This window comes from Phyllobacterium sp. OV277, from assembly GCF_900104355.1.
Classification (GTDB): domain Bacteria; phylum Pseudomonadota; class Alphaproteobacteria; order Rhizobiales; family Rhizobiaceae; genus Phyllobacterium.
In genome coordinates, this window is record NZ_FNIY01000002.1 from 1083009 (window position 1) to 1138559 (window position 55551).

At 56.3% G+C, this 55551-nt stretch carries 58 protein-coding genes and 1 tRNA gene (2 of these 59 running past the window's edge); 25 read left to right on the forward strand and 34 right to left on the reverse strand.

Going from position 1 to position 55551, the window contains the following annotated elements:
• A protein-coding gene (locus BLU05_RS11340) for an esterase-like activity of phytase family protein (RefSeq protein WP_091879973.1) crosses the window boundary here: on the forward strand, positions 1–813 show its 3' portion. 204 nt of this gene lie to the left of the window's left edge; the window shows 813 of its 1017 coding nt (coding positions 205–1017); its start codon lies beyond the left edge, outside the window; its stop codon occupies positions 811–813.
• Here BLU05_RS11340 and BLU05_RS11345 read toward each other — a convergent pair.
• Both BLU05_RS11345 and rpmB read right to left on the reverse strand, forming a co-directional pair.
• Positions 786–1436, reverse strand: a complete 651-nt coding sequence (locus BLU05_RS11345; RefSeq protein WP_091879975.1) for a queuosine precursor transporter — start codon at positions 1434–1436, stop codon at positions 786–788. The genes BLU05_RS11340 and BLU05_RS11345 overlap by 28 nt on opposite strands.
• 88 nt (positions 1437–1524) lie before the next feature.
• Positions 1525–1824 carry a 50S ribosomal protein L28 gene (rpmB, locus tag BLU05_RS11350; protein ID WP_091879976.1) on the reverse strand — a complete coding sequence of 100 codons (300 nt, stop codon included), beginning with the start codon at positions 1822–1824 and terminating at the stop codon, positions 1525–1527.
• 262 nt (positions 1825–2086) lie between these two features.
• On the opposite strand from rpmB, the gene BLU05_RS11355 reads away from it, so the two are divergent.
• Both BLU05_RS11355 and BLU05_RS11360 read left to right on the forward strand, forming a co-directional pair.
• Positions 2087–2893 carry a DUF3108 domain-containing protein gene (locus BLU05_RS11355; RefSeq protein WP_091879978.1) on the forward strand — a complete coding sequence of 269 codons (807 nt, stop codon included), beginning with the start codon at positions 2087–2089 and terminating at the stop codon, positions 2891–2893.
• A gap of 40 nt (positions 2894–2933) precedes the next feature.
• Positions 2934–3800, forward strand: coding sequence for an aromatic amino acid exporter YddG (locus BLU05_RS11360; RefSeq protein WP_091879979.1), 867 nt, complete (start codon positions 2934–2936; stop codon positions 3798–3800).
• Here BLU05_RS11360 and BLU05_RS11365 read toward each other — a convergent pair.
• The gene (locus BLU05_RS11365) at positions 3797–4231 is read right to left on the reverse strand and encodes a cupin domain-containing protein (protein ID WP_091879981.1); all 435 of its coding nucleotides are present in this window, start codon (positions 4229–4231) and stop codon (positions 3797–3799) included. The genes BLU05_RS11360 and BLU05_RS11365 overlap by 4 nt on opposite strands.
• On the reverse strand, positions 4231–5001 hold the full coding sequence (gloB, locus tag BLU05_RS11370) for a hydroxyacylglutathione hydrolase (RefSeq protein ID WP_091879983.1): 771 nt from the start codon (positions 4999–5001) through the stop codon (positions 4231–4233). Before gloB ends, BLU05_RS11365 begins: the two co-directional genes overlap by 1 nt.
• A gap of 159 nt (positions 5002–5160) precedes the next feature.
• Here gloB and BLU05_RS11375 point away from each other — a divergent pair, with 159 nt between their 5' ends.
• Positions 5161–5910: a class I SAM-dependent methyltransferase gene (locus BLU05_RS11375; RefSeq protein ID WP_091879984.1), complete on the forward strand. Its 750-nt coding sequence runs from the start codon at positions 5161–5163 to the stop codon at positions 5908–5910.
• A gap of 222 nt (positions 5911–6132) precedes the next feature.
• Here the strand turns inward: BLU05_RS11375 and metW are convergent, their stop codons facing one another.
• Together metW and BLU05_RS11385 are read right to left on the reverse strand one after the other, a co-directional pair.
• Positions 6133–6747: a methionine biosynthesis protein MetW gene (gene metW, locus BLU05_RS11380; protein WP_091879986.1), complete on the reverse strand. Its 615-nt coding sequence runs from the start codon at positions 6745–6747 to the stop codon at positions 6133–6135.
• Positions 6744–7931 (reverse strand): homoserine O-acetyltransferase MetX, encoded by a 1188-nt coding sequence (locus BLU05_RS11385; protein WP_244518275.1) that lies wholly within the window; start codon positions 7929–7931, stop codon positions 6744–6746. The genes metW and BLU05_RS11385 overlap by 4 nt, the downstream gene beginning before the upstream one ends.
• 215 nt (positions 7932–8146) lie before the next feature.
• Here BLU05_RS11385 and hisC point away from each other — a divergent pair, with 215 nt between their 5' ends.
• Entirely contained in the window at positions 8147–9253 is a 1107-nt protein-coding gene (gene hisC / locus BLU05_RS11390; RefSeq protein WP_091879989.1) for a histidinol-phosphate transaminase, read from the forward strand.
• 3 nt (positions 9254–9256) lie between these two features.
• Positions 9257–10189, forward strand: coding sequence for a prephenate/arogenate dehydrogenase family protein (locus BLU05_RS11395; RefSeq protein WP_091879990.1), 933 nt, complete (start codon positions 9257–9259; stop codon positions 10187–10189).
• Between the two features lie 291 nt (positions 10190–10480).
• Here the strand turns inward: BLU05_RS11395 and BLU05_RS11405 are convergent, their stop codons facing one another.
• A complete protein-coding gene (locus tag BLU05_RS11405) occupies positions 10481–11500 on the reverse strand; it encodes a DUF2125 domain-containing protein (RefSeq protein WP_091879995.1) in 1020 nt (339 codons plus the stop codon).
• A gap of 64 nt (positions 11501–11564) precedes the next feature.
• Between BLU05_RS11405 and BLU05_RS11410 the strand changes: the two genes are divergently transcribed.
• Positions 11565–12092, forward strand: a complete 528-nt coding sequence (locus BLU05_RS11410) for a gamma-glutamylcyclotransferase (RefSeq protein ID WP_091879996.1) — start codon at positions 11565–11567, stop codon at positions 12090–12092.
• A gap of 376 nt (positions 12093–12468) precedes the next feature.
• On the opposite strand, the gene BLU05_RS11415 is transcribed toward BLU05_RS11410, so the two are convergent.
• The 4 genes from BLU05_RS11415 to ftsE all read right to left on the reverse strand — a co-directional run bounded on the left by BLU05_RS11415 (position 12469) and on the right by ftsE (position 15797).
• Positions 12469–13254 carry a lysophospholipid acyltransferase family protein gene (locus BLU05_RS11415; protein ID WP_091879998.1) on the reverse strand — a complete coding sequence of 262 codons (786 nt, stop codon included), beginning with the start codon at positions 13252–13254 and terminating at the stop codon, positions 12469–12471.
• Between the two features lie 67 nt (positions 13255–13321).
• Positions 13322–14050: a YdcF family protein gene (locus BLU05_RS11420; RefSeq protein WP_244518277.1), complete on the reverse strand. Its 729-nt coding sequence runs from the start codon at positions 14048–14050 to the stop codon at positions 13322–13324.
• A gap of 96 nt (positions 14051–14146) precedes the next feature.
• Positions 14147–15145, reverse strand: a complete 999-nt coding sequence (locus BLU05_RS11425) for a cell division protein FtsX (RefSeq protein ID WP_091880000.1) — start codon at positions 15143–15145, stop codon at positions 14147–14149.
• The gene (gene ftsE / locus BLU05_RS11430; RefSeq protein ID WP_091880275.1) at positions 15138–15797 is read right to left on the reverse strand and encodes a cell division ATP-binding protein FtsE; all 660 of its coding nucleotides are present in this window, start codon (positions 15795–15797) and stop codon (positions 15138–15140) included. Before ftsE ends, BLU05_RS11425 begins: the two co-directional genes overlap by 8 nt.
• 327 nt (positions 15798–16124) lie before the next feature.
• Between ftsE and BLU05_RS25935 the strand changes: the two genes are divergently transcribed.
• Positions 16125–16331 carry a hypothetical protein gene (locus BLU05_RS25935; protein ID WP_139210434.1) on the forward strand — a complete coding sequence of 69 codons (207 nt, stop codon included), beginning with the start codon at positions 16125–16127 and terminating at the stop codon, positions 16329–16331.
• A 90-nt stretch (positions 16332–16421) separates the two neighbouring features.
• A complete protein-coding gene (hpt, locus tag BLU05_RS11440; protein WP_091880003.1) occupies positions 16422–16958 on the forward strand; it encodes a hypoxanthine phosphoribosyltransferase in 537 nt (178 codons plus the stop codon).
• A 6-nt stretch (positions 16959–16964) separates the two neighbouring features.
• Here the strand turns inward: hpt and BLU05_RS11445 are convergent, their stop codons facing one another.
• From BLU05_RS11445 to argH, 4 genes are all read right to left on the reverse strand, one after another.
• Positions 16965–19499, reverse strand: a complete 2535-nt coding sequence (locus BLU05_RS11445) for a TIGR02302 family protein (protein ID WP_091880005.1) — start codon at positions 19497–19499, stop codon at positions 16965–16967.
• Between the two features lie 131 nt (positions 19500–19630).
• Entirely contained in the window at positions 19631–20896 is a 1266-nt protein-coding gene (gene lysA, locus BLU05_RS11450) for a diaminopimelate decarboxylase (protein ID WP_091880006.1), read from the reverse strand.
• Between the two features lie 11 nt (positions 20897–20907).
• Entirely contained in the window at positions 20908–21096 is a 189-nt protein-coding gene (locus tag BLU05_RS11455; RefSeq protein WP_091880008.1) for an LPS translocon maturation chaperone LptM, read from the reverse strand.
• A gap of 79 nt (positions 21097–21175) precedes the next feature.
• Positions 21176–22576: an argininosuccinate lyase gene (gene argH, locus BLU05_RS11460; protein WP_091880009.1), complete on the reverse strand. Its 1401-nt coding sequence runs from the start codon at positions 22574–22576 to the stop codon at positions 21176–21178.
• A 57-nt stretch (positions 22577–22633) separates the two neighbouring features.
• On the opposite strand from argH, the gene BLU05_RS11465 reads away from it, so the two are divergent.
• On the forward strand, positions 22634–23314 hold the full coding sequence (locus BLU05_RS11465; RefSeq protein WP_091880011.1) for a thiol:disulfide interchange protein TlpA: 681 nt from the start codon (positions 22634–22636) through the stop codon (positions 23312–23314).
• A 998-nt stretch (positions 23315–24312) separates the two neighbouring features.
• Here BLU05_RS11465 and BLU05_RS11470 read toward each other — a convergent pair.
• From BLU05_RS11470 to BLU05_RS11520, 11 genes are all read right to left on the reverse strand, one after another.
• Positions 24313–26286, reverse strand: a complete 1974-nt coding sequence (locus tag BLU05_RS11470; RefSeq protein ID WP_091880012.1) for a DEAD/DEAH box helicase — start codon at positions 26284–26286, stop codon at positions 24313–24315.
• A 369-nt stretch (positions 26287–26655) separates the two neighbouring features.
• Positions 26656–27132, reverse strand: a complete 477-nt coding sequence (locus BLU05_RS11475) for a YaiI/YqxD family protein (RefSeq protein ID WP_091880014.1) — start codon at positions 27130–27132, stop codon at positions 26656–26658.
• A 2-nt stretch (positions 27133–27134) separates the two neighbouring features.
• Entirely contained in the window at positions 27135–27773 is a 639-nt protein-coding gene (locus BLU05_RS11480) for an exopolysaccharide biosynthesis protein (RefSeq protein ID WP_175540571.1), read from the reverse strand.
• A gap of 22 nt (positions 27774–27795) precedes the next feature.
• Complete coding sequence (locus BLU05_RS11485) at positions 27796–28836, reverse strand: TerC family protein (protein ID WP_091880017.1); 1041 nt, start codon at positions 28834–28836, stop codon at positions 27796–27798.
• Positions 28837–29021: 185 nt separating this feature from the next.
• Positions 29022–29903 (reverse strand): 3-hydroxybutyryl-CoA dehydrogenase, encoded by an 882-nt coding sequence (locus tag BLU05_RS11490; RefSeq protein ID WP_091880018.1) that lies wholly within the window; start codon positions 29901–29903, stop codon positions 29022–29024.
• A gap of 168 nt (positions 29904–30071) precedes the next feature.
• The gene (locus BLU05_RS11495) at positions 30072–31001 is read right to left on the reverse strand and encodes an electron transfer flavoprotein subunit alpha/FixB family protein (RefSeq protein ID WP_091880020.1); all 930 of its coding nucleotides are present in this window, start codon (positions 30999–31001) and stop codon (positions 30072–30074) included.
• A 20-nt stretch (positions 31002–31021) separates the two neighbouring features.
• The gene (locus BLU05_RS11500; protein WP_091880021.1) at positions 31022–31771 is read right to left on the reverse strand and encodes an electron transfer flavoprotein subunit beta/FixA family protein; all 750 of its coding nucleotides are present in this window, start codon (positions 31769–31771) and stop codon (positions 31022–31024) included.
• Positions 31772–31966: 195 nt separating this feature from the next.
• Positions 31967–32728 carry a rhomboid family intramembrane serine protease gene (locus tag BLU05_RS11505; RefSeq protein WP_091880023.1) on the reverse strand — a complete coding sequence of 254 codons (762 nt, stop codon included), beginning with the start codon at positions 32726–32728 and terminating at the stop codon, positions 31967–31969.
• A gap of 17 nt (positions 32729–32745) precedes the next feature.
• The gene (locus BLU05_RS11510) at positions 32746–33327 is read right to left on the reverse strand and encodes a cob(I)yrinic acid a,c-diamide adenosyltransferase (protein WP_091880024.1); all 582 of its coding nucleotides are present in this window, start codon (positions 33325–33327) and stop codon (positions 32746–32748) included.
• A gap of 12 nt (positions 33328–33339) precedes the next feature.
• The gene (locus tag BLU05_RS11515; RefSeq protein WP_091880027.1) at positions 33340–33537 is read right to left on the reverse strand and encodes a twin transmembrane helix small protein; all 198 of its coding nucleotides are present in this window, start codon (positions 33535–33537) and stop codon (positions 33340–33342) included.
• Positions 33538–33566: 29 nt separating this feature from the next.
• Positions 33567–34400, reverse strand: a complete 834-nt coding sequence (locus BLU05_RS11520) for an SDR family oxidoreductase (protein ID WP_091880028.1) — start codon at positions 34398–34400, stop codon at positions 33567–33569.
• Between the two features lie 100 nt (positions 34401–34500).
• On the opposite strand from BLU05_RS11520, the gene BLU05_RS11525 reads away from it, so the two are divergent.
• On the forward strand, positions 34501–35355 hold the full coding sequence (locus BLU05_RS11525) for a YihY/virulence factor BrkB family protein (protein ID WP_091880030.1): 855 nt from the start codon (positions 34501–34503) through the stop codon (positions 35353–35355).
• Here BLU05_RS11525 and BLU05_RS11530 read toward each other — a convergent pair.
• Together BLU05_RS11530 and gluQRS are read right to left on the reverse strand one after the other, a co-directional pair.
• Positions 35322–36206, reverse strand: coding sequence for a DMT family transporter (locus BLU05_RS11530; RefSeq protein WP_091880031.1), 885 nt, complete (start codon positions 36204–36206; stop codon positions 35322–35324). The two genes, BLU05_RS11525 and BLU05_RS11530, sit on opposite strands and share 34 nt — an antisense overlap.
• 591 nt (positions 36207–36797) lie before the next feature.
• Positions 36798–37658 (reverse strand): tRNA glutamyl-Q(34) synthetase GluQRS, encoded by an 861-nt coding sequence (gene gluQRS / locus BLU05_RS11535; RefSeq protein ID WP_091880033.1) that lies wholly within the window; start codon positions 37656–37658, stop codon positions 36798–36800.
• A 74-nt stretch (positions 37659–37732) separates the two neighbouring features.
• Here gluQRS and BLU05_RS11540 point away from each other — a divergent pair, with 74 nt between their 5' ends.
• Entirely contained in the window at positions 37733–38377 is a 645-nt protein-coding gene (locus BLU05_RS11540; protein WP_091880034.1) for a DNA-3-methyladenine glycosylase family protein, read from the forward strand.
• Between the two features lie 109 nt (positions 38378–38486).
• Positions 38487–39044 (forward strand): HNH endonuclease, encoded by a 558-nt coding sequence (locus BLU05_RS11545; protein ID WP_091880036.1) that lies wholly within the window; start codon positions 38487–38489, stop codon positions 39042–39044.
• 35 nt (positions 39045–39079) lie between these two features.
• On the opposite strand, the gene BLU05_RS11550 is transcribed toward BLU05_RS11545, so the two are convergent.
• Positions 39080–39586 carry a disulfide bond formation protein B gene (locus BLU05_RS11550; RefSeq protein ID WP_091880038.1) on the reverse strand — a complete coding sequence of 169 codons (507 nt, stop codon included), beginning with the start codon at positions 39584–39586 and terminating at the stop codon, positions 39080–39082.
• A gap of 28 nt (positions 39587–39614) precedes the next feature.
• Entirely contained in the window at positions 39615–40205 is a 591-nt protein-coding gene (locus BLU05_RS11555) for a YqaA family protein (protein ID WP_091880039.1), read from the reverse strand.
• 295 nt (positions 40206–40500) lie between these two features.
• Here BLU05_RS11555 and BLU05_RS11560 point away from each other — a divergent pair.
• The 5 genes from BLU05_RS11560 (at position 40501) to BLU05_RS11580 (ending at position 43898) form a co-directional block, all read left to right on the forward strand.
• Positions 40501–40585, forward strand: a tRNA-Leu gene (locus BLU05_RS11560).
• A 508-nt stretch (positions 40586–41093) separates the two neighbouring features.
• Positions 41094–41783 (forward strand): alpha/beta hydrolase, encoded by a 690-nt coding sequence (locus BLU05_RS11565; protein ID WP_091880041.1) that lies wholly within the window; start codon positions 41094–41096, stop codon positions 41781–41783.
• Between the two features lie 196 nt (positions 41784–41979).
• Complete coding sequence (locus BLU05_RS11570; protein ID WP_091880042.1) at positions 41980–43233, forward strand: adenylate/guanylate cyclase domain-containing protein; 1254 nt, start codon at positions 41980–41982, stop codon at positions 43231–43233.
• A gap of 34 nt (positions 43234–43267) precedes the next feature.
• Positions 43268–43504 carry a BrnA antitoxin family protein gene (locus tag BLU05_RS11575; RefSeq protein WP_091880044.1) on the forward strand — a complete coding sequence of 79 codons (237 nt, stop codon included), beginning with the start codon at positions 43268–43270 and terminating at the stop codon, positions 43502–43504.
• A 43-nt stretch (positions 43505–43547) separates the two neighbouring features.
• Positions 43548–43898: a CAP-Gly domain protein gene (locus BLU05_RS11580; RefSeq protein ID WP_091880045.1), complete on the forward strand. Its 351-nt coding sequence runs from the start codon at positions 43548–43550 to the stop codon at positions 43896–43898.
• An 18-nt stretch (positions 43899–43916) separates the two neighbouring features.
• Here the strand turns inward: BLU05_RS11580 and BLU05_RS11585 are convergent, their stop codons facing one another.
• From BLU05_RS11585 to secA, 3 genes are all read right to left on the reverse strand, one after another.
• On the reverse strand, positions 43917–45200 hold the full coding sequence (locus BLU05_RS11585) for a type IV secretion system effector crotonyl transferase BspF (RefSeq protein ID WP_091880047.1): 1284 nt from the start codon (positions 45198–45200) through the stop codon (positions 43917–43919).
• A complete protein-coding gene (locus BLU05_RS11590) occupies positions 45200–46621 on the reverse strand; it encodes a lipopolysaccharide biosynthesis protein (protein WP_091880048.1) in 1422 nt (473 codons plus the stop codon). The genes BLU05_RS11585 and BLU05_RS11590 overlap by 1 nt, the downstream gene beginning before the upstream one ends.
• Positions 46622–46762: 141 nt before the next feature.
• Positions 46763–49480, reverse strand: coding sequence for a preprotein translocase subunit SecA (gene secA / locus BLU05_RS11595; RefSeq protein ID WP_091880050.1), 2718 nt, complete (start codon positions 49478–49480; stop codon positions 46763–46765).
• A gap of 268 nt (positions 49481–49748) precedes the next feature.
• Here secA and BLU05_RS11600 point away from each other — a divergent pair, with 268 nt between their 5' ends.
• The 5 genes from BLU05_RS11600 (at position 49749) to BLU05_RS11620 (ending at position 53604) form a co-directional block, all read left to right on the forward strand.
• Positions 49749–50669 carry a peptidylprolyl isomerase gene (locus BLU05_RS11600; RefSeq protein WP_091880051.1) on the forward strand — a complete coding sequence of 307 codons (921 nt, stop codon included), beginning with the start codon at positions 49749–49751 and terminating at the stop codon, positions 50667–50669.
• Positions 50670–50759: 90 nt separating this feature from the next.
• Positions 50760–52001 (forward strand): bifunctional glutamate N-acetyltransferase/amino-acid acetyltransferase ArgJ, encoded by a 1242-nt coding sequence (gene argJ / locus BLU05_RS11605; protein WP_091880053.1) that lies wholly within the window; start codon positions 50760–50762, stop codon positions 51999–52001.
• The gene (locus BLU05_RS11610) at positions 52001–52762 is read left to right on the forward strand and encodes a GNAT family N-acetyltransferase (RefSeq protein ID WP_091880054.1); all 762 of its coding nucleotides are present in this window, start codon (positions 52001–52003) and stop codon (positions 52760–52762) included. Before argJ ends, BLU05_RS11610 begins: the two co-directional genes overlap by 1 nt.
• Positions 52759–53169 (forward strand): (deoxy)nucleoside triphosphate pyrophosphohydrolase, encoded by a 411-nt coding sequence (locus tag BLU05_RS11615; RefSeq protein ID WP_091880056.1) that lies wholly within the window; start codon positions 52759–52761, stop codon positions 53167–53169. The genes BLU05_RS11610 and BLU05_RS11615 overlap by 4 nt, the downstream gene beginning before the upstream one ends.
• 114 nt (positions 53170–53283) lie before the next feature.
• Complete coding sequence (locus tag BLU05_RS11620) at positions 53284–53604, forward strand: hypothetical protein (RefSeq protein WP_091880057.1); 321 nt, start codon at positions 53284–53286, stop codon at positions 53602–53604.
• Between the two features lie 3 nt (positions 53605–53607).
• Here the strand turns inward: BLU05_RS11620 and BLU05_RS11625 are convergent, their stop codons facing one another.
• Positions 53608–54498, reverse strand: a complete 891-nt coding sequence (locus BLU05_RS11625; RefSeq protein ID WP_091880059.1) for a methyltransferase domain-containing protein — start codon at positions 54496–54498, stop codon at positions 53608–53610.
• A 72-nt stretch (positions 54499–54570) separates the two neighbouring features.
• On the opposite strand from BLU05_RS11625, the gene BLU05_RS11630 reads away from it, so the two are divergent.
• Positions 54571–55326, forward strand: coding sequence for a ComF family protein (locus tag BLU05_RS11630; protein WP_244518279.1), 756 nt, complete (start codon positions 54571–54573; stop codon positions 55324–55326).
• 77 nt (positions 55327–55403) lie between these two features.
• On the forward strand, positions 55404–55551 hold the 5' portion of the coding sequence (gene grxC / locus BLU05_RS11635) for a glutaredoxin 3 (protein ID WP_091880061.1). The gene runs 122 nt beyond the window's last position; the window shows 148 of its 270 coding nt (coding positions 1–148); its start codon is at positions 55404–55406; its stop codon lies beyond the right edge, outside the window.

The window sequence follows — 55551 nt, forward strand, 5'->3', positions numbered from 1 at the left end:
AATGGCAATTTTGGCGGCATGTCGGCGTTCCGCTATCTCGATCAGGGCAAATCCTTTCTCGGCATCACCGACACAGGGTTCTGGTATGCGGGCGATATGCAGCGGGATGCAAAGGGTGTTCCAATCTCCGTCAGCGATTTTCGTCTGGCCCCGATTCAGGATGCCGGAGGCAATGCCGTTGAAGGCAAACGCAATGCGGATGCGGAAGGCATGGCCGTATCAGGCAAAACGGTTACGGTCTCATTCGAGCGTATCCACCGCATTGCCGAATTTGATCTTGATCTGAAGGATTTCGCCTCACGGCCGAAAGATTTGCCGCTGCCTGTTCCGAAAGCCGAACTGCGCAACAATCGCGGTTTTGAAACGGTCGCCTACGCACCTGCGGCGAGCCCGTTGAAGGGCGCGCGGGTCGCGGTTACCGAGAAGAGCATCAACAAGGCGGGTGATATCTATGCCGCTGTGCTGGAAGGGCCCGGCAAGGGTATCTTCTTCGTCAAGCGGCTGGATAGTTTCGATATCAGCGACGGGGATTTTCTGCCCAATGGCGACCTCCTGTTATTGGAGCGCCGGTTCAATCTTGCCAGCGGCGTCATGTTGCGCATCCGCCGGATTGCCGCTGCCGATATCAAGCCGGGTGCGACTGTGGATGGTCCGTTCATCCTTGAGGCTGATATGCGCGATCAGATCGACAATATGGAGGGTCTGGCTGTCTGGCGGGCCGGGGATGGCTCGACCCGCATCTCAATGATGTCCGATGACAATACGTCGATCCTGCAGAGAAATCTCTATTTGGAATTCCGGTTGGCCGAATAGATTGCGGGGGCGAAAATGGCAAGGATCGCGCCATAGGGCACCAGCATCACCACCGCCATGACAATCTTCACCATCAGATCGCCGAAACCGAGTGAAGCCCACAGGGGTATCATCTGGCCAAGGAACGGCACAGGCATGGCCAGTGACGAGTCGGCCTGTCCCGTGGCCGCATCGATCCATGCAAATTGCGCGGCAAAGGCGATGGAGAAGAACAAGAGCGTATCAAGCAATGAGCCGAAGACCGCCGATGCAAAGGGCGCTTTCCACCATGTCAGTTGACGGAGTTTGCTGAACACCGTGATGTCGAGCAGTTGCGCGCAAAGAAATGCCGTGCCCGATGCGATGGCGATGCGCGGCGTTGCCAGCCAGATCGACAGGATCACCGCAATGAAGAAACCGGCATAGACGACCTTGCGGGCGAATTCCGGCCCAAAACGGCGGTTCGACAGATCATTGACTAGGAAGGCGATGGGATAGGTAAAGGCCCCGTAGGTCAGGATTTCGCCCAATCCGAAATGCTGGAATGGATACTGCACCAATATGTTTGATGCTGCCACCACTGCGCACATGGCGAGGACGGGGAGAATGAAATCTGACAGGGTATAGGCGCGCGAAAGCGGCATTTTTTTATCCTGGGTAATGGAACCAGCAACAATAAGGCCAGCATGCGCTGGCCTCAAGCGATTATGATTTTAGAACCGTGTTGCCCGATCAGGCAGCAACAGGCGCTTCAGCCGACTTCTTGGCAATCTGGCGCTTCAGGAGGCGGGCACGCTGTGACAGCTCCTTCTCGTCAGCCTTGTTCAAGAATGCATCCAGACCACCGCGATGTTCAACGGTGCGCAGGGCATGGGCCGAAACACGCAGACGGAAGCTCTGACCGAGAGCTTCGGAGATCAGCGTAACGTGGCACAGGTTTGGCAGGAAGCGGCGGCGCGTTCTGTTGTTCGCGTGGCTCACATTGTTGCCGTACTGTACCGATTTAGCGGTCAATTCACATGTGCGGGACATTTGGGTCTCACCTTCAAAATTCATTACCTATAGCCCGAATGTTCTTTTTACCATCACACGTCGCCGTGCAGCGGCGCGCTTATCGGACAGGCGGCCTATTGGGAAGTCGCGTTTCTATAGTGATATGAGCCGCGCGCGTCAAGTGTGCTTGTGCTCTGGTTTTGTGTATTTAACCGACCTCGCGTAATGTTTAACACAACTTTGCCTGCTTTATACGGTCTCACCACAGGCAATTCTTACATATACGACTTAGGAGCAGGACATGACTGGTCCCATTCAGCGGCCCGGCTACAGGAATACAGTGTTGGCTGCGGCGTCATTATTGGCGATTCTCTGTGCAGTGCCCGCCAGCGCAGAGGAAATCTATAAATCCGACTACCGGGTTTCCCTGCTTGGCCTGACAATCGCCAAGTCGTACTTCACGACCCGCGTTGCGGACGGTGCCTATGAAGTCTCGGGCAGTTTGCGCAGTTCAGGACTGGTTACTGTGTTTGACGACACCAAAGGTACGATTGACGTCAAAGGTCAGTTTACCAAAACCGGGGCAGTGCCCAATTCCTATGTGGTCAAATACCGGCATGGCAAGAAGGACAAGAGCACTTCGATTGCCTTCGCCAAGGGCAATGTGACCGAGACCACCAATGTTCCGCCCGTTCAAAAGAAAGACAAATGGGTGGAGCTTGCGCCTGAGTCCCTGCTGGGCGCCGCAGACCCGATTTCCGGCGTCATGGTCGCAGCCGATAGCATCGGTCAGGTCTGCACCCAGACTTTGCATCTTTATGACGGGCAGACGCGGGTGGACCTTAAACTTTCTCCCGTGGGCGCTCCACAACCGTTCTCTACCAAAGGTTTCAAGGGCGATGCGGTCACCTGCTCGGTCAAATTCATTCCCATTGGCGGCTACCGGCAGGGCCGCGATGCGATCGAATATCTGAAAAACAAGAGCAAGATCAGTCTCACCTTTGCATCGCTGGGCAAGTCCGGTATCTATTCGCCGGTGCAGGCAAAGATCAGCACGCAGATTGGGACGGTTACCGTTTACGCGACCCGTTTTGAAAAGATGCAATAGAAGCGGCAGGGGCGCCGCTCTTTCCTAACGGGGGCGGCGCGTGGCTACGTTTGTCGGTTTTCTTGCGGTTATCATGTGGGCGATGCTCGCGCTTTTCACCGATATGTCGGGCAAGGTGCCGCCGTTTCAGCTGACAGCCATGACATTTGCCATTGGCGCCAGCCTCGGGCTGATTTCATGGCTCTGGCGGCCGGGTGCAGCAAAGCATCTGCGCCAACCGGCAAAGGTCTGGCTGCTCGGCGTTGGCGGCCTGTTCGGCTATCATTTCCTGTATTTTACTGCCCTGCGCAATGCGCCCACAGTTGATGCGAGCCTCATTGCCTATCTCTGGCCGCTGTTCATCGTGGTCGGCTCGGCGCTGATGCCGGGCGAGCGCCTGCGCTGGTTTCATGTGGCGGGAACATTGCTCGGCCTTGCCGGTACGGTGCTGATCATCACCAAGGGCGGTAATGTCGGCTTTGAAGCCAGATATGCCTTCGGTTACGCGATGGCCGGGCTCTGTGCGATCACATGGGCTGCCTATTCGCTGCTGTCGCGGCGCTTTGCCAGTGTGCCCACCGATGCGGTGACAGGCTTCTGCCTGGCAACGTCTGTTTTGTCGCTGATTGCGCATTTGCGGCTTGAACAGACCGTATGGCCCGAATCGCCAACGCAATGGCTGGCGGTGCTTGGGCTTGGGCTTCTGCCTGTTGGTGCGGCGTTCTATTGCTGGGACTTTGGCGTCAAGCGCGGCAATATTCAGGTTCTGGGCGCGTTGAGCTATGCATCGCCGCTTTTGTCGACGCTGGTGCTGATCATCGCCGGCGCCGCAGAACCAACGGTTCGTGTTCTCGTGGCCTGTCTGCTCATCACCCTTGGCGCGGTGCTTGCCGCCAAGGAGATGATCTTGCGCAAACCGAAGCCTTAGGGCTGCCAGCCCGGTTCAGCCAGTTCGAACTGGGCAAACTCAAAGCCCGGCGCAACCGTGCAGCCGACAAGCGTCCAGTCGCCAAGAGATTTGGCCGTCTGCCACTGCCCGGCGGGAACGACGGCCTGCGGGCGTTCACCGGCAAGAAGATCAAGCCCGAGCGTGTGGGTTTCGTGCGGGCCGCCTTCTTCGGCAATGGTGAGCGCCAACGGTGCGCCGCCATACCAGTGCCAGACCTCGGCCGCATCCTTCACCCGGTGCCATGCGGACACTTCGCCCTTTTCCAGAAGAAAATAAATGGCCGTGGAATGCCCGCGCCCGCCAACCGGCCAGTCACCCTGATTGTCGCGAAAAGTCTGGATATAGGCCCCGCCCTCCGGATGCCGTTCCAGCCCGAGTGCCTTGCGGATCTGATCTGCGGTCAATGTCATCAAAAATTATCCTTCCGCTTGCGGATTTCAGTGAAAACAGCCTCGTCGCTGGCATTTTCCAGTTTCAGGTTTCGACGGATTGCCGGATCGTGCCAGCGCAGGAATGGATTGGTGGCCATTTCCCGCAGCATCGTGGTGGGCAGGGTCGGCAGCCCCGCTTCACGCAAGGCATAGATTTCCTTGGCCCGCTCTTTCAGCGCCGAATTATCCGGATCGATTGTCAGCGCGAACCGCGCATTGCTTTCCGTATATTCATGGCCGCAATAGATCTGTGTATCAACCGGCAGCTTGACCAGATGGTTCAAGGATTTGAACATGGTGGCCGGTGTTCCCTCGAACAGGCGCCCGCAGCCAAGCGAAAACAGTGTATCGCCGGTGAAGACGACCTTGGCATCGGGGATGTAATAGGAAATCTCGCCCGCCGTATGGCCGGGTGTCGAAATAACCTCGACGTCAAAATTGCCGAAGCGGAAATGGTCGCCGTGCTTCAGCGCGCGGTCAATGCCCGGTATATTGGCCTTCTCCGCATCAGGGCCGAGGATTTCCAGCTTGAAACGCTTTTTCAGCGCCAGATTGGCACCGACATGATCATTGTGGTGATGGGTCGAGAAAATATGCGTGAGTTTCCAGCCCCGGCGTTTCAGGGCTTCCAATACGGGCTTTTCTTCCGGCGCGTCGATGGATGCGGTGAGATTGGCGTCGGGATCGTGGATCAGCACGCCGAAATTATCGCTGAGCGCGGTGAATTGTTCTATCTGGAGGTTCGACATGGGAGGGCCTGTGCGGTTTGAACTTTGCCGTCAGGATAGCCAGCTGTCTCCAAGGTGCAACCCATCTTCAAGCCATTTTCTTGATGTTATGATTTGCTGTCTGGAACAACGGATATTCCAATGGTTCCATTTGAATATCCGTTGCTCTAGGCTGATCTCATGCATCTCGACATTATCGACCTTCGCGCCTTCTATGCTTCCACTCTTGGTCATCTGACCGAGCGGGCGATTTCCATGGCTCTTGTACCGATCTGGCCGAAATTGCCCGGGGAACGCCTCGTTGGACTTGGCTATGTCGTGCCCTATCTCGACCGGTTTCGCGGCGACACCGAGCGGACCTTTGCCTTCATGCCCGCCGGGCAGGGCGCCATCAGCTGGCCGCCAGCCGAAGCCTCATCCACGGCGCTGGTGTTTGAAGAAGATTTGCCGCTGCCTGACTCCGCCGTGGACCGTATTTTGATGGTGCATGCGCTTGAGCATGCGGAAGACCCGCGCGAAACCCTGAAAGAAATGTGGCGGGCGCTCGCGCCCAATGGCAGGCTTGTTATTGTCGTGCCAAACCGGCGCGGGCTCTGGGCGCGTTTCGAGCATACGCCGTTCGGCAGTGGGCGGCCCTATAGCCGCGGGCAGCTGATCCGTATTTTGCGGGAGACCAATTTTACGCCGGGGCCATGGGCCGAGGCTCTGTTTTTTCCGCCATCATCAAAGCGCTGGATAATGCGCCCTTCCGGATTGTTCGAGCGGATCGGGCGGCGTTTTTGGCCTGTGTTTTCGGGGGTGCTTATCGTGGAAGCACAAAAGCGAATTTATCAGGGGTTGCCGGTCGCCAAGCGTTCATCCCGCCGTGTTTTCGTGCCCGTGTTGTCACCGCAGGGTACCGCGATGCATCATAAAACTCATGAAGACTGAGTAGTTCGCGTCAGCATTGTGCGTGGTTCGTGGTTCGACAAGCTCACCATGAGGGAGATGGGGGATGAACGATAATCGCAAAGATCGCAGATCACAAAGGTTGTAGAGATTGCAATTCACAAAAGTTGCAGAACTTGACTCCCTTTCATCACCTCTCTCCCTCATGGTGAGCTTGTCGAACCACGAACCACGAACCACTGTCCACCCAGGTACCGGCAGCGCTTAGCGTCGGAGCAAAAACACCGCCTGTTGCCCAAAGAGGTTCCAGAAGCCCCAAGGCATATTAAAACCAAGCCGCTGCCCCAAGGCATTCAGGGCCACAGCCGTTTCCACCTGCGCGCCGACTTCCTTTGTCATGTCGACAAAATCGTTGATGGTGCAGAAATGGATGTTGGGCGTGTCGTACCAGCTATAGGGCAGTTCTTCCGTCACCGGCATGCGGCCATTGACCAGCAGCGAGGCGCGCATGCGCCAATGGCCGAAATTCGGGAAGGAAACGATAGCCTTTTCGCCGATGCGCAGAAGTTCGCTTAAAACGTTCTTCGGATTGCGTGTGGCCTGCAATGTCTGCGACAGGATTACATAGTCAAAGCCGTCATCGGGATAATATTTCAGATCGCTGTCCGCATCGCCCTGAATGACCGAAAGACCGCGCGCCACGCATTCATTGACACCCTTCTGCGACAGTTCAACGCCGCGCCCGTCGACATTCTTGGTGTTCTGCAACAACTCAAGCAATTGGCCATCATCGCAGCCAACATCAAGCACCCGTGCGCCGGGGTTGACCAGCGATGCAATGACGTCGAAGTCGACGCGGGTCGTGGTGTTGATGCTCATGGTTGCAAAAGCCCCTTGGCGCGCGCTGCGGAGCGGATGAAACCATTGATGGCCGAAAACATCTCCGGCTCATCAAGCAGGAAAGCGTCATGGCCACGATCCGTCTCGATCTCAACGAAGGATACGGATGCACCGGCAGCATTGAGCGCATGGGCAACGGTGCGGCTTTCGCTGGTTGGAAATAGCCAGTCGCTGGTGAAGGAGACAATGCAGAACCGTGTCTTTGACCCGGCAAAGGCCTCGGCCAGCCGCCCCTGATGCTCAGCCGCCAGATCGAAATAATCCATGGCGCGGGTCATATAGAGGTAGGAATTGGGATCGAAACGATCGACAAAGGACATGCCCTGATGGCGCAGATAGCTTTCGATCTGGAAATCTGCATCAAAACCAAAAGTCACATTCTGCCGGTCCTGCAGGTTGCGTCCGAATTTGCGGTGCAGGGCCGTTTCCGACAGATAGGTGATATGCGCCGCCATGCGGGCCACGGAGAGGCCTTTGCGCGGGATGGTGCCTTGTTCCAGATAGCGGCCTTCCTTCCACTCAGGGTCCGCCATGACTGCCTGACGGCCTACTTCATGGAAGGCAATGTTCTGCGAGGAGTGCCGGGCACCGGTGGCAATGGCAACAGCAGAAAAAACCCGGTCGGAATGGCTGGATGCCCATTCGAGCACCTGCATGCCGCCCATGGACCCGCCGACGACAGCAAACAACTGTTTTATGCCGAAATGGTCGACCAGCATCGCTTGTGCCCGCACCATATCGGCAATGGTGATGATCGACAGATCAAGCGCATAGGGCGCGCCCGTGGCGGGATTGATAGAGGCTGGGCCTGTGGAGCCAAGACAGCCGCCAAGCACATTGGAACAGATAACGAAGAAACGGTCCGTATCCACAGGCTTGCCGGGTCCCACAAGCGTCTCCCACCAGCCATTCTTGCCGGTCACAGGATGAACGTTTGCCACATGCTGGTCGCCTGTTAGCGCATGGCAGATGAGGATGGCATTCGACTTGTCTGAATTGAGCTCACCGTAGCTCTGATACGCGATGCGGAATGGTGAAAGCACAACACCGCTATCGAGACGCAACGGCTTGTCGGCGCCAAAATCCACCACAGGACTATGGGGATTTGTCGCTTCCTGACTTCTCTGGTCGTTACCGGCGGGCGCTTTGTTTGGCTTGGTCATGTTCACATGGTTATATCTTTATGGGTGGTTAGCTATGGTCGCGCTACCCGCAAAGTCAATGGTTTGTTTGATTTTCGAGGCCGCGTGTCGCAAGTTGGGCTCGACATCGGGCCTATTGGCGGTTATGCCCCGTGACTTGAGCCTTTCCTGTTTGGACAGAAAAGGCGCGCCTGCGATGACCATCGATTTCAACGATGCTACGGATCTTGAGAATCATGACAACCACATTGAAAGACACGCGTCCTACTCCGAAGCCCGGTATTCTTGATATTGCCGCCTATACGCCCGGCAAGGAATCGGCCCCCGGCGTTGCCAAGGTCTATAAGCTCTCTTCCAATGAAACTCCTCTGGGCGCGAGCAAGCACGCGACCGAGGCCTATCATGCTGCCTCTGAGCGCCTTGAAATCTATCCGGATGGTCAGGCTGCGCTGCTCAAGAAGGCAATTGCCGATGTTCATGGCCTGAACGCCGATAATATTCTGTGCGGCAATGGCTCGGACGAACTGCTTGGCCTGTTGTGCCAGACCTATCTCGCACCGGGTGATGAAGCCATTTATACCGAGCACGGTTTCATGGTGTACAAGATTTACATCATGGCCGCTGGTGCAACGCCGGTTATTGCCAAGGAAAAGAATGAGCAGGCGGAAGTCGACGCCATTCTTGCTGCGGTAACACCGCAGACCAAGATCGTGTTCCTCGCCAATCCGAACAACCCGACCGGAACCTATATTCCTTTCGAGGAAGTGCGGCGTCTGCATGCGGGCTTGCCAAAGAATGTACTGCTCGTGGTCGATGCGGCCTATGCGGAATATGTGCGCCGTAATGATTACGAAGCCGGTGTCGAACTCGTTTCGTCATTTGAAAACGTCGTGATGACCCGCACCTTTTCGAAAATCCACGGCCTTGCCGCTTTACGCATTGGCTGGATGTTCGCGCCTGCGCATGTCATCGATGCCGTTAACCGCATCCGTGGTCCATTCAACCTGAATTCCGCTGCCATCGCAGCGGGTGCTGCGGCTATCCGCGACCGCGCGCATGTCGACAAGGCTGTCGCTTTCAACGAAAAGTGGTTGCCATGGCTAACGGATGAACTGTCGGCACTGGGCCTGCGGGTAACACCGTCGGTTGGCAATTTCCTGCTCGTCCATTTTCCTGACGGTGCGGCGAAGTCAGCGGAAAAGGCCGATGCCTATCTCACCAGTCGAGGCTATATTTTGCGCCGCGTTACGGGCTACGGATTCCCGAACGCATTGCGCCTTACCATTGGGTCCGAGGAAGCCAATCGCGGCGTAGTCGCTGCACTCTCCGAATTCATGAAGTAGCAAATGTCTAAAATTCATTTCGATACAATTGCACTGATCGGCATTGGTCTGATCGGTTCGTCGCTGGCGCGCGTCATCAAACGCGAAGGTCTGGCGGATCACATCGTCATCTCAACCCGCAGTGAAAGCACGCTCAAACGCGCAGAAGCGCTTGGCCTTGGTGACAGCTACGTCCTCGACAGTGCACAGGCGGTCAGGAATGCCGACCTCGTCATCATTTCCGTACCCGTTGGCTCATCGGGTGCTGTTGCCAAGCACATCGCCGGATCGCTGAAACCGGGCGCTATCGTCACCGATGTCGGTTCGACCAAGGGCTCGGTTATCGCGCAGATGCAGCCGGAACTGCCTGCAAACGTCCATTTCATTCCAGGCCACCCGCTGGCGGGTACGGAATATTCAGGCCCGGATGCGGGCTTTGCCGAACTCTTCTCCAATCGCTGGTGCATCCTGACCCCGCTAGAGGGGACTGATCCTGTGGCGCTCGACCGGCTGACCAAATTCTGGGAAGCCTGTGGCTCGCGTTTGGATACGATGGACCCCACGCACCATGACCGGGTGCTGGCCATCGTTTCACACCTTCCGCACATCATTGCCTACAACATTGTCGGCACGGCAAGTGATCTGGAAGAGGTGACCAATTCGGAAGTGATTAAATATTCCGCGTCGGGTTTTCGCGACTTCACCCGCCTCGCGGCTTCAGACCCGACCATGTGGCGCGATGTGTGCCTGCATAACAAGGACGCAATCCTTGAAATGCTGGCGCGGTTTTCCGAAGATCTCGCTTCATTGCAGCGGTCAATCCGTTGGGGTGATGGCGACGCGCTGTTCGATCTCTTCACCCGCACCCGCGCTGTCAGACGTGGGATTATCGATGCGGGTCAGGAAGTGGATGCGCCTGATTTTGGTCGGCAAAAGGCGAGTGCTTCAGGTTCTTGATGTAGTGAGGATGTAGGCATTGGCTGCATGACTGTGGTGCTTGGTGCACAAGCTCAGGAAGCTCGCCGGTGCTTTACCAGCGCTCCGGCGTTGATTTGAGGTGTTCACCCCCCTCTGTCCTGTCGGACATCTCCCCCACAAGGGGGGAGATCACATTGACATGAACGCTTTCCCACAACAGGAAACGTTGCAGATTGTGCAAAGGCGGCAATACAGCTGATCTCCCCCCTTGTGGGGGAGATGTCCGACAGGACAGAGGGGGGTGAAGTATCGCAGCCAACCTCTTTACCCTCACAATGAAGGCAAGCGCCCGATACTGATGAAGCCCACCGACATCTTCCCGTTTTTCACCGTGACGGGAAGGGTTGGGGCGCCGCTTGCGTCCTTTGGCACAAAGGCCATGGCCTGCACCACGGATGAAATGATCTTTTCCTGACCGGGGAGCACGGACTTGACCGTACTGGCAACGCTTTCAGGATTGCGCATGGTTATCTTGAAATCACCGCTGATACGGCCATCATCTGCAACGGAAAACGGTCCTGAAATAGCAATGCCGCTACCATCGGGCAAAGCGAGATCAACACGGCGCAGCATGCCGGACTGTCCGCGCAGGACCGACAGATCGCGTTCCGGCTTGCCGATCAGGGCAAAACCGTTTGCCAGCTGGATATCGGCTGCGCCAGTCAGTTCCGGCAAAGGCTTGTCGTAAACGGTGTTGTCGGCAATTTTCAGGCTGCTGAAAGACAGCGCGATGTCCATAACAGGCTCGATGGCGCGGAAATGCACCTGGCCATCCTTCAGCGTTGCCAATGGTGTAGCTGCACCAGCTGGATTGTGCTGGTTGATCACGACATTGCGCCCCTCAACCGAGAGGCGGCGCGGGATCGGCTTATCAAGCCGAACGCTCGATTTGAGATTGTCCCAGTTCAGATCAAGCGGTGCCATACCCGGCACGCTGACCGAGGCAGGGCTGTCAACCTCGCTGACGATGTGGAATGGCGCATAGATCTGCGCGGCCGAGCGGAAAGCACCCGTATGAACCGAAACATTCTTGGCCTGATCGACCCATGAAACGCTGGAGCAGTTAAGGCCAAGGCGGAAGGGATAGCCACTGGCCCCGGCATTTTCGCAGGCGGCGTTGATGCCCTTGGCTTGCAGACCGGCAATATTGGTGGCAACGCGCGTTTCCAGCATATTGGCGAGATAATACCATCCACCCGTATAGAGCAGGCCGACAATGACGATACCTGCGGCAAGGAAACGGATGCGCCTTCCGGCATTGTAGCTTTTGTCTGATGTCCTTGACGTCATGGTCCGTGTCTCGCTATCGGTCAGTAAAGAAGCTTCGCATCGAAGCACAGCTATCAGGACGGATATGGGCGATTTTTGGGTCTTTGGCTATGGTTCTCTCATGTGGAAGCCCGGCTTTGCACATGTTGAAACGATGCATGCGCGGCTTCATGGCTACCGGCGCGCGCTTTGCGTGCATTCCTATGTGCATCGCGGCACGCCGGAGCGTCCCGGACTGGTGCTTGGGCTTGATCATGGCGGTTCATGTCTCGGCCTCGCCTTCCGGGTTCCCGGCGATCTCGAAGAGGAGGTGGTCGCCTATCTGCGCGAGCGGGAACTGGTGACGAATGTTTATCTGGAAAAGCGGTTAGCCGTGCGTCTCAAGGACGGGCGCAAGGTCGAAGCGCTGACCTATGTGGTCGACCGCAAACATGTGCAATATGCTGGCGCGTTAACCGTGGAGCAGGCCGCAGCCACCGTGCGCGGTTCGGTTGGCCAGTCAGGCCGCAACGAGGACTATGTGCACAGCACGCTGGAGCACATGCGCAAAATGAATATCCGTGACCACTGGTTTGAAACGCTGGTGGCTGCAGTTGATAGCAAGCAGGGATAGGTGCAAATTTAGGGTGCTTGGTGGGGGATTGGTTCGTGGTCCGAGAGGCTCACCATGAGGGAGAGGGGTGATGCATCGATAGTCGCCAGCGTTGCAGAATATCCAATCACCAATGTTGCAGAACTTGGCTCCTCACAAACCCACCCCACCGTCATCCTCGGGCTTGACCCGAGGACCCATGAATTGAGTTCGAACGAACCTGAATGCCCGGCGCTTTTAAAGTGTGGGTCCTCGGGTCAAGCCCGAGGATGACGGAGATAGGTGGATTGCAGGGTGCCTTATTCTGCAACGCTGGCGACTATCGATGCATCACCCAAGCCCCTCATGGTTGTTATGTCGAACCACGCACGAGGTTCATGCAAAGGGGCCTGTAGCTTCAGACAATCACACCCAGTTCCTTCAGCCGCTGCACTGCTGTTGGCGGCATAGGCGGTGGATTGTCAGACCGTGCGGCTTCGATCAACAGTTCATCACAGGCGGCCTCCGTCACCTCCTGCAGCTTTCGCAGGAAGGCCTCCGCATCCAGACCCGGTTGGATCGGCGGCAGGATGCGGCAGCGGATTGTGCCCGGAAAACGCCGGAACTTGCGGCGTGGCCAGTATAGACCGGCGACATGGGCAATCGGCAAAACAGGCACACCAAGTTCGCTGTAGATATGCGCCACGCCATATTTATAGGCGGGCGGTGCGCCGGGGGCCGTGCGTGTGCCTTCCGGATAGATCATCAGCTGGCGCCCTTGCGAAACCGCGTCCCGCGCACCCCGGACAGCTGCCTTCATGGCAACGGAGCGCTTGCCCCGGTCAATCGGCACCATCTTCATCTTGAGAATGTACCAACCGAACAGCGGTATCCACATCAACTCGCGTTTGAGGATGTAAACCGGATCGGCAATCTGCGGCAGGAACGCGTAGGCATCCCAGAAGGACTGGTGCTTTGGGGCGCAGATATAGGGACCGTCAGGGATATTCTCGAGGCCCTCGACCACATGATCAGTGCCCGCCAGTACCTTCTGCAACCAATGGTTGGACTTCGCCCAGTTCTTCGGCACGCTCCACGCATTTTTGCGGGGGCTGAGGAAATAGTAAGGGGTGAATATAATCATCTGAACAATCAGATTGATATAAAAGGCGATGTTGAAAACAATTGATCGGATGATCGTCATGGGGGTCCCGGTCATGGCGGTTGGATAGGTCTTCGTTACAGCAAGTTGACCTCGCCGTGAACCACTATCAGGCGTCTTTGACCCAACGGACGAGGGTTTGTGTGACAGCCGATAGATTATCCGGCAGAGCCGACCGAATGACAGCACCAAGATATTTTACATATTCGACCACAAGCACGCGCACCACCTGACCACGGGCCAGCCAGTCGCCGTTGCGCAAATCGCTGTTGACGATGGGGTAGGGGATGAATTCGATATCCTGCGAGGCGCGTCTGAGTTCAACCAGAGTGCGGGGCATGTGGTAATTATTGGTGACCACGATGACGCGGCTATAGTGATTGGCCTTGGCCCATTTGATGCTTTCGGATGCATTGCCGATTGTGTCCATGGCGGATCGGTCGATATCGACGCAGCATTCAAACAAGGTGGCATCGCCGCGCGTCACACGCTGCAATTCACCGCGTTTGGTCGAAGGATGCACGCCGCTGATGAAAAGCCGCTCGCCACGTTTGTTCTTGAGGAGATCGAGCGCGCCTTCAATGCGCGAATAGCCGCCGGTCAGGACGACAATACCATCCGCCGGTTCAACCAGATCCGGTGTCTGCATGGTGCTGACATGATCGCTGAAAACAATGAAGCCGCCGAGGAAAAGGCCGAGCGCCAGAACCCCGAGCAAAAAGAATGGCCGGGCAATCCGCTTGCGCAGCGCAGACGCGATCCCACCTGTGCGGCCTTCTGGGCCTGCGGGTGGTTGATTGCTGCTGTCGTTCGCGCCTTCCATTTTCGGGTCACGCATTGCCTTGTTCGTGGGTCATGTTACCGGGAGCTTATAGGCCTTGCCGGCAAACCTCCCCTAAATTTTTGTCGTCAAATTGAATCGAATCGGCGGGGTTCAGTTATCGTGACTTTCGCCAGCCCTTCCATCAACCTGCCGCAAATGCGCTATGACTGTCATTCGTGTTGTAATCATGGTCAAAACACTGACTGCGAGTATGATCAGGACGACGCCGGTATAGCCGCCCGAACCGATGGAAAAGTTGCCAAACAGGGCTGTGGCCTGATCGGCTTCCGGGGTTGCCAGATTACGCGACGACCACCAGCCGATGATCAGGAAGATCAAAATGGCCAGCGCACCACCGCATAAAGCGCCTTTCAGGGCAGTCCAGAAAAAATGCCGCTCGAATTGCCGCGCGACGAATTTCTGCTCCGCGCCGATAAAATGCAGCACTTCGATGATGTGACCATTACCGGCCATGGCGCCGCGCGTGGCAAAAATAACCGTCAGAACCGTCGCTGCGACCACCAGTCCAAGCACTGCCATGCCGATCAGAACCGTGGAACGGGCCATGGAGACAAGCCGGTCGACCCAGTTGCGGTGATCATCGAAACTGGCGCCGGGAACGTTTTTCACAAGCTCGCTGCGCAGCGTGGCAAAATCCGGCGGGGAGGCTTCATCAAGGCTCACAACCACGAGCCGGGGAACCGGCAGGTCATCAATGTTCAGCCCGGTGCCGAGCCATGGCTCCAAGAGCCGTGCCGTTGCCGCGCGGTCAATCACACGGGTGGATTTAACCCCGGCAAAGCCTTCCGCCAGCTTGCTGGCCTGCACCAGCAGCTTTTCCATATCCTGTCCCTCGACAGGGCGGATCTGGATGGTGGCTTCAGTGGAGATCTGGCTTTGCCATGTGGCGGCTGTCGATTGGACAAGGCTGACCGCGCCAATGGTCAGGCAGGCGAGGAATGTCATGATGGCGATGACAATCATCAGCGCATGACCGACGACGTTACCCGCCGGGACAATTGGCGCTTGACCCGTCTTGCCACGCACAAACTCTATCGCCCGGTCCATGAGACCGAGGGCCAGTACCCGGAGGCGGGCGACATCAATCATAAATATCGAGCCTCCCCTGATCCAGAATCATGCGCCGGGCATTGACCTGATCCATAAGGGTGAGATCGTGAGTGGCGATGACAACGGCGGTCCCGGAACGGTTAAGCTCGCCGAACAGGCGAAGCAAGCGGCGGGCCAGCGGCGGATCAACATTGCCTGTTGGCTCGTCGGCCAGCAGGATTTCCGGCTGGTCGATGAGCGCGCGGGCGATGGCGGCGCGCTGCTTCTCGCCGCCCGACAGAACCGGTGGCAGAACATGCATCCGCTCACCCAGGCCGACCCAGTGCAGCAGCTCTTCGACTTCGGCGCGATAGGTCGCCTCTTCCTTGCCGCGCACCCGCAGTGGCAGGGCGACATTCTGATAGGTTGTCATATGATCGAGCAGACGGAAGTCCTGAAACACCACACCGATCCGGCGGCGCAGCATCGGCATTTCTTTCGATGAAATGGTGGCAATATCCTTGCCGAAAACCGTGATAAGGCCGCGTGTGGGCTTGAGGGTCATGAACAGCAGGCGCAACAGCGAGGTCTTTCCAGCGCCCGAAGGGCCGGTCAGAAACTGGAACGAGCGGGGTGAAATATGGAGGCTGACATCACGCAGAACCTCCGGGCCCATCCCGTATCGTAAACCGACATTCTCAAAACGAATCAAGCGAGACTTTCCAAGTTTTTCATCCAAGCGTGTTTTATTCAGCGCGGACGGATTTGACCACCCATCAATCGCCGCATCGGCTCGTCGAAACATTAATTATTGAGCGGTAGATTTGGGCCATGATTCGGAGGAACATGACTGCAACATGGCAGAGCGACCGGAAAATGCATGATTGCACGATTTAAAACGACCAGCGGCGATTGCGCCTCGCATATCGGACCCTCCCTCCACTTCGACAAAGGCGGAGCGGAAGATGCAATATATGAGTCACTGTCGCCTCAGATTTTACAAGGCATGCCATTAGCAGGATCACCCGCAAACAATCGTATGGCAATTCTACAAAAGTCGCAGCAGGCGGATGCGCGCATGCCCGGCTTTGCCTACTGGCTGCTGGTACTGCTGGTTGCCGCGTCAACCTTCTGGATTTGCGGCGGATATGTATTGTTCAGCCCGCCATATAGCGTCAAGCCGCATGTATCAGGGTCAACAGCGCTTGATCTGTCGCAGCAACGCTATTCCGTCACCGGGCATTGATTTCCTTTCCAACAGTCGTTCAGCTTTTGCTTTTCTGGCTGATATCGGGCTATAGGGAGCCTCACTTGTCGGAAAATCAGGAAAAGTTGCATGCCGAAGGTTGGCGAGAAAAATATCGATGTTCTGTTCAGTGCCGAGACGATTGCCGCGCGCAATCTTGAGCTTGCCGAGGACATCGTCGCAAAGCATTTCGACAATCTGCTTGTCATCTCGATCCTCAAGGGATCGTTTATTTTCGCCGCCGATCTGATCCGCGCCATGCATGATGCCGGTGCCGAGCCCGATGTGGAGTTCATCACGGTCTCCAGCTATGGCAAGGGCACGGAAAGCAAGGAAGTGCGGCTCTTGCGCGATATTGACAGCGATGTGCATGGCCGCGACGTGCTTCTGATCGACGATATTCTGGAATCAGGCAAGACGTTGAAATTCACGCGCGAACTGATGCTGGAACGCGGCGCGCGCAGCGTTTCCATTGCTGTTCTGCTCGATAAGAGCGTGAAGCGAAAAACCGATATCGAAGCGGATTTCAAGGGCTTTGAATGCCCTGATTATTTCGTTGTCGGTTATGGCATGGATGTCGGGCATTCGTTCCGGCAGTTACCCTATGTGGGTGTCGTGCGCGACTGATCCCGGTCAATCGAATTTCAGCAGACGTTCCAGATAGTCCTTTTCCATCTGCGGGCTGAGCGCGTTACCCAGTCTTTGGCGGATCGCATCAAGGATTTGTTTGGCGCGCTGGATATCAGCTTCGCCGGGGAGCATGGGCCTGTCGACATCGGAATAGGAACTGGTGCCGTCCTTGCCCTGCGGGCGTCCCAGCGGATCGAGACCGCCTTGCTCGCCTTTGCCCTTGCCCGTCTGCCCCATGGCCTGCATCTGCTTCATCATGTCCTGACCGCCCTTGCGCAGGGAATCAAGCGCGTTGCTCTGCTGGTCAAGTGCCTGTCCGCTGTCCGCATCGCCGAGTGATTTTTTGGCTTCACCCATGGATTTACCGGCGTCGCCGAAATCCTTGTTGGGCGTAATGCCCTGACCATTCAGATCATCCATCAGCTGCTGTAGGTCCGACTGAAGCTTGCCCTGACCTTCCTGCAGGCCCTTGAGTGCCTTGGCAATCTCTTCCTCGGACATCTGGCCCTGCTGGCCATCCTGCCCCATCTGGCCATTGTCCTGCATCATGCCGTTCTGGCGCTGCTGTTCCAGCCGGTGCGTCTCATTCATTGTTTGCTGCTGACGCCGCATCAGGTCGCCCAGTTTGTTCATCTGCTGCTTCATTGAATCGCCCTGGCCATCTTTGCCCTGAGCCTGACGCATCTGCAGATTGTTCAGCATGTCATTGAGCTGCGAGAGCAATTGCTGGGCCTGTTCCTTCGAGCCCTGCTTGGCCAGTTCCTCGATCTGCTTGAGAATCCGGTCAATATCCTCCTGCCGCAGCTCGCGCGCATTGGGATCGGCCTGCGCCATCTTCGGGTTGCGCTGCGCCTGCTGGGCAAGCTCGCGCATATATTTGTTCATGGCCTTGCGCAGATCGGCCATGCGCTTTTCGATTTCCTCGGGGCTGGCATTCTGCTCGATCGCCTGCCGCAATGCTTCCTGGGCCTCGCGCAGGCTGCGTTCCGCTTCGGAGAGTGCGCCATCTTCAATACCGCGTGCCACCTGCCACATATAGGCGACGACATCGCGCAACTGATCATCGCTGCGGGCAATGTTCAAACGCGAACGGATGCTGCGCAGGGCCAGATAATGGGTCGGGTTCTTGATGGTTTCCTCAGGCCAGAGGGTGATGGCATCCAGCATGTTGAGCACATCAGGCTTGGTATTGGCATTGAGAGCAAGAACACGCCGCTGTTCCACGACAGCGCGGGCCAGTGGATTGGAGAATGGCCGCTCCGGCATGACCCAGGTTCTGGTTTCGCTTCTGGCTTCCTGCTTTGCATCATCGACTGCAAGAAGGGTTATGTGGATTTCCGATCCGGCCCAGACATGCTCGGTGAGGTCCTTGGTGGTCTTGGTATCACCGCCTTGCGCGCCGCGTTTTGGAAGGCTCAGCGGTATTTCAGGGGCGGCATAGAGCGGCCGTGCATCCTTGGCGGGTGGCGCGATCTGTTCGACCTTCGCCTGCGCACTGGCAGCGCCGTAATCGTCCTTGATCTCGTATGTCAGTTCCATCGTGCCATTGACGGCGCTTGACGGTTCCTTGGTAAAGCGGATCGTTGGCGGCTGATCCGGCAGAACTGTAAATGCCCATTCGGAATCGACATTGCTGCTGTCAGTCAGCTTGATAGCGGTGTTGGTCTCAAGCGCCACTTCGAAATTGCGTGGCTGGTCCTTGGCAGCTGTGGCCTCTTCCGGCTTTGCCGCGTCCTTGACGGCGACCTCAGTAGGCTTGCCATCAGGCAGAGTCTTCGTGACTTTCTCCGAGCCGGTGCCGCCGATAATACGAATAACCAGCGTGCTGTTCTGCGGAACAGTGAACTGCTTTTCCTGATTATTGGCAGCCGAGGTGAGAAAAACCGGCGGGCGGCCCGTATAGCGCGGCGGCGTAACCCAGGCATCGATGCGAGGCGGCAAGGCATTGCTGGCGCTATGGCTTTTGAATGCATCGCTGAGGCGTCCACCGAGCGGACCACCGGAAAAAGCGAAGGCGATAACGAGGAGCAATCCGACAACGGCCCGCAGGCCCCAAGGGTCGATTTCCGGAATATTCGTGCGTGGCAGTCCGCTTCTCAGACCCTTGATGCGCTCCGCCATGCGCCTGCGGTGCTCGTCCCACAAGGCTTGCGCGAACGGATCATCCTTGCTCGTCGCTATCGTTTCCGACTGGACGGCGATGGGCTGGTGGTCAAGTGTGTTGACGTCTTCGAGATGACGGCTGACTTCCGCGTGATCAGGCAGGCGGAATTTCAGCAGGATATAGAGGCAGGCCGGCAGTGAGAGCACGAACAGCGCCAGCAATCCCAGCCGCGCCAGATCGGGCAGGGTGCGGAAAATGCCAAACCAGGCAAAGATCACGAACAATGCGATGACAAGCAGTGTTGGTAGCACCAGCGGCCAGAGCCGTTCAAAGGCGAGGGTCAACCACGCGGACAAGCGAAGGCGATCGATATTTTTGAAAATATCGAACCTGACCCTTTCAGCGTCCCGTTGGTCCGGGTGTTGACCGGTCATCCTCACTCCATCTCGTCAACTGCATGAATCTTTATGACGCGTCGACTTAACCTTGAGAATACCACTCATCGTGGCAAAGGCGAGGCCTTGGCGCAAAAAGCTGTTCACCGTTGTGTGTATATGCCGGTGCTCTAAAGCCAGTCGGGTATCGAATCGAGGCCTATCAGTTCCTCGTAGCTCGTGCGCGGGCGCACAACGTGGAACTGATCGCCGTTCACAAGCACTTCGGGAACGAGCAGGCGGGTATTATAGGTGCCTGCCTGAACCGCGCCATAGGCTCCAGCCGTGCCGATGGCAATCAGATCGCCGGGCGCTGGACGCGGAAGGTCGCGGTCAAGCCCGATATAATCGCCGGTCTCGCAAACCGGCCCGACCACATCGCCGCGAATGCGTGGATGGCTTGGCGTTGCTTCCTTGACCGGGCGGATCGTGTGGAATGCGTCATAGAGTGTTGGCCGGATAAGGTCATTCATCGCCGCATCGACAATGATGAAATTGCGCGCATCGCCCTCTTTGACGAAAATGACTTCACTGACCAAAATACCGGCATTGCCGACGATCAGGCGCCCCGGCTCGAATATCGTCTTCAGCCCCAGCGGCTTGATATGCTTGGTAACGATGGCTGCATAGGCATCGGGCAGGGGTGGCGGGTTGTTGTCGAAGTGGTAGGGAATGCCGAGGCCGCCGCCGAGATCGACATGGTTGATATCATGGCCGTCAGCTTTGAGATCGCCGACCAGCTGTGCGAGCAGGGCAAAAGCATCATCAAACGGTTCCAGATCGGTGATCTGGCTGCCAATATGCATATCAACGCCCCGGACCTTGAGGCCGGGCAGCTTTGCCGCATGGGCATAGACGGAACGCGCCTTGGCCAAGGGAATGCCGAACTTGTTCTCGGACTTACCTGTCGAAATCTTCTTATGCGTCTTGGCGTCCACATCGGGATTGATACGCAGCGACACCGGCGCGATCTTTCCTGCTGCAACGGCCCGGCTGGAGAGAAGCTCCAGCTCAGGCTCGGATTCCACATTGAAGCAGTGAATCCCGGCACTGAGCGCAAAGTCCATTTCGCCCGGCTTCTTGCCAACGCCCGAAAAGACGATCTTGCTGGCCGGAATGCCCGCTGCGAGCGCACGGCGCATTTCGCCTTCCGACACCACATCGGCACCGGAGCCGAGACGCGCAAGGGTTTTCAAAACGGCCTGATTGGAATTGGCTTTCAGCGCATAGCAGACCAGTGCATCCATTTCGGCAAAGGCCGCGGCAAAAACCTTATAGTGCCGCTCGATGGTTGCCGTCGAATAGCAATAGAAGGGGGTGCCGACCGCCTTGGCGATATCGGGAATGCTGACGTTCTCGGCATGGAGAACGCCGTCCTTATAATCGAAATGGTTCACGAAAAATCAGCCTAGATTATCGAGTCGAGGAAAAAGCGCTTGTCTTCAACGGGCGGTTTGGCAGGTTTGGCCTCGCCCGGTGCCGGTGCGGTTACCGATGCTGGCGGCAGTTCAAGCGGGCCCTTGCGGCCACAGGCCGATACCGCGCTTACGATTGCAACCGCCATCAGAATTGTCGTGAGGTAAGAACGGCTTCTCATAGATTTTGATCCTGTCGTCCGGAAATATGTTGTCCTGTCTAACGTATGGGAACGCTATTTGCATCCCCCATCATCAGACTTACGATTTCGTGATGCGTTTTTGCCAGAACTTGATCTGTTTGCGAACCTGTTCCGGAGCCGTGCCGCCATAGGATTTGCGGCTGCGCACGGATTTGTCCACGGTCAGATAGCCAAACACCGCATCGGTGATCCCAGGGTGAATGCCTTTCAAGTCATCAAGCGTCAATTTGCCAAGCTCGACTTTCTTCTGTTCGGCAAGTGCCACGGCACGGCCGGTCACATGATGCGCCTCGCGGAACGGCAGGCCAAGCTCACGCACCAGCCAGTCGGCAAGATCGGTCGCCGTCGAATAACCGGAACCCGCAGCCTTCTTCATGGCGGCGGTGTTGATGGTCATATCGCCGACCATGCCGGTCATGGCGGCCAGCGCCAGTTCAAGCGTTTCGGCGGCGTCGAAAACGGCTTCCTTGTCTTCCTGCATGTCCTTGGAATAGGTCAGCGGCAGGCCCTTCATGACGGTGAGCAGCCCAACCAGCGAGCCGGTGATACGGCCTGTTTTGGCACGCACCAGTTCTGCGGCATCGGGGTTTTTCTTCTGCGGCATGATGGATGAGCCGGTGGAGAAGGAATCCGACAGGCGCACAAAGCCGAATTGCGGTGTCGACCAGATGACGATTTCTTCGGCGAGCCGCGAAAGATGGGTAGCGGCAATTGCCGCCAGCGACAGGAATTCCAGCGCGTAGTCGCGATCGGATACGCTGTCGAGCGAGTTGCGGGTCGGCTCACGAAAGCCGAGTTGTTTCGCCGTCATATGCCGGTCGATGGGAAAACCTGTTCCGGCGAGTGCGGCAGCGCCGAGCGGCGACTCGTCCATACGCTCGATTGCGTCCTTCACCCGGCTCAAATCACGGCCGAACATTTCCACATAGGCCATGCAGTGATGGCCGAAGGTAACGGGCTGTGCCGTTTGCAAATGGGTGAAGCCCGGCATCAGTGTCGCGGCATGTTCTTCGGCGCGCTTCAGGAAGGCTTCGATGAGCTTTTTCAGCGCGGCCGCTGTTCGTTGCAATTCTTCCTTGACCCACAGGCGGAAATCCACGGCAACCTGATCATTGCGCGAGCGGGCTGTGTGCAGGCGGCCAGCCGGCGCGCCGATGAGTTCGGCAAGGCGCGACTCGACATTCATGTGAATGTCTTCAAGTTTGCGTGAGAAAACGAACTTTCCGCTCTCGATTTCTGACAATATCGTGTTCAGGCCCTTTGCGATCTTGTCGTGATCCTCAGCTGCGATTATGCCGGTTTTCGCAAGCATGGCAGCATGAGCAAGAGAACCGGCGATATCCTGGGCATAGAGTTTCTGGTCAAAACCGATGGAAGCGTTGATTTCTTCCATAATGGCAGCCGGACCCGAGGCAAAACGGCCTCCCCACATTTCATTGCTGTTTTTCTTGTCGGACATTGTAAACCTTGGGTGAGCCTTTGGTGAACCGGGGTGGATAGACGGAAAGTGTAAAATATGAGCGACGGCAACGAACCACAGAAGACCACGTCAGGCGGCAACAGGAAAATCATTCTTCTTGCTGCGCTCGCAGGCATAGTTGCCGGTGCGGTTGGGGTATACGTGATGGAGCGGCCCTCTGGCAACATTGTTGCCGGAACAAACACGACCGATCAATGCACAGCCAAGACCGATACGGCCAAGAAGATCGATGCGGCAGCCACTGGCGCCGTTGCCGCCATGCGCGGAGCCGAAAAGCCGCAATCCATGTCTTCGCTTTCCTTCACTGGCCCCGATGGCAAGCCGATGCGGCTGGCGGATTTCAAGGGCAAGACCATCCTCGTCAATCTCTGGGCCACCTGGTGCGCGCCCTGCCGTGAGGAAATGCCCGCGCTTGATGCGCTGCAAACCAAAAAGGGCGGCGATAATTTTCAGGTCGTGACGATCAATATCGATACGGGCGACGATCAGAAGCCGAAGGGCTTTTTGAGCGATATCGGCGTGAAGTCCCTGACGCTTTATCGCGATCCAACCATGGGCGTGTTCAATGAGTTGAAGCGCAAGAATCTGGCATTTGGCCTGCCGGTGACGATGATCGTCGACAAGGACGGCTGCCAGATCGCCGCAATGAATGGTCCTGCACCATGGGAAAGCGATGATGCTGCCAAACTGATCGATGCGGCAATATCGGCGCAGTAGTCTGAGAGCCGTTCTTTACCAACAGGCTTGAACATGGAGGGTGGTTCGACACGCTGACCATGAGGGAGAGCGGTGGATGCAACGATAATCGTAAAGATTGCAGATTACAGGGCTGCGGAACTTGACACCCTGCAATCCTCACTCTCCCTCATCCTGAGCTTGTCGAAGGGCGCAACAACGGTTCTGCAATCAACATATTAAGCTTCCCTATTGCCACGCCCGCTTTTGCGTCTGGCTATTGAAAGGTGGGAAAGACGGGCGATCCAAAGGGGAACGCGGAAGTCTTGGCATTGGTAGTGTAGTCAGTGCGTTCCCCGGAGATTTTCCTGTTTGAACCAAGAAAATAACCGGATCACCCGTCCCGATGACTGGTTTTACCCTTGTGAGATAAAACCTTTCCTCTGCGGTTGGGGTCTCCCCGCAGGTGAAATCACTGATCCTTTCCTGACTTCGAAAGTTTTCCGGAGCATTCCCGCCGGAAAGGACACCATCAGAATAAGCGAGGTGGGATGGTGTTGGATAAGTTGGCGCTATTTTTTTGAAAATTGATCGTTGCATGAATGTTGTGCGTGGTTCGACACGCTCACCATGAGGGAGAGAGGTGGGTTGCAGGGAGCCAAGTTCTGCAAGCTCTGCGCTGCACTCTTTGCGCTGCAATCTCTGCGATTAGCGTTGCATCCACCCAAGCCCCTCATGGTGAGCCTGTCGAACCACAGCGGCATTCACCCCCCTCTGTCCTGTCGAACATCTCCCCCACAAGGGGGGAGATCAGCCTTCACTACTGCCTTTGCACAATCTGCAACGTTTCCTGTTGTGGGAAATGTCCGACAGGACAGAGGGGGGTGATTACATCTACCAACGTTGCGGTTGCGGACCGCAGTTCCTGTTGCATCGATATGGTGAGCGTGTCGAACCACGCAAAATCTTTATGCAAAAACAAAACCCGCCGGGATTTTCATCCACGGCGGGTTTGTATTCATCACATCTGAGCGGCCCGATTATTCAGCTTGACCGGCAGCGGCCTTGCGGGCTTTTTTGGCTTTGTATTTGTCAAAGCCGGAGGGATCGCCGGGCTTGCGTTCTTTGGGAGCTTTTTTGGCCTTTTCAGGCTTTTCCGTGGTCCAGCCTTCCGGCTTCGCCTTGGCAGGCTTGGCAGCCCAATCGGCTTTTGGCTTGTCGTCATAAGCACGGGGGCGATCATCGCGCGGTTTGTCATCGCGGGCACGGGGTGGCTTGCGGTCGTCCCATTCGCGCTTCTCGCCAAAGGTCTTCTTCGGCTTGAAATCGCTGCGTGGGGAGGATGATCCTGCGCCCTCGCTGCGGGTGATATTCACGCCCTTTTCGCCGGTGCCGTATTGCTTGATCCGGGCAAGAAATGCATCGGCCTTGCTGGCGGTGATTTCGAAGCGGGTTTCGGTCTCAAGAATCTTGATCGAGCCGACATCGGTCTTGGTAATATCGCCAGCCTTGCAGATCAGCGGCAGCAGCCAGCGCGGTTCGGCACGCTGTTTGCGGCCAACGCTGAGCGAGAACCAGGCGCCGCTTTCAAACTGTTCAAAACGATCTGAACGGGGAGCACGGTCGCTGCGATCGCTACGATCACCGCGGCCCGGACGGTCGTCATAGCTTCCCTTGCGGATCGGCTCGAGGACGTGGGCTGGTGTGTTCGACAGTTCTTCCGGCGCAGGCCGTGCAGCCATTTGCTGACGCATATAAGCGGCTGCAATCTGTTCGGGCGAATGCAGCGCGAGCAATTCGCGCACATGATCGCCTTCTTCTTCGGTCATGACTTCGGTCAGTGACGCATCGTTGAGGATACGGTCATAATTGCGCTTGTTGATGGCGGCAGCATCCGGCGGCGGCACCATGGTGGTGCTGAGCTTGGCCATCTGCAGCAGGCGCTCGGCCGAACGGCGGCGCGATGCCGGTACGATCAGAACGCAGATACCCTTGCGGCCCGCGCGTCCCGTACGGCCACTGCGGTGGAGCAGTGTATCGGGGTTGGTCGGCAGATCGGCGTGGATAACAAGGTCGAGATTGGGCAGATCAATACCGCGCGCGGCAACGTCGGTGGCAACACAAACGCGGGCACGGCCGTCGCGCATGGCCTGCAATGCATTGGTGCGCTCGGCCTGGCTAAGTTCGCCCGAGAGCGAAACAACGGAGAAACCGCGATTGGACAGGCGGCTGGTCAGGTGCTTGACCGCTTCGCGGGTCGAGCCGAATACGATAGTGTTCTGTGCATCGTAGAACAGCAGCGCATTGATGATCGCATTTTCGCGTTCGCGCGGGGCGACCGGCATGATGTGATATTCAATATCGCTGTGCTGGGACTTTTCGCTGGTGGCAGTGATGCGCAGTGCATCGTTCTGGAACTGTTTTGCCAGCTGGGCAATGGGTTTGGGCACGGTCGCCGAGAACATCAGCGTGCGGCGCTCTTTTGGTGCTTCGCCGAGGATGAATTCAAGGTCTTCACGGAAGCCAAGGTCGAGCATCTCGTCGGCTTCATCGAGAACAACGGCGCGCAATTCGGTCATATCGAGCGAGCCGCGAGTGATATGGTCGCGCAGACGACCCGGCGTGCCGACGACAATATGGGCGCCGCCCTGCAATGCACGGCGTTCCTTGGTCATGTCCATGCCGCCAACACAGGAGGCAATGCGTGCACCGGTTTTTTCGTAGAGCCATTCCAGCTCGCGGCGAACCTGCAAAGCAAGCTCGCGGGTCGGGGCAATGACCAGCGCATAGGGGGCGCCGATAGATGTGAAGCGGTCTTCGCCTTCAAGCAGCGTCGGTGCGATGGCGATACCGAATGCAACTGTCTTGCCAGAGCCCGTCTGGGCGGAGACGAGAAGGTCGGCGCCATCTGCTTCCGGAGCAAGCACAGCGGTCTGCACAGGCGTCAGGGTCTCGTAACCACGGGCCGCCAATGCACCGGACAGCGCCGGGGCGATAGAATCGAAAATAGTCATTAATGAACTTTCAAGTACGTGTTTGGGCTGGTGTTTTCGGCTCGGCATATGTTGGGGCACGAGCGGCACGCATATAGCTTTGTTGCGCTCTCGTAGAGGTTGCGGGGCATTTCGTCAATGGCGGGGACGCATAGCTCGGTTGCAATTGAGCGGGAGCGGGGGTGCTGAGGGGGCGATTATGGCTTGATTCAGTTGGTGAGTGGTTCGTGGTTCGACAAGCTCACCATGAGGGAGAGGGGTGATGCAAGGGAGTTAAGTTCTGCACCCTCTGTGATCTGCAACCTTTGTGATCTGCAAAACTGACGATTATCGTTGCATCCTCACTCTCCCTCATGGTGAGCTTGTCGAACCACGAACCACACACAGTACTTAAACAGCAAAACCCGCGCGTTTCAGGCGAACAATGGCAAGATCAAGCGCGGAAAGAAAGGCGGACCGGTCTTTTGGTGAAAAGGGTCTGGGGCCACCGGTGATCTGACCGGCAGAGCGCAACTCGTCCATCAGGTTGCGGGTGGCCAATGTGTTGCCGATGGATGCCTCGGTGAAGGCGCGGCCCGTGGGGGAGATGGCATCGGCCCCTGCTTTGACGCAGCGGCTGGCGAGCGGAATGTCTGCCGTCACCACCACATCGCCGCGCGAGACACGTTCGGCAATCCAGTCGTCAGCCGCATCAAAGCCATCGCTGACAATAACGCGCGCGATCATCGGATCGCGCGGGATGGTCATGAAGGAATTGGAGACGACGAAGACCTTGACGCCATAACGTTCGGCAACGCGGTAAATCTCCGCTTTAACAGGACAGGCATCAGCGTCGACATAGATAGTGATGGATTTCTGATCGTTCATGCTCAACCGAATATATGAAGGGCGGCAAAACCGACAGATGCGGCAAAGCCAATGGCAAATCCGACCGCCAGTGCAGCGACAAGCAGGCCGGTGCCAAGCCATACGCCATCCTGTTCGCCAAGGCCAATACTGAGCAGAACAATGCTGAGCGCCGGCAACTGGTTGACGAGGGGGACGGGCAGAACAACGAGAAAGGACAGCAAAAGAACGATGATACTGATGATCCGCTCCATGATTGCCTGCGGCAGCGGCCAATAGCGCGGCTGCGCAAGCCGTTCAAAGCGGGCAAGCAGTGGTTCGAGTTTGCGAACAATACGCCTGTAGGTTTCGATACTGATGAATTTGCGACGCAGGAGTGCCGGAAACCATGGGTTTTCCATGCCAATCAGCAATTGGGTCGACAGAAGGATGAGGGGAATGCCGAAGATCGTCGATGTTCCCGGCGGTAGGGGTATCAGATTAAGCGCTGCGAAGAGAATGAACAGCGCGCCGAAGCTGCGCTCGGAAAGCGCGGACAGAATGTCATCGAATGAAATCCTGTCCGCGTCTGTTTCACCAAGCTCGACCAGAACGCTGGACAGGCGCCGTTCGGCGGGGTTTCCCGAAGGGTCCCAATCAAACGGTTTCCCACCAGCGTTCATGCGTGTTTCTCCATTGATAGGATTAAGCTTTTCTCTCTGCCTCGGCGATGGAAAGTGCCGAAGCCTGTTCTGCATCTATCGTTAATTCAGACTCTGGCACATCGTTGCGGGTTTTCCAGAGAGAACTCAGGATACCGGCGGCAAGAATGCCAAGTGTGATCGACAGTGACCACATAGGCGGTATCTTGGCCAGTCCCAAAGCGTCCGCCACGAATATCTTTCCGCCAATGAAAACAAGCACCAGAGACAGGGCATATTTAAGGTAGACGAAGCGATGGATCAGACTTGCGAGGGCAAAATACAGCGCACGCAGACCAAGGATCGCAAAGATGTTCGAGGTGAAAACGATATAGGGATCGGTGGTGATGGCAAAAATCGCGGGGATGGAATCCACCGCAAAGATGACATCGGCGAGTTCCACCATGACCAGCGCCAACAGCAGGGGAGTGATCCATGTCTTGGATTTGCCCGTATGCGGGTCAGTACGGCGGATCATGAATTTTTGCCCGTGCAATTCGCTCGTCACACGAAAGCGCTTATTCATGAACTTGAAGACGGGATTGGCGGAAACGTCGTATTCCTCGTCTCCCGCCATCAGCATGCGAATACCTGTGATGATCAGGAACGTCGCGAACAGATAGAGGACCCACTCATATTGTTCGACAATCGCAGCACCCGCCGCGATCATGATGCCGCGAAGGATGACAACACCGAGAATGCCGTAAACAAGCACGCGGTGCTGGAATTGCTTGGGAATGGCGAAATAGCCGAAAATCATGGCGATGACGAAAATATTGTCCATCGCGAGGCTTTTCTCGACCACAAAGCCGGTCAGGTACTGCATCCCGGCTTCGCTGCCGAGTTCCCACCAGAGGAAGCCGCCAAAGGCGACACCAAGGCTGATGTAAAATGCCGAAAGCCAAAGGCTCCGGCTCATGCCTATATCGTGATTTTTTCGATTAAGAACGCCCAGATCGAGGACGAGAAGAACAAGTACGAGGGCAAAAAAGCCAAGCCACATCCATAGGGGCTTGCCCATGGCATCAACAAACAGAATCTCCATGTGAAAAATGATCCGCCGGCATCGGTTCCAGATTACAGCTCCGACATCACGAAAGAGCCGGTCACTTCCGCCAGAGGGGCCCGGTGCTGCAATTCTGTTTCAGTTGGGGAGAAGCACAGACCAATGCAAGGGTTTGATCGTAATAAATAATTCAGCCGGACAGAATGCCGCGCAGTGCGCAGCTATCAGCGGGTTGGAACGGGGTTTTCACCGCGATAATCGTAAAAACCGCGCCCGGCCTTGCGCCCGAGCCAGCCAGCTTCGACATATTTGACCAGAAGCGGGCAGGGCCGGTATTTTGAATCCGCCAGACCATCATGCAGCACCTGCATGATCGACAGGCAGGTGTCGAGGCCGATGAAGTCGGCAAGCTGCAACGGGCCCATCGGATGATTGGCGCCAAGCTTCATAGCCGTATCGATGGCTTCAACCGAACCGACGCCTTCATAAAGCACATAGATGGCTTCGTTGATCATCGGCAGAAGAATACGATTGACGATGAAAGCCGGGAAATCCTCGGAGACGGTCAATGTCTTGTCGAGGCTGGTAACGAACTGGCGCGCGGATTCGAAGGTGACGTTTTCCGTGGCGATGCCGCGGATCAGTTCAACCAGCTTCATCACCGGAACCGGATTCATGAAGTGAATGCCGATAAAGCGCTCGGGGCGATCCGTGGTGGCGGCAAGCCGTGTGATGGAAATCGATGAGGTATTGGTGGCGAGGATCGCCTCCGGGTTGAGGTTGGGGCAAAGCTGGGCAAAAATCTTGCGCTTGACGGTTTCGTCTTCCGTCGCGGCTTCAATGGCAAGATCAACGCCCGCAAGATCTTCCATGCGCGGGGCAGGGCGGATGCGCGACATGCCCTTCACACGCTCTGCTTCCTCAAGCTTGCCGTGGGAAACCTGCCGCGCCATGTTGCCATTGACGGTGGCAATGGCCTTTTCCAGCTGTTCGGCGGATTGGTCGTGGATCAAAACATCATATCCGGCCAGTGCACAAACGTGAGCGATACCTCCGCCCATTTGTCCCGCGCCGATAATGCCTACAGTTTTGATCGAGCCAGCCATGTTTCCATCCGTTTATTTATTGTAGCACCAAACCAGGGTCAAAACTCATTAATCTGGTGGAAATAGCACGAGGCTTTTCGACCAGATTAATGAGTTTTGACCCTAAATGGCCGGGGTAGCATTCGTCTACCCCGGCCATGCAGATTCATTTCAATCTTGCGATTAAAATCAGAGCGCTTTTTCAAGCTCCGGCAGAATAACGAAGAGATCGCCTACCAGACCGTAATCGGCAACCTGGAAAATCGGTGCTTCTTCGTCTTTGTTGATGGCAACGATGACCTTGGAGTCCTTCATGCCTGCCAGATGCTGAATGGCTCCGGAGATACCAACAGCGATGTAAAGATCAGGCGCAACAACCTTGCCTGTCTGACCAACCTGCCAGTCATTGGGAGCATAACCGGCGTCCACCGCAGCGCGCGATGCGCCGACGGCAGCACCGAGCTTGTCGGCAACCGGAAGGATGACTTCCTTGAACTTCTCGTTGGAACCAAGCGCACGGCCACCGGAGATGATGATCTTCGCCGAAGTGAGTTCCGGACGGTCACCGCCCGAAAGCTTGGCTTCGATGAACTTCGACAGGCCGGGATTGGCGGCAGCCGCAACAGTCTCGACAGAAGCCGAGCCACCTTCGCCAGCCGCCGCAAAGGTTGCGGTGCGTACGGTGATGACACGCGTTGCATCGGTCGCCTGAACGGTCTGCAGGGCGTTACCCGCATAGATCGGACGCTTGAATGTATCGGGTGCGATGACCTCGATAATATCGGAGATCTGCATGACATCGAGCAGAGCTGCAACGCGCGGCAGGATATTCTTACCGTTGGTGGTTGCAGCGGCAATGATGGTGTCATAGTTGCCAGCGATCGAAACGATCAGGGCAGCCGTGGCTTCCGCAAGGCGGTTGGCCAGATCATCGCTGTCTGCAAGCAGGACTTTCTTGACACCGGCAAGCTTGGCAGCCTGATCGGCAACGCCCTTGGCGCCTTTGCCAGCCACCAGAACATGCACATCGGAACCGATGGCAAGCGCTGCGGTCAATGCCTTGGCGGTCTGGTCGGAAAGGGTCTCGTTATCGTGTTCGGCAAAAAGAAGAATAGCCATGGTGAATTCCTTTCCTGATCTTAGAGAACGCCAGCTTCGTTCTTCAGCTTGCTGATGAGTTCGGCAACGTCCTTGACCTTGACGCCTGCCTTGCGGCCACCCGGCTCTTCGGTCTTGAGAACCTTGAGACGTGGTTTGGTGTCAACGCCGTAATCGGCTGCAGTCTTTTCATCCAGCGGCTTCTTCTTTGCCTTCATGATATTCGGCAGGGAAGCATAGCGCGGCTGGTTGAGGCGAAGGTCCGTGGTGACTATGGCCGGGAGCTTGATTTCGATGGTCTGGAGGCCGCCGTCAACTTCGCGGGTAACGTTGGCAGTATCGCCGCCAAGTTCAACCTTCGAAGCAAATGTGCCCTGGCTCCAGCCGAGGAGTGCCGAAAGCATCTGGCCTGTTTGGTTGGCATCGTCGTCAATGGCCTGCTTGCCGAGAATGACGAGCTTTGGCTGTTCGGCGTCGACAATGCCCTTCAAAATCTTGGCAACGGCCAGCGGCTCGACGAGATCGTCAACCTTGACCAGAATGCCGCGATCGGCGCCCATGGCGAGCGCAGTGCGGATGGTTTCCTGAGCCTGAGCAGGTCCAACGGAGACAACGATCACTTCCTCTACCTTGCCAGCCTCTTTCAGGCGCAGGGCTTCCTCGACCGCGATTTCGTCGAACGGGTTCATCGACATCTTCACATTGGCAAGCTCAACGCCCGAACCGTCGCCCTTAACCCTGATCTTCACATTGTAATCGACTACCCGCTTTACCGGTACGAGGACTTTCATGGGGACTCCCTCTCAAAAAACTGCAAGCTGATTTAACTGCCGGGCAATGGCACCCGCTTGCCGGATGCCGACATTGAAGCGAAAAAAACGACACGCTGGCGTGTCAGGATCGTGCGGGACCGTAAATATGACTAACGTAAAGGTCAATCGCGGAGTTTGCGCTTATCCGCCTTAAACGATTGAAAGTTGCCGGCTCTAGCGACCCCAGCGGGTTGATGGTGGTTCAGGCGGTGTCTGTTCCGATTGCTTGTCGATCACGACGGCGCGCGGTGAAACGATGGCGCGATCAAAAAGCGGGACGCTTCGCCGTTTGAACGGGATCAGCAGGAGGGCACCGGCAATAATGCCGCCAACATGGCCAGACCACGATATGCGATCCTCGCCATGGGTGATCACCATGACGAACTGAATGCCGACCCAAAGCAGCAGGGGATAGAGCGCGGGGATGCGCAGGGGAATACGGCCAAAGGCCAGCACCCAGACCCGGACACGGGGATGCAGCAGCAGATAGGCCATGATCACCCCGGCAATGGCGGCCGATGCCCCAATGAGCGGCCCCTCCGACATTGGATCAAGTGTGCCGTGCAGGAAAGCACCGGCGGCGGCGCAAAGCAGATAAAAGATCAGGAATTTGATGTGCCCCATTGCGTCTTCGACATTGTCGCCAAAAACCCAAAGGAACAGCATGTTGCCGCCCAGATGCCAAATATTGGCATGCAGGAAGGCATAGGTGACGTAGGTAAAGGTGGATGGCACGAAATCAAACTCGGGCGGAAGCACAGCTGAGTGGTGCATCACGGCCGGAATGTAGCCAAAGCCGATAGCGGCAGCGTTGGAGGCGGTATCGGAGAGGCTCGTAAGGCAGAAAATTAGGACATTCAGGGCAATCAGCGTCAGGGTGACGTATTGAAGCTTGATGTATTTGAGGCTGTTGGCGTCGTAGAGTGGTATGAACATCGGCGCCGTTCCCCCGTTCAGCGGTTCTTACCGGGCACCCATAACACGTCCCTTGCGCCATTGTCATTGACGGCACGCGCGGCGACGAAGAGAAAATCCGAAACACGGTTGATGTATTTGAGCGCCGCTGGCGTGACGATCTCATCGGGCTTTTGCGCCAGCTCAACCATGTGCCTCTCCGCGCGTCTTGCGACCGTGCGGGCAAGGTGCAGGGCGGCAGAAGCCGCCGATCCGCCCGGTAGAACGAAAGAGCGCAGCGGTGCGAGTTTTTCATTCAACAGGTCAATATCCGCCTCGACCCGCGCTGTCTGGCTGTCGACAATGCGCAAAGGCTCGTATTCAAGCTTTTCGCCCGTATCAGGGGTGGCAAGATCGGCACCAAGATCAAAAAGATCATTCTGGATGCGTGCAAGCATGGCATCGATCTCGGGAAAATCCTTCTCCGTATGCAACCGCGCCAGACCGACACAGGAATTGGCCTCATCAACCGTGCCATAGGCTTCGACACGAAGATCATGCTTCAGACGGCGCGCACCGCTGCCAAGGCCTGTCGTCCCGTCATCGCCGGTTTTCGTGTAGATCTTGTTGAGCTTAACCATGGGGCTTCCCGATTAACTGGCAGCGCGGTGGAAATAAATCGCGCCAACAATCAGGATAATCGCCACCAGTTGCAGGAAAATGCGCAGCTGCATCATCTTGTTGGAGAAATTGGCGTCGCCGCCTTTCATCATGTTACGCAGACCAATCAGCAGCACAATTGCGACAGCGGCGATGGCGATGAGCGCCAGAAACTTGAAGATGATATCCATTGTTCTTTCCTTTTCAGGCCAATCTCTTTTCAGGACTGACCGGCAAGCATGCGGTATAGCGCACGCGACGACAGAAATCTGCGGACAAAAACAGCAAATTTCGCAGGTCGTGTGACGAGATAATGGGGTTTCGGGCGCGGATTTTCCAATGCGTGTTTCAGCACGGAATAGACGGCATCAGGACCAAGTTTGGCGCGTGACTTGGTGCCACCCTGTGACAGGCGGGCAATCTGCTTCTGATAGTCCGCACGATGTACGGAACCTTCAACATCGATATATTTTTCGATCTGCTTCAGCGCATTGTAGGTGAAGCGCGACTCTATCGGGCCCGGCTCGATCAGGGATACGTGGATGCCGGAGCCTTCAAGCTCCATGCGTTGAACCAGCATCAGGCCCTCAAGCGCAAATTTGGACGAGACATAGGCACCGCGCCATTTCATCGGCACAAGCCCGAGGATGGATGAGCAATGAACGATCCGCCCGTGGCCCTGACGGCGCATGACCGGAACGATATGCCGGGTCAGCTCATGCCAGCCGAAGAAATTGGCGTCGAATTGTTCCCGCAAACCTTCTATCGGCAAATCCTCCACCGCGCCCGGCAGTGCATAGGCGCCGTTGTTGTAGAGCGCATCCAGCGTGCCGCCGGTCGCCGCGAGCACAGTTTCAACCAGCGCTTTGATGGAATCCGGTTCGCGATAATCGAGATAATGGGCGGAAAGGCCATCGGCTTTCAGGGCTGCGATATCTTCATCCCGCCGCGCTGTTGCAAAGACCGTCCAGCCATCCGCCTGCAGCGCACGGGCGCAATAGGCGCCGATGCCGCTGGAACAACCTGTGATCAAAACCGTTCTGGAACTGGTCATTCTTTTCCGATTGCTGCAAACCAAGCCACGAAATCAAAAAAAGACTTCACATATTCGCCTGTGCCTTGCAATGTCACGCCAAAGGGACGAACCATTTTCAATGCGTAGAGTATATGTTTTTCTCCGGCGGGTGGCCTTCGATACATTGAGGCATTTCAGCACGGATGACGGTTGGGCTTTCGCAAGCCATATCGCCCTTTCAGGCATTCTGGCGCTGTTTCCGTTCCTGATTTTTGCCACGTCGCTTGCCAGCTTCCTTGGTGCCAGCGCCTTTACCGATACGGCAGTGCATGTGGTGTTCGACACTTGGCCTGAAGTGATTGCGCGGCCAATTGCGCAGGAAGTGCGCAACGTTCTCAACGTGCAGCGCGGCGGACTTTTGACCATCAGCGTGATCGCCGCCGCCTATTTTGCCTCCAATGGTATCGAAGCGCTGCGCATTGCGCTCAACCGCGCCTATCGCGTGGTTGATACACGCTCGATTATCTATTGCCGGTTGCAGAGTCTTGGCTATGTGATTGTGGCGACCATCGGGATCATGGCCATCAGCTTTCTGCTGGTGCTTGCGCCACTTGCCTTGCGCATTGCGACGAAATGGGTGCCTGAGCTTGATCTTCTTTCCGGCACTATCGGCTTCTGGCGCTATTGCATCGCGTCGGCAGTGTTGATCGTCGGGCTGCTGGTCGTGCATCTGTGGCTACCCGCAGGACGGCGCAGACTTGTTGATATCCTGCCGGGGATTTTGCTGACGCTGCTCGCATGGACCATCGGCGCGACGATTTTTGCCAGCTATCTCGAAACTTTCGCGTCCTATGTGACGACCTATGCGGGGTTGGCATCGATCATGGTCGCCATCGTGTTCCTCTATATTATCGCCGCGATTTTCATTATCGGTGCCGAGGTCAATGCGGCCATCATCCATTACCGCGAGGGCAGGGTCGCCAAGCGCCTCTGACCGGTGGAGAGCGCAACGCCGAGCGTTGCCACCACCATGCCGCATAGTTGGAACAGCGTCAGTGTCTCGCCGAAAAGCACATAGGCCATAAGCGCGGTCACGCCAGGCACAAGATAGAACAAAGATGCCACCTTGGAGACGGCACCCTGATTGATCAGGATCATCAGGAGAAGCACCGCTCCGATCGACAGCACCACAACCAGCCAGAACAGGGCAAAACCCAGCGGTGCTGCCCAGATCACCACATGGGTTTCAAACAGCAGCGAGAAAATACCTGTTAGAACAGCCGCACCAAGATATTGCAGGGTGGTGCCTGCTTTCAGGTCAATCGTACCGACAAAACGCTTCTGCCAGACGGTTCCGGTGCTGATTGCCAGCACCGACAGGATGGAGGCGCTGACCGTTGCCGGGGTAATGCCATCGGCAGAGACGGACAGTTTTGGCCAGAGCACCATGGCAACGCCGATGAAACCCACGGCCAGACCGGCCCAATGGCGCGGCAGGATTTTCTCGTGCAGAACTGCCCCGGCAATCAGCGCCGTGATCAGTGGTTGCAGTCCCACCACCAGCGCCGACATGCCTGCGGGCAGCCCCCGGTGGATCGCCCAGAACACGGCCCCAAGGTAGACGCCGTGGATCAGGCAACCCGCAATAATCGCATGCATCGCTCCGCGCCCGCTTGGCCAATTATTGCCCGCCAGCACAACCCAGCTGCCAAGAATTGCGCCCGCGATGATAAACCGGATGGTGAGGAACAGGAACGGTTCCATATAGGGCATGGCATAACGGGCGCCGATAAAACCGGTGGCCCACAACAGGACGAACAGGGCAGGGAAATAGCGAACAGGCATGATTGAGGACCGGTGACGGGATAAGTGTGGTGCAGGTTTATACGAACAACCTTTCAACAACCAGCCATTCGTTGAGCAGCGGTGTATGTGGTTCGTGGTTCGACAAGCTCACCATGAGGGAGAGGGGTGATGTAAGGGAGCTATATTCTGCAACCTTTTTGATCTGCAATGTTTATGATCTGAAATGTTGGCGATTATCGTTGCATCCCCCCTCTCCCTCATGGTGAGCTTGTCGAACCACGAACCACGAACCACGAACCACGAACCACGAACCACGAACCACGAACCACGCACAAATGGTCGGTCAAGTTTCACCCCCCTCTGTCCTGTCGGACATCTCCCCCACAAGGGGGGAGATCACATTGACATGCACGCTTTCCTACAACCGGAACAATTTCAGATTGTGCAAAGACGGTGTTGTAGACTGATCTCCCCCCTTGTGGGGAAGATGTCCGACAGGACAGAGGGGGGTGAACAACCCCGCTGAAGAACTTAGCTCCCTGCAACACATCTATCCTGTTATTCTTGGGGCAAGCCCGAGGATGACAGGGAGGGGTATTTCTCTCCTGTGAGCACAACGACCCATAAATTCTACAACCCAACCAACTCTCGGATCTGCTCCGGTGTCACACCCTCCAATCGCAACGATCTTAGCGAGGTATCCTTGCGGCTTTTGGAGAGCTTTTGGCCATCGCGATCAAGGATCAGATCATGGTGGTGATAAACAGGTGGTTCCAGTCCGAGAATATGCTGCAACAGGCGGTGGATGCCGGTGGCATGATAAAGGTCCTTGCCGCGCACCACGTTCGTAATGCCCTGCAGCGCGTCGTCGATAACCACGGAAAGGTGATAACTCGTCGGCATGTCCTTGCGGGCGATGATGACGTCGCCCCAATCCTGCGGGCGCGCTTGGATATTGGAATCAACAATGGTCTCGTGCCAGAACAGTGGCTCTCCCACATGTTCAAGCGCGCGGTCCATATGCAGGCGCCATGAAAAGGGATGCCCATCTTTCATGCGCTGCTGGCGTTCGCGCGTGGAAAGTGCGCGGTCAGCGGCCGGATAAAGCGCTGCACCATCAGGATCATGCGGCCAGACGATGCCTTTTTCCATCGCGCTTTGCATCTTGTGTCTGATGTCGCTGCGGCTCAAAAATGCCGGATAAACCAGCTCCATGCGAATCAATTCCTCAAGCGATTGCCGGTAGACTTCGAAATGCTCGGACTGGCGGCGCACCGGCGTTTCCCAGTCAAAGCCGAGCCAGTGCAGATCCTCCTGCATCGCGGCCTCAAGTTCGGGCGTGCATCGTTCGCGGTCAATATCTTCCATGCGCAGGAGAAGCCGTCCACCAGCTGCCCGCGCCATCTGCTGGTTCAGCAGGGCGGAATAGGCATGGCCAAGATGCAGATGGCCATTGGGACTGGGAGCAAAGCGAAATACCGGGACAGTCATGAACTCGGATTGTTGCGTGAAGACCTCATCGATTGATACGGTGTTTGTCTTGAGTTGAAAAGTGAGCGGTTGCGATGCGTAAGATAGACACGCTTGACGATGTTGCCGAAGGGCTTGCAGCCTTGCTCGTGGCGCACCCGGAACTTGCCGCCATTGCCGAGCGTGCAGGGCCCTTGCCATTGCGCCGCCGGGAACCCGGCTTTGAGAGCCTCGCCTCTGTGATCGTCTCGCAGCAGGTCTCGAAGGCCAGTGCCGATTCGATCTGGAAGCGGCTTGTCCAATATGTCGATCCCCTGACGCCGGAAAACTACCTTGCATCGGGCGAGGAGGCTTGGCGTCTGGCTGGGCTGTCGCGCGCCAAACAGGCGACGCTTGCACGGATCAGCGAGGCGATCATCGCGGGGGAGCTTGATCTGTTCGACCTGTGCAACAGGCCCATCGAAGAAGCGATGACCGTCATGACCAATGTGAAGGGGATCGGGCCGTGGACGGCGGAAGTCTATCTGCTGTTTTCAGCCGGTCATGCGGATGTTTTTCCCTCGGGAGACGTCGCCCTGCAGCACGCCTACGCCCACGCCTATGCCGAATCAGTCAAGCCAGACGCGAAGGCTTTGCGGCTTTTGGCGGAGCGTTGGACGCCCTGGAGGGGTGTCGCAGCCCGACTTTTCTGGGCTTATTACGCCGCAACCCGTGGCCGGGATGGCACACCGGTCGGATGAAGTTGAAATAACGGGGTTTTTTGCGTGCTGCGATGCAATGTCGCTTCACATTCCTGTCACCTCAAGCTTACAATAATGGGGCCTGATGGTTGGACTAGGAGGTGATTCCTTGACAATAGCCGTCTCGCCGGACGGGTTACCGGCCCTGGTACTCAACGCGGACTATCGTCCGCTCAGCTACTATCCCTTGTCGCTGTGGTCCTGGCAGGACGCGATCAAGGCGGTCTTTCTTGACCGTGTGAATATCGTTGCTGAATACGAGCATGAGGTTTCCTCGCCCTCGTTCGCAATGCGGGTACCGAGCGTCGTTTCCCTTAAAACCTACATAAAGCCGTCGCGCACGCCTGCCTTTACGCGATTCAATGTTTTCCTGCGCGACCGGTTTGAATGCCAGTATTGCGGGTCAGAGGAAGATCTGACCTTCGATCATGTCACGCCGCGTTGCGCCGGTGGTGCTACTGTCTGGGAAAATGTCGTCGCAGCCTGTTCCCCGTGCAATTTGCGCAAGGGCGGGTTGATGCCTGATCGAGCCAAAATGTGGCCACGGCAAAAGCCCTATGCGCCGACGGTGCATGATCTGCACAATAATGGCCGGTTGTTCCCGCCGAACCATTTGCACGAAAGCTGGATGGATTATCTCTACTGGGATGTCGAACTGGAGCCGTAACGGCCCCAGTTTTCAGATTGTTTACAGAGGCGGCCTCAGGCCGCCTTTTTTGCGCCGCGAAAGGCGATGACTGCAAGGATCAGGCTGGCAATTGCATTCCAGCCGGCAAAGGACAGGCCAAGCACACGCAGCGCGGCCGTGTCACATGCGGGCGGATGGATCGCATTCATATCATTGAGCAGATTGCCCGCATTGGTGGTGATCGACATGCTGACCGCCGTGCAATCGGTAGGGCCAGCCCAGAATTTCCATTCAACACCGGAATGAAACACCGCAAGGCCAAGGCCGATAAGCATCAAAATACCGCCGAGTGCCAGAAGCGTGCGGGTGAGGGCGGCGGGCCAGCGGAATGCCGATGCGAGAACGGCAAGCGCCATCAGCGGGATACCGGCATAATAGGGAAAGCGCTGCTCAAGGCAAAGTTTGCAGGGCAGGTAGCCGCCAATATACTGGAAGCCCAGCGCCGAGCCGACAGTCACAATCATGGCCAGGAGCAGGAAAACCGCAGTTTTAAGGTGCGGAGAAGTGCGGATCGTCGTCATGATGGTTTCCGTGTTCAGGTTGGGTCGTTCAGGAGGCGTAATAGTGCAGTATGGCATAAAGGAGGATCAGCACACCGGCGGCGGCAGCAGCGATCAGGCCCAGACGCTTTTCGATAAAATGGCGGATCGGTTCGCCGTAACGGCGCAGGAGCCAGGCGAGGAAGAAGAACCGCGCGCCGCGCGTCAGCACGGCAGAGACAATGAACAGCCAGATATTGATGTTTGCGGCACCGGAGAGGATCGTCACGATCTTCATCGGCGGCAGGTGGGCAAGGCCCGAGGTAATCAGCAATAGCAGGATCGCATCAGCGCTGGTTGAGCCGCGCATCTGTTCGAAAGCATCCAGCTTGCCGTAGAATTCGAGAACCGGCTTTGCCAGTGCCTCATAGGCATAGTGGCCGAGAAACCATCCGGCGATACCGCCGAGCACCGAGAAGATCGTCGCAACGAGCGCATAGCGGTAGGCGCGCTCAGGCCGGGCCAGCGCCATTGGCAGGAAAAGCACATCGGCGGGAACGACAAAAACGGAACTTTCGACAAAGGCAATGAAAGCAAGCCAGACTTCCGCTGATTTGCGCGCGGCAAGTGACATTGTCCAATCGTAAAGTCTGCGCAGCATAGAGTGTTTCCTGTTGGTCTTTGTTCAGTAAGGCTCGCGATCCTTAACCCATGCCGGGGCAAAACGGAATCGCCCGTATCGAATTTGTCTGTTGCAGCTGGATTACAGGCGGGATAGTCGAACCTTTCGGTTGCCAAGTCGCTCTACCGGCCCTGATTTGCCTTCGCAACACACAGTGATGTTATCCTGAATGTTTATCCCGATAGAAAACGTCTGAATGGTGTTGACCGAAGTGGGGTCTGCCTGTATTTGGCTTTTTACGGCTGTGGTTTGCCCACACCCGGTGCACATTGCGGCCCCCTTGGCGGAATTGGTAGACGCGCCTGACTCAAAATCAGGTTCCGAGAGGAGTGCTGGTTCGATTCCGGCAGGGGGCACCATCACAAAAATCAATGCTAAAAAACCGCACCTATGATGCTGTCTGGCTGGTCATATGGGTGTGCCTATGGGGCAAAATACTTTGCTAAGCCAGCAACTGCCAAGACCGCTATGACAAATCCAAGAAGCTGGAGTGTTGTAGGGAGGCCATCTACCTTTCCCTTCAACTCCTTTACGTCTGCCTAGGACGCAACGGATTTAAGGTTCTCCTCGATGCGAGCGAGGAATACCTCGATATCTGTGAGATTTGACTCAAGCTTGGATATACGAGTTTCCATGTCATCAAATGTGCCACCTCCATCGGCTGATCCCAATGGGCCATCGGGAGAGCGGACAAATGGAATTTGTTGTTTGATTTTGCCATTGCCGTCTGCCGGATAAATACAAAGTGAAGCGTCACAGAATTGTTGTGCTGACAGGAATATGGTTCTCTTCGCGGGCCGCAAGCCGGGATTGAAATCTAGCTAGCGTGCAATTTTTGATTGCTTTTCAGCCAAGGGAGAAAACCAGATGTCACAGACTCCGACGATTATTCTCGTGCATGGATTTTGGGGTGGGGCGGCTCACTGGAGCAAGGTTATCGTTGAATTGAAACGGCTCGGCCATACGTCGCTCAAAGCGGTGGAACTGCCGTTGACGTCGCTGGCGGATGATGCGGAGCGTACGCGCAAAATGATTGCGCAGGAGAGCGGTCCCGTGCTGCTGGTGGGCCATTCCTATGGCGGTGCTGTCATTACCGAGGCGGGCAACCACCCGAATGTGGTGGGGCTGGTTTATATTGCAGCCTTTGCGCCCGATGCCGGTGAAAGCCCCGGCGGCATCACGCAAAAGAACCCTCCGGCTGGTGCTGCCAATCTTGCGCCTGATAGCGATGGCTATCTCTGGGTCAAGCAGGACAAGTTCCACGAAAGTTTCTGTCAGGACCTGACCGCCGATGAAGGGCTTGTGATGGGTGTGACGCAGAAAGCGCCGCTTGCCAGCACATTCGGCAATGAGATCAGCAACCCGGCGTGGAAGTCCAAAAACAGCTGGTATCAGATTTCCAGTGATGACCACATGATCCATCCGGCCAATCAGGTATTCATGTCCGGCCGCCTTGGCGCCAAGAAGATCATCACGCTGAAAGCCAGCCATGCTTCGCTGGCTTCAAAGCCGGTTGAAGTTGCGGCATTCATTGATGAGGCTGCAAAATATCAGTGATATAGGTTCCTGACGTTTTCAGGCCCTCGCATTCTTAAGGATGCGGGGGCATTTTACGTTCTATGCATGCCGTCTTTGACCCCTTATAATTGGAGGGGTGATAAACCACATATGCTTTGACGTTTCGATCTGGCAGCCTTGCCATGGTATCTTCATTCCAGATCGTGTGCAGACGTGATCAGGACGGGGTGATGCAATGCAATCTTTGTTGGACGTGAACAAGAGTTCGCCTCGCGCGAGCGACGGGGTTTGGCCTATGCAAAGGAGTGCACTGCTTGACTGGCTGATGATCGAAACGCGTGAGCAACGGTTCATCGACAATATTCTCGTGGAAATGTGCGAAAAACTTGAAGCTGCGGGGATACCTGTCGCCCGCGCATCGCTGCATTTCCGCATTCAGCATCCGCAATGGCGCGGTGCGCGGCTTCTGTGGCGGAAGGGTCTTACCGAGACGGAAATCCGCACATTCGAATATGGTTCCGAACAGACAGCCGAATATCTCAATAGCCCCATCAACGATATTGTTAGTGGGGCAAATGAGGTTCGCCAGCGCCTTGAAGTGATTGACGCCAATGCGCCCAAATACCAGCTCTATGACCAGCTGCGCGCAGAAGGATTGACAGATTATGTCGCCTGGCCGCTCGATCACACTCTGGGCAAGCGGCATGTGGTGACTTTTTCCACCGACCGGCGCGGCGGCTTTGACGATGAGCATATCGCTGCTTTGTCTGACCTGATGCCGGCCCTTGCGCTGGTCAGCGAGATCAGGCTGAAGAACCGTTTTGCGCGCACATTGCTGGAAACCTATGTCGGCCCGCATGCCAGCGAGCAGATACTCGCCGGTGCAACAACCCGCGGTAGCGGCGTCACTGTGGGCGCGGCAATCCTGATCTGCGATCTGCGCGATTTCACGGGTATCTCGGATGCCTGGCCGCGTGACAACGTGATTGAACTACTGAACGGTTATTTCGACGCAATGTCGGAGCCAATCGAGAAATATGGCGGCGAAATCCTCAAATTCATGGGTGATGGTCTTCTTGCCATTTTCCCGCTGAGCAATGCAACCGCCTGTACCGATCTGCTGCATGCTATCAGCGAAGCGCAGCTTGCAATGACGGCGCTCAACGCAGAACACGTAAGGGAGGGCCGCAAACCGCTTGGCTATGGCATTGGCGTTCATGTCGGGGATGTCATGTATGGCAATATAGGCTCGCGCAAGCGTCTCGACTTTACGGTTATCGGTCCGGCAGTGAATATTGCCTCGCGTCTGGAAACGCTGACCAAACAGGTTCATCGTCCTGTTCTGCTGTCAAAGGCCTTTGTTGATCTTGCCGGGGTTGAGTGTGAACTGGAAAATCTGGGGTCTCATTTGCTCCGGGGCCTTGATGAGCCCATTGATGTCTTTGCGTTCTCTGGCGATTGTCTTAACGTGGGGCAGATTCCGGCCTGACGCACTGGCTTGAAGTAACGAGGAGCATATATATATGGCACATTCACCGCGCCGACCTGTTAATCCGATGGATGCCGCCGAAGCGCTGTTCAAGCCGGTTGCCAAAAAGCTTGTTGTGCCGGTGCGTGAAGCGCCTGTTGTGCCCCATGCCAAAGAGCTTGTCTCACTCCGGATTGATCGCGCGGTTCTGGAGCATTTTCAAGAGGGTGGTCCTGGCTGGCAAGACCGTATCAATGACGTCTTGCGGCAGGCCGTTTTGGGGAAAGCCTGAGCCCAGGCGTGATGCGTTTGCCTGATATGCCGGAGTATGACGGATGAATGATTTTCATATCGGCCAGAAGGTCGTTTGCATTGATGATAAATTCAAGAATGTCAGCATCGATCAGTTGATCCGTAAGGGGCAGATTTATACGGTTCGCTGGGTTGGCATGTACAAGCACTATGTCGATGGCGAGTTCGTTGGCATCAAGGTGGAGGAAATCCATCGCGGCAATGATGATGGCCCTGAAGGCTATGGCGCTGCTGATATGCCCTACCGGGCAACGCGATTCCGCCCGCTTGTCAAAGACAAGATTGGTTCTTTGCGCAAGCTGCTGGCGCCCAAACCGGATGCCCCTGTAGAGCCTGAGAAGACCAGCCCGGTGAAAAAGAAAGAGAAGGTGTGAGCCCTCTACGGGTTCACATCATGTCCGGCCGGTGAATTCACGCAAGCGTTCGCGGATGATGCGGGCAAAGTTCTGGGTACGGCGGTAGAGATGGATTTGTGCCGCCGCCCGGCGGGTTGCCCGATCGGAAGCCGGGGTCAGACCGATAACCAGTGTGCCAACGGATTCGCGCTCCTGAAACAGGCGGGACGCGACCGGATGATCAGGAACAGCGCAGGAATCCGTGCGCAGAATATTTGGATCATCAAGATGGTTCTTGAGCATCTCGATCATCAGAAGCACGCCGGGTGAATAGGCCGCGAGGCTCTCGTCATAGGCCGTTTTCCACGTCCATGCCTGACCGGCTTCGACAAAGACCACGAGTACGGCAATCGTCTTGCCGTCGAGTTCAAGCGTGTGGATACGGGCAAGATCGCGGCCGGCGAGATTGTTGACGGCTTCGCGGGCAAAGGCGGCGCGGAAACGATCAACCGCCATGGCCGAACCGCGATGACCCTTCCATCCGCTGGCCTCAACCGCCAGAAAATCTTCCAGACGGGCCCGGATATCTTCCTCAGTGCGGCTGACCGTATAGGTCAGCTTGCCCTTTTCCGACAGGCGTCGCCATAAACGGCGATATTCCTTGGCATGGCGTGTGCCGAGTGCTTCGCGCAGATATTCTTCACCCTCTTTGGTGCTTTCAAGAAACGGCCGCTCGACCGTGCCAATTGTGGTGATGGGCAGGTTTCGGTCGAGCGCAACAGCGCGGAAAAGCTGGGCGACCGGGCGGTTCAGCAACAGGTCAGGCAAAACCAGCACGTCAGGGAATTTCAGGTGCTTGCGCGCCAGCATGTCGAACAGGTCGTTGAGAACGCCAACTGGATCATCGCGGTCTATCAGCGGAGTGCCTTGTGGGCCAAAAGGTGTCGCCCAGGCGCGCAGGATCGACGAGGAAAAGGTGAAGCCGGGCCGCTCAATCGTATAGGGCAACAGAAACCGCAGGCGGCTCTTCACCTCATTTTCATCGCGTACCACCATGAAACGCACCTGCCGATCATCAAGCCGGGGCATTGCGGGGGCAAGAAAGCGCGGATTGAAGAAGACGTTTGGTTCGATGGTCCGGTAGCTCAGATATTCGAGTTCTTCGGTAAGGTCGAACCCGGCGGAAGCGGAATAGACGGAGAGTTTGCGGGGGATGCCGCGCGTGCCCAGCGTCTCCTCGATCTGCTTGGCCGCATCACGCGACTCAAAGCCAGCCAGCTGCGAAATGATCTGCGAGGAAGGGCCACCGGCCAGTTCTTCGAGAAGCGGTATTGCAGCCATCAGATTTCTTCCTTGGCGGATTTTGTGCCCGGTCCGCCGGCGAAAACAAACATTGTTATGTTGAGACGGTTGTAAACGGTCAACGCCAGAACAAGCGCTTCAAACACCATCGAGGCTGCCGTCGCACATGCGGCGCCTGCAAGGCCGTATAGTGGTATCATGAGAATGCTGAGACAAATATTAACGGCCAAAGTAACCGCATAGACAATCGCGCAAATCTTCTGTTTGCCCGCCATGTTGAGCAGGCTTTCCGCCGGGCCGACCGAGGCGCGGGCCACCACGCCGATCACCATGATGAACAAAAGCGGATAGCCTTCAGTGAACTGTGCGCCGAAGAGCCATAGCAGCGGCTTGCCCAAAACAAGCAGCACAATGGCCATCGCCAATGAGGGCCAGAATGTCCAGCGCGCCGTATCGCGGGCAAATCCCTCAAGCTGGGCGTGGTCATAATTCTGCATCAGCTCGGCATAGCGCTGGGCAGCGCCCGCCTTCACCGAGAAATAGACGAAATGCACCAGAGCGAGAAGTTTGACAGTGGCGTAATAGGTGGCGACCTTATCAGGCTCCATATAGCGCCCGACCATCAACACGTCGGCATTGGTCAAAAGGAAGAAAAAGCCTTCCACCAGAAAAATCGGCAGGGATACCGCGAACCAATCCTTGAAATAAATGGCTCGGGGGCCCGGTGGCACCACAGCCTTGAAGCGATCGCAAACGACGTAGAGCTGGAAGAGCGATGTGAGATAGGTCGCGATAATGGCCGAGCCGATGGCGGTCATGGCCGTGGGGGCGAACCCGCCGAAATGGGAAAGGCTCATGACGGCGAGCGTCAGGATCGGGCGGATGATATAGGTCGGGGTAAGCGCGACCAGTACCCATGAGCGCGAGCGTGCCGTGCCGTCAAGCGTATCACCAAGCGCGATCATGGGAAGACAGATCAGCCCGACAAGGAATGGGGCGATGTAGTAAACCTCGATCTTGTCGCGCAATGCATAGATGACGGCGGCGCCAACCAAGGCGATGCATGTGGTTATGCTGACCGCAAAGGCCTTGCTGGTGAAAAGGATGCCGCGCAGATGGTCAAACTGCTTGCGCTCCAGATATTCAGGGACAAAACGGATAACTGTGGTCTGAAAGCCAAGGCAGGACAGATTGCCGAGGATGACGACCGTCACCCATACGAGAACGAAAATACCGTATTCGAATGGGCCCATCCAGCGGGCAAAGATGACCTGAGAAACGAGGGCTATGCCGGCGCTGACAACGCGGACAAGGAACGCAATCAGGGAAACGCGCTGGGCGACGGCGTGTTCGTTCGACCCGTCAAGCAACTGATCCAGTCGCGACAACCAGGGACCAAGGCGCTGTGACAGTTTTTCTGGCAAAAATCGGTCTGCAGCTTTTACCGCAGAAAATCGCACTCGCAGCCCCCACTCATTCACAACCTACCGATGTATATTCCGTAAAGAACGGTTCGGCCATATCGAGAGTTGCATAGTCTATCGAAAAAGCAAAAAGGCCGCGTCTGATAACGCGGCCTTTGGATTTTTTTGGTTTTGGAATCAGGCAAACGAGCCGTGACAATGCTTGTATTTTTTGCCCGATCCGCAGGGGCAGGTCTCGTTGCGGCCAATCTTGCCCCAGGTGCTCGGATTGTTCGGATCACGCTCGGATGGGTCCACAACGCGCTGGTCTTCCAGCACCGCCGCGTCACCGAAGTCATCCTGACCGGTCAGACCATCAAAGTGATGACCTTCCATCTGTGGCAATTCTGGTGCCGGTGCTTCAGCCGCTTCGCGAACGATCTCAACACGCATCAACTGCGTGGTCACGTTCTGGCGAAGATTGGTCAGCATGGCCTGGAATAGCTCAAAGCCTTCGGTCTTGTATTCGTTGAGCGGATCGCGCTGCGCATAGCCGCGGAAACCGACAACCGAACGCAGATGGTCGAGATTGACCAGATGCTCGCGCCACAGGGCATCAAGCGTCTGAAGAATGACTGATTTCTCGACATAGGCCATGATTTCAGGGCCAAAACGCTCGGCACGATCAGCGGCGGCCTTTTCGACCGCTTCGAACAGGCGTTCGCGAATGTCATCAGGCGCGATATTGTCTTCATTGGCCCACTCAACGATCGGCAGATCGAGATTGAGAATGTTGCGAACATCCTCGTTCAGTTGCTGCACGGTCCACTGTTCAGCGTAAGCGCCTTCAGGAGTATGGCGGGCAATCAAATCGTCCACGACGTCTTCGCGCATTTCTGCCGTGGTCTGGCTGAGATCCGTGCCGTCCATCAGTTCAATGCGCTGTTCAAAGATCACCTTGCGCTGATCATTCATCACGTCATCATATTTCAAAAGGTTCTTGCGGATGTCGAAGTTGCGCGCTTCGACCTTCTTCTGTGCCTTTTCCAGCGCCTTGTTGATCCAGGGATGGACAATGGCCTCGTCTTCTTTCAGGCCAAGCTTCTGCAACATGCCGTCCATGCGCTCGGAACCGAAAATACGCATGAGATCGTCCTGCAGAGACAGGAAGAATTTCGAGCGGCCCGGATCACCCTGACGACCGGAACGGCCGCGCAGCTGGTTATCAATGCGGCGGCTTTCATGGCGTTCGGTTGCCAGAACGTAGAGGCCGCCTGCAGCAAGTGCCTTTTCCTTCAGGCGGGCAATATCATCGCGAATGGCAGCTTCCTTGGACTTGCGCTCTTCGCCCTCGGGCATATCGGCAAGCTCATGCTTCACACGCATTTCTAGATTGCCACCGAGCTGAATGTCAGTACCGCGACCGGCCATATTTGTTGCGATGGTGATGGTGCCGGGAACACCCGCCTGTGCCACGATATAGGCTTCCTGCTCGTGGTAACGGGCGTTCAGAACCTGAAAGTCCTTGAAGCCTTCCTTGCGCAGACGTTCAGCCAGCTGTTCTGACTTTTCAATCGATGTCGTGCCGACCAGCACTGGCTGGCCCTTGGCGCGTGCCTCATGAATATCGCGAACGATGGCTTTGTATTTTTCCTCGACGGTCCGGTAGACCTCATCATCCTCGTCAATACGCTTGACCGTATTGTTGGTCGGAATTTCCGTGACCTCAAGGCCGTAAATATTGCCGAATTCTTCGGCTTCCGTTGATGCCGTACCGGTCATACCAGCCAGCTTCTTGTACATGCGGAAGTAGTTCTGGAAGGTGATTGAGGCCAGCGTCTGGTTTTCAGGCTGGATCGTCACATGTTCCTTGGCTTCCAGTGCCTGATGCAGCCCTTCGGAGAAGCGACGACCCGGCATCATACGTCCGGTGAACTCGTCGATGATGACGATCTCGTCATTACGGACGATATAGTCCTTGTCGCGCTGGAACAGCTTGTGGGCACGCAGGGCGTTGTTGACGTGGTGAACCACGGCAACGTTTTCGATGTCGTAAAGACCTTCGCCCTTGAGGTGGCCAGCTTCTTTCAGCAGGTTTTCCAGCCTCTCGGTGCCTTCTTCGGTGAAGATTGCAGTTTTCTGCTTCTCGTCGATTTCGTAGTCAACCGGGTCAAGAGGCAGGATGAACGTGTCGATGAGGTTGTAGAAATCGGACCGGTCATCGAGCGGGCCGGAAATAATGAGGGGCGTGCGCGCTTCGTCGACAAGGATCGAATCCACTTCGTCGACGATCGCGTAATTGTGCCCGCGCTGCACCATCTGGGCGCGCTCATATTTCATGTTGTCGCGCAGATAGTCGAAGCCCAGCTCGTTGTTCGTCGCATAGGTGATGTCGGCGGCGTAGGCGGCGGCGCGTTCTTCATCGTCAAGACCATGAACGATAATGCCGTAGCTGAGGCCGAGGAAATTGTAGACCTGACCCATCCACTGGGCGTCGCGGCTGGCAAGGTAGTCGTTTACGGTAACGACGTGAACGCCCTTGCCCTCAAGCGCATTGAGATAGACAGGCAATGTTGCAACCAGCGTCTTGCCTTCACCGGTGCGCATTTCGGAGATGCCGCCACCGTTCAGAACCATGCCGCCAATCAGCTGAACATCAAAGGGACGCATGCCGAGAACACGCTTGGACGCTTCGCGCACAACGGCAAAAGCCGGTACCAGCAGGTCATCAAGCTTGGTTCCACTGGCAAGGCTTGCGCGGAATTCCGCGGTCTTTGCCTTCAATTGTTCGTCAGTAAGAGACGAAATTTCAGCCTCAAGCGCATTGATTTCATCAACGCGCGGCTTGAAGCTTTTGACACGACGCTCGTTGGAAGAGCCGAAAATCTTGCGGGCAAGGCCGCCGAAACTGACCATCCCTGGTCCTCTCTTGTTCGTTTCGCCAGGAGAACCTGGCATTTTAATGATCCGATACTTAACACTGGGAAGCCTGATACAATATGGGTATTAAGCCAAATGTATAAGCCTATCTCTTGCCAAGCTATCTGGACGCAAAGCCGATGGACAGATAAGAGGGGGCTCGAATGATGTCAATGTTGAAGCAGCAAACCGTTGATCGCTTCGTTTAGGCAAAATTCTGCCGTAATCATAGCCCGTACCGGTCCTCCCAAGGAGAAATAGACCTATGAACCAATTGCGTAAAACCCTTTCATTCATGACTGTTGCTGTATTGTTATCAGGTGTTTCCTCTGTGGCCATGGCCCAGGATGCCGGAAAAACAGAAGCTCCCAAGGCGGAAGCCCCTAAGGCAGATGCCGTCAAGGTCGACCCCAAGAAGGTCCTTGCGACCATCAATGGCGACAAAATCACCTCCGGTGATGTTGACCAGATTTCTGCCGACCTTGATCCACAATTTGCCCGTCTGCCTGACGACCAGCGTCGTTTGGCCGCTCTGAATGCAATCATCGACATCAAGGCACTCTCTGCCAAGGCAGAAGCTGCAAAGCTTGATGCCACTCCGGAATTCAAGGCGCGTATGCAGTTCCTGAAGGATCGTGCCCTGCACAATGATTTCTTCAAGCAGCAGGTTGTCGACAAGATCACCGATGCTGATGTGCGTGCCCGTTATGACAAGGAAATGGCAGCGATGCCGCCGCAGAACGAAGTTCGCGCCCGTCATATTCTGGTAAAGACAAAGGAAGAAGCTGAAGAGATCATCAAGCAGCTCGATGGCGGCGCATCCTTCGAAGACGTTGCAAAGGCAAAGTCAACCGACGGTTCGGCGGCGCAGGGCGGCGATCTCGGCTACTTCTCGGCTGGCCAGATGGTTCCTGAATTCGAAAAGGCAGCAATGGCGCTCGACGTCGGCAAATATACCAAGGAGCCAGTGCAGACGCAGTTCGGCTTCCACGTCATCAAGCTGGAAGACAAGCGCGTGCAGCAGCCACCGGCATTCGATCAGGTCAAGGATCAGGTCAAGTCGATCCTCATCCGCGAACGTTATATTGACCTGGTCAAGAAAGAACGCGCCGACCTGAAGATCCAGTACACTGATCCGGAAACGGAAAAGGCGATCAACGCCGCAACCCAATCGCAGGATCAGTAAAATTTTGGCCCGGGGGTTCGCTCCCGGGCCTTGATCCCCTTAGACCCGCGCCTATACCAAACCTTGTCAAACACCTTTTCGAGGTAACCGATGTCCACGTCTGTCTCTCCCCTTGCTCCCAAACATGTACCGACCATGCCGGAAATCCACGGTGTGCGGATCGCAACCGCTGAAGCCGGTATCAAATACAAGGGTCGCACAGACGTTGTTATGATCGTATTCGACAAGCCGGTGGCTGTCGCAGGCGTATTTACCCGTTCGAAATGCCCATCAGCGGCGGTGGATTTTTGCCGCGATAGTTTGACCGGCGGTAAAGCCCGCGCAGTTGTCGTCAATTCAGGCAATGCCAATGCCTTTACCGGCAAGAAGGGACGCGAGTCGACCAAACTGACAGCGGCTGCCGCTGCCAAAGCAGTTGGTTGCAAGCCGAGTGAAATCTTTCTTGCCTCGACAGGTGTCATTGGCGAGCCGCTGGATGCGGGCAAGTTCAGCCATCTGCTTGCAGATATGGCAAAGAGTGCTACAGCGGAACGCTGGCAGGATGCAGCCAGCGCCATCATGACAACCGATACCTTCCCTAAGGTTGCGACAGAAACCGTCATGCTTGGCAGCGTGCCTGTCACCATCAATGGCATCGCCAAGGGCGCGGGCATGATCGCGCCAGATATGGCGACGATGCTGTCCTTTGTGGCGACCGATGCGCCAATTGCTTCGGATATCCTGCAAAAGCTCCTGTCCAAATCTGTTGGCAAAAGCTTCAATTCCGTCACCGTTGATAGCGATACGTCGACGTCAGACACATTGCTGCTTTTCGCGACTGGTTCTGCCGCTGAACGCGGCGCGGCGCCGGTGACGAAGGAAAAAGACAAACGTCTGAAAGCCTTCAGCAAGGCGCTCGACCGCGTTCTGAAGGACCTCGCTCTGCAAGTTGTGCGTGACGGTGAGGGTGCCCGCAAGATGCTTGAGATTACCGTAACAGGCGCAACGTCGTCGCGTTCAGCCAAGCGCATTGCATTGTCGATTGCCAATTCACCGCTGGTGAAGACGGCTGCTGCGGGCGAAGACGCCAATTGGGGCCGCATTGTCATGGCTGTTGGCAAGGCGGGAGAGCCTGCGGACCGCGACCGTCTCGCCATCTGGTTCGGTGACATTCGCGTTGCCCGTCATGGCGAGCGCGATCCGGATTATTCTGAGGCGGCAACCTCAGCCTATATGAAGAACGACGATATTGCCGTTAAGGTTGATATCGGGCTCGGCAAGGGCAAAGCTACGGTCTGGACCTGTGACCTGACCAAGGAATATGTCGCGATCAACGGCGATTATCGCAGCTGATGCGTTCCATGCAGCTGGCGCAGATCAGACAGATCGAGGCTGTCGGGTTCAGAGCCTGGCCCGCCTCATCGGTGCATTATGATGGTAGCTGGGCGATCCGTTTAACGGCTAACCACCCCTCCAAGCGACTGAATTCGGTCAACCCGCTTGATCCGGGTGATACCGACAATATGGAGGAGCGGGTGGCGCTCGCCATCCAACGCTTCAAGGCGCATGGCAGACCGCCGGTGTTTCGTCTGTCGCCGCTCGCGCCCAAAGAACTGGATGCTTATCTGGAAGGGCTTGGCTGGCCCCGATTTGATGAGTCTTTCATCATGGTGGCCGACCTTGAGAAGATCGACTTCTCCGATGCGATTGATCAGCTTCCATTGAAAGATATTGACCGGTTCATCGATGCTGCCATTGAGGTTCATCAGGACGATCCGGCGTTGAAGCCCGGCCTCTTTGAAGTCATCAATGCCATTGTCCCGGCAAAGGGTCTCTTTGTGATTGAGGAGGGCACCGAGCCGGTATCGACGGCCATATGCGTGCATGATGGCGCGCTGGCTGGCCTTTTCAATATAGGCACTCTGGCCAACCATCGCCGGAAAGGGCATGGCCGGATGATCGTCAAATCCGCGATTAAATGGGCCGTGCAGCACGGGGCAAAACGAGGCTGGCTGCAGGTGGAAGCTGATAATGCGGGTGCCATTGCGCTCTATGAAAAGCTCGGTTTTGCCGAGGCATACCGTTATGCTTACCGGCGGGCACCAGACGCATGAGTGAGAAACATCCCATTTTGCTGGTAACGGCCTGCGCGCTTGTCGATGCTGATGGACGGGTCCTGCTGACGCAGCGGCCTGAGGGTAAATCGCTTGCCGGACTCTGGGAATTTCCTGGCGGAAAGGTGGAGCCGGGCGAAACGCCTGAGGAAAGCCTGATCCGCGAATTGCAGGAAGAGCTGGGTATTACAGTCAAGCCTGCCTGTCTTGCGCCGCTGACTTTTGCCAGTTTTACCTATGAGAAATTCCATCTGCTGATGCCGTTATTTATCTGCCGGCGCTATGAAGGCATTCCGCGCTCCATGGAAGGTCAGGCACTGAAATGGGTGCGTCCGAAGGACATGCGCGACTACCCTATGCCACCGGCCGATATCCCGCTTATTCCCTTCCTTATAGACCTGCTTTGACTGGGAAACGTGGTTAAGATTTTATCACCGCGAAATTAACCCAAATCATTAATCGATCCTTCATGTGAATGGGCGACTTTTAGTCAATTCCGGATCAATTTTTCCAGGTGGGGCATGGGTTATAAATTCGACAATCTCGACGAGGCTTCCGTACAGTCCAGAGCATTTCTGGGTGCGGGAACGGGCGTTCTGCGCTTAACCCTGCTGTTCGGTTCTGCTGCAATCGCACTCGCTTTGGTTGTTGCTCCCCTTGCAGACCGGAAGTCAAAATCCGTGGTGGATTATGCATCCAGCAGATCCATCGACCAGATGTCGACTGGATCAATCAAAAAAGCGGCTCCATCAGAATATACTGTTCGCCGCAGCGTCTTGCAGAGTTCGCCCAACTCCGTGTGCATCCTGCATAGCGATGGCAGCAAAAGCGGCGATTGCTGAAAACTATTTCTTTTCCAGCGCTTCGACATCTTTGAGGAAATCGGCCAGCGACGCTTTGGCGGAACCCGGCTTCAACGGCTTCTGCTGGGATTCATGTGCCGCCCAGCCGGACATCCAGATAAATGAGAATGTTGCCCGGATCCGGCCATCCGGATCGCTAAAGCGTTCCGCATAGATTTCGGCGGCCCGCATGAAGAAATGGCGGGTCAGCGGTTTGCGCGACCGGCCGAACAGAACGTTCTGCATGCCCATAGCGCGCAAATCCCGTATCAGCGCGAAGAGTGAATCATAGCGTACCGTATAAGTTTCGATATCTGTGACGGGCAGAGTGAAACCGGCCCGCTGCAACAGGCCGCCCACATCGCGCACATCGGCAAAAGGAGCCACGCGGGGCGACACACCGCCGCTGATTTCACTCTCGGCAGCCAGCAAGACTTCGCGCAACTCGGTTAGTGTCGCTTCACCGGCCATGGCGCCCAGAAACAATCCGTCTGGTTTGAGGGCCCGCCTGATCTGGAGAAGGGTTCCGGGGGTGTCGTTGGTCAGATGCAGGGAAAGCAGGGAAACAATCAGCCCGGCACTGGCTGGCTTAAGCGGCAGAATTTCCTCATCGGCCACGACAGACGGAAAGTCCTTGTCTAGAAAACGCGCATCTTGCTCAATTCGGATAATTGTCTCGGCCTTGCCGGAGCGTTGGATGGCTTTCGCTGCCAAGCCCGTATGGCTTGCCAGATCAATAGCGACATCGAAAGTACGCTCTACCGCTGAAAGCCGTTCTTCCAGATCGTCAGCAGCGCGGGCGAGCAGAAAGTCGCCCGTCATGCCCTGCTGGTGCAACGCGCGCAGACGCCTTTGCCGAAGCAAATTTCGATCGAAGATCCTGTGCTGATCCATTCCGAATTTCTCTGATCAATGTATAGTTCCAACAGCTCAATGCGTAAATGCGTCGCTCTGGAACGAATTGCAATGGAAACCGCCCGCACTTTTGTGCGCATCGTGACAAATCGCCTGTTCATGCTGCTGTTCCCGCCGACCTGCGCGGAATGCCAGAGCCTTGTGTGTGAGCCGGGAAGCCTGTGCGCTGCCTGCTGGTCAAAGGTTCGCTTTATCGAAAAACCCTATTGTCCGGTGCTTGGCATTCCTTTCAGCCATGATCTGGGTGCGGAAATCCTGTCGGCGGAAGCAATCGCCGACCCGCCGCCGTTTCGCCGGGCGCGCTCCGTTGCGGTGTATGAGGGGGCGATCAGCACGATGGTGCATCGGCTGAAATATAGCGACCGGACTGATCTTGGCCCCTGGATGGCACGATGGATGGCCCGTGCGGGCAGCGAACTGCTTGATGAATGCGATGTCATTGTGCCGGTGCCCCTGCATGCGCGGCGGTTCTGGTTTCGCCGGTTTAATCAGTCAGCGGAACTTGCGCGCAATCTGGGCAAGATCAGCGGCAAGCCATTTGAGCCGGGCGCGTTGAAGCGCATCAAGCCAACGCAGCAGCAGGTCGGGCTCGGCGCCAATGAACGTGTGGCCAACGTGCGGGGTGCATTCAAAGTACCGGATACGCAGGATATCAAGGTGCGGGGCCGGAATGTTCTCCTGATCGATGATGTCTATACGACAGGTGCAACCGTGAAAGCGGCTGTTCGCGCCTTGCTGCGTGGCGGGGCTTCCAGTGTCGATGTTCTGACCTTCGGGCGGGTTCTTTCGAAAGAATTATCTGTCTAAGTGCTATTCTGGGGAAAAAACGGGTCTTTGCGCTTTGATTGCGGACGCCTATATAGAATTCATAGTGGAGTATGATGATGGTTGATGTCACAATCTATACGCGTGATGGCTGCGGCTATTGCTCGGCTGCCAAGAGCCTTCTTGATAAGAAGGGCGTTGCCTTTGTCGAGCACAATGCGACGGTTGAACCGGACGCACGGCAGGCCATGCTGGCGCGCGCCAATG

Coding starts and splice junctions, on each gene's coding strand:
- BLU05_RS11615 (WP_091880056.1), top strand. CDS start 52,759: ATGAGTGAGAAACATCCCATTTTGCTGGTAACGGCCTGCGCGCTTGTC.
- BLU05_RS11365 (WP_091879981.1), bottom strand. CDS start 4,231: ATGACATTGACCGCAGATCAGATCCGCAAGGCACTCGGGCTGGAACGG.
- BLU05_RS11395 (WP_091879990.1), top strand. CDS start 9,257: ATGTCTAAAATTCATTTCGATACAATTGCACTGATCGGCATTGGTCTG.
- BLU05_RS11625 (WP_091880059.1), bottom strand. CDS start 54,498: ATGGATCAGCACAGGATCTTCGATCGAAATTTGCTTCGGCAAAGGCGT.
- BLU05_RS11600 (WP_091880051.1), top strand. CDS start 49,749: ATGAACCAATTGCGTAAAACCCTTTCATTCATGACTGTTGCTGTATTG.
- BLU05_RS11575 (WP_091880044.1), top strand. CDS start 43,268: ATGGCACATTCACCGCGCCGACCTGTTAATCCGATGGATGCCGCCGAA.
- BLU05_RS11420 (WP_244518277.1), bottom strand. CDS start 14,050: ATGCGTGACCCGAAAATGGAAGGCGCGAACGACAGCAGCAATCAACCA.
- BLU05_RS11510 (WP_091880024.1), bottom strand. CDS start 33,327: ATGGTTAAGCTCAACAAGATCTACACGAAAACCGGCGATGACGGGACG.
- argJ (WP_091880053.1), top strand. CDS start 50,760: ATGTCCACGTCTGTCTCTCCCCTTGCTCCCAAACATGTACCGACCATG.
- BLU05_RS11630 (WP_244518279.1), top strand. CDS start 54,571: ATGGAAACCGCCCGCACTTTTGTGCGCATCGTGACAAATCGCCTGTTC.
- BLU05_RS11585 (WP_091880047.1), bottom strand. CDS start 45,200: ATGGCTGCAATACCGCTTCTCGAAGAACTGGCCGGTGGCCCTTCCTCG.
- BLU05_RS11530 (WP_091880031.1), bottom strand. CDS start 36,206: ATGCCTGTTCGCTATTTCCCTGCCCTGTTCGTCCTGTTGTGGGCCACC.
- BLU05_RS11415 (WP_091879998.1), bottom strand. CDS start 13,254: ATGACGATCATCCGATCAATTGTTTTCAACATCGCCTTTTATATCAAT.
- BLU05_RS11385 (WP_244518275.1), bottom strand. CDS start 7,931: ATGACCAAGCCAAACAAAGCGCCCGCCGGTAACGACCAGAGAAGTCAG.
- BLU05_RS11405 (WP_091879995.1), bottom strand. CDS start 11,500: ATGACGTCAAGGACATCAGACAAAAGCTACAATGCCGGAAGGCGCATC.
- BLU05_RS11410 (WP_091879996.1), top strand. CDS start 11,565: ATGGGCGATTTTTGGGTCTTTGGCTATGGTTCTCTCATGTGGAAGCCC.
- BLU05_RS11355 (WP_091879978.1), top strand. CDS start 2,087: ATGACTGGTCCCATTCAGCGGCCCGGCTACAGGAATACAGTGTTGGCT.
- BLU05_RS11620 (WP_091880057.1), top strand. CDS start 53,284: ATGGGTTATAAATTCGACAATCTCGACGAGGCTTCCGTACAGTCCAGA.
- BLU05_RS11520 (WP_091880028.1), bottom strand. CDS start 34,400: ATGACCAGTTCCAGAACGGTTTTGATCACAGGTTGTTCCAGCGGCATC.
- metW (WP_091879986.1), bottom strand. CDS start 6,747: ATGAGCATCAACACCACGACCCGCGTCGACTTCGACGTCATTGCATCG.
- BLU05_RS11445 (WP_091880005.1), bottom strand. CDS start 19,499: ATGACCGGTCAACACCCGGACCAACGGGACGCTGAAAGGGTCAGGTTC.
- BLU05_RS11540 (WP_091880034.1), top strand. CDS start 37,733: ATGCGTAAGATAGACACGCTTGACGATGTTGCCGAAGGGCTTGCAGCC.
- BLU05_RS11425 (WP_091880000.1), bottom strand. CDS start 15,145: ATGATTGATGTCGCCCGCCTCCGGGTACTGGCCCTCGGTCTCATGGAC.
- hisC (WP_091879989.1), top strand. CDS start 8,147: ATGACAACCACATTGAAAGACACGCGTCCTACTCCGAAGCCCGGTATT.
- BLU05_RS11515 (WP_091880027.1), bottom strand. CDS start 33,537: ATGGATATCATCTTCAAGTTTCTGGCGCTCATCGCCATCGCCGCTGTC.
- BLU05_RS11570 (WP_091880042.1), top strand. CDS start 41,980: ATGCAATCTTTGTTGGACGTGAACAAGAGTTCGCCTCGCGCGAGCGAC.
- BLU05_RS11455 (WP_091880008.1), bottom strand. CDS start 21,096: ATGAGAAGCCGTTCTTACCTCACGACAATTCTGATGGCGGTTGCAATC.
- gluQRS (WP_091880033.1), bottom strand. CDS start 37,658: ATGACTGTCCCGGTATTTCGCTTTGCTCCCAGTCCCAATGGCCATCTG.
- BLU05_RS11475 (WP_091880014.1), bottom strand. CDS start 27,132: ATGAACGATCAGAAATCCATCACTATCTATGTCGACGCTGATGCCTGT.
- argH (WP_091880009.1), bottom strand. CDS start 22,576: ATGTCCGACAAGAAAAACAGCAATGAAATGTGGGGAGGCCGTTTTGCC.
- BLU05_RS11465 (WP_091880011.1), top strand. CDS start 22,634: ATGAGCGACGGCAACGAACCACAGAAGACCACGTCAGGCGGCAACAGG.
- BLU05_RS11525 (WP_091880030.1), top strand. CDS start 34,501: ATGCGTAGAGTATATGTTTTTCTCCGGCGGGTGGCCTTCGATACATTG.
- BLU05_RS11345 (WP_091879975.1), bottom strand. CDS start 1,436: ATGCCGCTTTCGCGCGCCTATACCCTGTCAGATTTCATTCTCCCCGTC.
- gloB (WP_091879983.1), bottom strand. CDS start 5,001: ATGTCGAACCTCCAGATAGAACAATTCACCGCGCTCAGCGATAATTTC.
- BLU05_RS11550 (WP_091880038.1), bottom strand. CDS start 39,586: ATGACGACGATCCGCACTTCTCCGCACCTTAAAACTGCGGTTTTCCTG.
- BLU05_RS11505 (WP_091880023.1), bottom strand. CDS start 32,728: ATGTTCATACCACTCTACGACGCCAACAGCCTCAAATACATCAAGCTT.
- BLU05_RS11565 (WP_091880041.1), top strand. CDS start 41,094: ATGTCACAGACTCCGACGATTATTCTCGTGCATGGATTTTGGGGTGGG.
- BLU05_RS11470 (WP_091880012.1), bottom strand. CDS start 26,286: ATGACTATTTTCGATTCTATCGCCCCGGCGCTGTCCGGTGCATTGGCG.
- BLU05_RS11480 (WP_175540571.1), bottom strand. CDS start 27,773: ATGAACGCTGGTGGGAAACCGTTTGATTGGGACCCTTCGGGAAACCCC.
- secA (WP_091880050.1), bottom strand. CDS start 49,480: ATGGTCAGTTTCGGCGGCCTTGCCCGCAAGATTTTCGGCTCTTCCAAC.
- BLU05_RS11555 (WP_091880039.1), bottom strand. CDS start 40,205: ATGCTGCGCAGACTTTACGATTGGACAATGTCACTTGCCGCGCGCAAA.
- BLU05_RS11495 (WP_091880020.1), bottom strand. CDS start 31,001: ATGGCTATTCTTCTTTTTGCCGAACACGATAACGAGACCCTTTCCGAC.
- rpmB (WP_091879976.1), bottom strand. CDS start 1,824: ATGTCCCGCACATGTGAATTGACCGCTAAATCGGTACAGTACGGCAAC.
- BLU05_RS11580 (WP_091880045.1), top strand. CDS start 43,548: ATGAATGATTTTCATATCGGCCAGAAGGTCGTTTGCATTGATGATAAA.
- hpt (WP_091880003.1), top strand. CDS start 16,422: ATGCCGAAGGTTGGCGAGAAAAATATCGATGTTCTGTTCAGTGCCGAG.
- BLU05_RS11500 (WP_091880021.1), bottom strand. CDS start 31,771: ATGAAAGTCCTCGTACCGGTAAAGCGGGTAGTCGATTACAATGTGAAG.
- BLU05_RS11610 (WP_091880054.1), top strand. CDS start 52,001: ATGCGTTCCATGCAGCTGGCGCAGATCAGACAGATCGAGGCTGTCGGG.
- BLU05_RS11375 (WP_091879984.1), top strand. CDS start 5,161: ATGCATCTCGACATTATCGACCTTCGCGCCTTCTATGCTTCCACTCTT.
- BLU05_RS11485 (WP_091880017.1), bottom strand. CDS start 28,836: ATGGAGATTCTGTTTGTTGATGCCATGGGCAAGCCCCTATGGATGTGG.
- BLU05_RS11490 (WP_091880018.1), bottom strand. CDS start 29,903: ATGGCTGGCTCGATCAAAACTGTAGGCATTATCGGCGCGGGACAAATG.
- BLU05_RS25935 (WP_139210434.1), top strand. CDS start 16,125: ATGGCAATTCTACAAAAGTCGCAGCAGGCGGATGCGCGCATGCCCGGC.